At 41.8% G+C, this 57,671-nt stretch carries 53 protein-coding genes (1 of these 53 running past the window's edge); 37 read left to right on the top strand and 16 right to left on the bottom strand.

Annotated elements, in window-relative coordinates; genetic code table 11:
* The 6 genes from G5B30_RS15555 to G5B30_RS15530 form a co-directional block, all read right to left on the bottom strand.
* Positions 1 to 216 carry the 5' end (the start) of a F0F1 ATP synthase subunit B gene (locus G5B30_RS15555; protein ID WP_165320928.1) on the bottom strand. It extends 285 nt beyond the left edge of the window, so 216 of the gene's 501 nt are visible here — the first part of the coding sequence; its start codon is at positions 214 to 216; its stop codon lies off the left edge, out of view.
* 98 nt (positions 217 to 314) lie between these two features.
* Positions 315 to 503, bottom strand: coding sequence for an ATP synthase F0 subunit C (atpE, locus tag G5B30_RS15550; protein ID WP_165320927.1), 189 nt, complete (start codon positions 501 to 503; stop codon positions 315 to 317).
* 36 nt (positions 504 to 539) lie between these two features.
* Positions 540 to 1,625 (bottom strand): F0F1 ATP synthase subunit A, encoded by a 1,086-nt coding sequence (gene atpB / locus G5B30_RS15545; protein WP_165320926.1) that lies wholly within the window; start codon positions 1,623 to 1,625, stop codon positions 540 to 542.
* Between the two features lie 92 nt (positions 1,626 to 1,717).
* Positions 1,718 to 2,116: a hypothetical protein gene (locus G5B30_RS15540; protein WP_165320925.1), complete on the bottom strand. Its 399-nt coding sequence runs from the start codon at positions 2,114 to 2,116 to the stop codon at positions 1,718 to 1,720.
* Complete coding sequence (locus tag G5B30_RS15535; protein ID WP_165320924.1) at positions 2,109 to 2,336, bottom strand: AtpZ/AtpI family protein; 228 nt, start codon at positions 2,334 to 2,336, stop codon at positions 2,109 to 2,111. Before G5B30_RS15535 ends, G5B30_RS15540 begins: the two co-directional genes overlap by 8 nt.
* Positions 2,333 to 4,699 (bottom strand): helix-turn-helix domain-containing protein, encoded by a 2,367-nt coding sequence (locus tag G5B30_RS15530; protein WP_240903239.1) that lies wholly within the window; start codon positions 4,697 to 4,699, stop codon positions 2,333 to 2,335. Before G5B30_RS15530 ends, G5B30_RS15535 begins: the two co-directional genes overlap by 4 nt.
* 393 nt (positions 4,700 to 5,092) lie before the next feature.
* Here G5B30_RS15530 and G5B30_RS15525 point away from each other — a divergent pair, with 393 nt between their 5' ends.
* The 19 genes from G5B30_RS15525 to G5B30_RS15435 all read left to right on the top strand — a co-directional run bounded on the left by G5B30_RS15525 (position 5,093) and on the right by G5B30_RS15435 (position 29,090).
* Entirely contained in the window at positions 5,093 to 5,599 is a 507-nt protein-coding gene (locus G5B30_RS15525; RefSeq protein ID WP_165320923.1) for a phosphoheptose isomerase, read from the top strand.
* 49 nt (positions 5,600 to 5,648) lie between these two features.
* The gene (locus tag G5B30_RS15520; protein WP_165320922.1) at positions 5,649 to 7,502 is read left to right on the top strand and encodes a DNA topoisomerase IV subunit B; all 1,854 of its coding nucleotides are present in this window, start codon (positions 5,649 to 5,651) and stop codon (positions 7,500 to 7,502) included.
* Positions 7,499 to 8,341 (top strand): formyltetrahydrofolate deformylase, encoded by an 843-nt coding sequence (gene purU, locus G5B30_RS15515; RefSeq protein WP_165320921.1) that lies wholly within the window; start codon positions 7,499 to 7,501, stop codon positions 8,339 to 8,341. Before G5B30_RS15520 ends, purU begins: the two co-directional genes overlap by 4 nt.
* 117 nt (positions 8,342 to 8,458) lie before the next feature.
* Positions 8,459 to 10,258, top strand: a complete 1,800-nt coding sequence (locus tag G5B30_RS15510) for a hypothetical protein (RefSeq protein ID WP_165320920.1) — start codon at positions 8,459 to 8,461, stop codon at positions 10,256 to 10,258.
* Positions 10,259 to 10,318: 60 nt separating this feature from the next.
* Entirely contained in the window at positions 10,319 to 10,963 is a 645-nt protein-coding gene (locus G5B30_RS15505) for an RNA polymerase sigma factor (protein ID WP_165320919.1), read from the top strand.
* Positions 10,964 to 11,010: 47 nt separating this feature from the next.
* A complete protein-coding gene (locus G5B30_RS15500; protein ID WP_165320918.1) occupies positions 11,011 to 12,147 on the top strand; it encodes a FecR family protein in 1,137 nt (378 codons plus the stop codon).
* 305 nt (positions 12,148 to 12,452) lie between these two features.
* Positions 12,453 to 15,860, top strand: a complete 3,408-nt coding sequence (locus G5B30_RS15495; RefSeq protein WP_165320917.1) for a TonB-dependent receptor — start codon at positions 12,453 to 12,455, stop codon at positions 15,858 to 15,860.
* Positions 15,861 to 15,883: 23 nt separating this feature from the next.
* Positions 15,884 to 17,695 (top strand): RagB/SusD family nutrient uptake outer membrane protein, encoded by a 1,812-nt coding sequence (locus G5B30_RS15490; protein WP_240903238.1) that lies wholly within the window; start codon positions 15,884 to 15,886, stop codon positions 17,693 to 17,695.
* A gap of 26 nt (positions 17,696 to 17,721) precedes the next feature.
* Positions 17,722 to 18,723, top strand: coding sequence for a DUF5017 domain-containing protein (locus G5B30_RS15485; protein WP_165320916.1), 1,002 nt, complete (start codon positions 17,722 to 17,724; stop codon positions 18,721 to 18,723).
* A 32-nt stretch (positions 18,724 to 18,755) separates the two neighbouring features.
* A complete protein-coding gene (locus tag G5B30_RS15480; RefSeq protein ID WP_206367161.1) occupies positions 18,756 to 19,694 on the top strand; it encodes a DUF5017 domain-containing protein in 939 nt (312 codons plus the stop codon).
* A 24-nt stretch (positions 19,695 to 19,718) separates the two neighbouring features.
* A complete protein-coding gene (locus G5B30_RS15475) occupies positions 19,719 to 20,948 on the top strand; it encodes a hypothetical protein (RefSeq protein WP_165320914.1) in 1,230 nt (409 codons plus the stop codon).
* A gap of 36 nt (positions 20,949 to 20,984) precedes the next feature.
* Complete coding sequence (locus tag G5B30_RS15470) at positions 20,985 to 22,853, top strand: PQQ-like beta-propeller repeat protein (protein WP_165320913.1); 1,869 nt, start codon at positions 20,985 to 20,987, stop codon at positions 22,851 to 22,853.
* A 55-nt stretch (positions 22,854 to 22,908) separates the two neighbouring features.
* Positions 22,909 to 23,238 carry a hypothetical protein gene (locus G5B30_RS15465; RefSeq protein WP_165320912.1) on the top strand — a complete coding sequence of 110 codons (330 nt, stop codon included), beginning with the start codon at positions 22,909 to 22,911 and terminating at the stop codon, positions 23,236 to 23,238.
* Positions 23,239 to 23,300: 62 nt separating this feature from the next.
* A complete protein-coding gene (locus G5B30_RS15460; RefSeq protein WP_165320911.1) occupies positions 23,301 to 24,674 on the top strand; it encodes a polysaccharide lyase 6 family protein in 1,374 nt (457 codons plus the stop codon).
* 34 nt (positions 24,675 to 24,708) lie between these two features.
* The gene (locus tag G5B30_RS15455) at positions 24,709 to 25,596 is read left to right on the top strand and encodes an alpha/beta hydrolase (RefSeq protein ID WP_165320910.1); all 888 of its coding nucleotides are present in this window, start codon (positions 24,709 to 24,711) and stop codon (positions 25,594 to 25,596) included.
* A gap of 25 nt (positions 25,597 to 25,621) precedes the next feature.
* Positions 25,622 to 25,954: a hypothetical protein gene (locus G5B30_RS15450; protein WP_165320909.1), complete on the top strand. Its 333-nt coding sequence runs from the start codon at positions 25,622 to 25,624 to the stop codon at positions 25,952 to 25,954.
* Positions 25,955 to 25,987: 33 nt separating this feature from the next.
* Positions 25,988 to 26,542 (top strand): DUF5017 domain-containing protein, encoded by a 555-nt coding sequence (locus G5B30_RS15445; protein WP_165320908.1) that lies wholly within the window; start codon positions 25,988 to 25,990, stop codon positions 26,540 to 26,542.
* A gap of 83 nt (positions 26,543 to 26,625) precedes the next feature.
* On the top strand, positions 26,626 to 27,981 hold the full coding sequence (locus G5B30_RS15440) for an acetylxylan esterase (protein WP_165320907.1): 1,356 nt from the start codon (positions 26,626 to 26,628) through the stop codon (positions 27,979 to 27,981).
* A gap of 29 nt (positions 27,982 to 28,010) precedes the next feature.
* The gene (locus G5B30_RS15435; RefSeq protein WP_165320906.1) at positions 28,011 to 29,090 is read left to right on the top strand and encodes a dihydrodipicolinate synthase family protein; all 1,080 of its coding nucleotides are present in this window, start codon (positions 28,011 to 28,013) and stop codon (positions 29,088 to 29,090) included.
* A gap of 11 nt (positions 29,091 to 29,101) precedes the next feature.
* On the opposite strand, the gene G5B30_RS15430 is transcribed toward G5B30_RS15435, so the two are convergent.
* The 3 genes from G5B30_RS15430 to G5B30_RS15420 form a co-directional block, all read right to left on the bottom strand.
* Positions 29,102 to 30,001: a class I SAM-dependent methyltransferase gene (locus G5B30_RS15430; RefSeq protein WP_165320905.1), complete on the bottom strand. Its 900-nt coding sequence runs from the start codon at positions 29,999 to 30,001 to the stop codon at positions 29,102 to 29,104.
* Positions 30,002 to 30,083: 82 nt separating this feature from the next.
* Positions 30,084 to 30,839 carry an ABC transporter ATP-binding protein gene (locus tag G5B30_RS15425; RefSeq protein ID WP_165320904.1) on the bottom strand — a complete coding sequence of 252 codons (756 nt, stop codon included), beginning with the start codon at positions 30,837 to 30,839 and terminating at the stop codon, positions 30,084 to 30,086.
* Positions 30,840 to 30,849: 10 nt separating this feature from the next.
* Positions 30,850 to 31,584 (bottom strand): MlaE family ABC transporter permease, encoded by a 735-nt coding sequence (locus tag G5B30_RS15420; protein WP_165320903.1) that lies wholly within the window; start codon positions 31,582 to 31,584, stop codon positions 30,850 to 30,852.
* 227 nt (positions 31,585 to 31,811) lie between these two features.
* Here G5B30_RS15420 and G5B30_RS15415 point away from each other — a divergent pair, with 227 nt between their 5' ends.
* Together G5B30_RS15415 and ispG are read left to right on the top strand one after the other, a co-directional pair.
* Positions 31,812 to 32,717 (top strand): LiaF transmembrane domain-containing protein, encoded by a 906-nt coding sequence (locus tag G5B30_RS15415; RefSeq protein WP_165320902.1) that lies wholly within the window; start codon positions 31,812 to 31,814, stop codon positions 32,715 to 32,717.
* Positions 32,718 to 32,737: 20 nt separating this feature from the next.
* Positions 32,738 to 34,705 carry a (E)-4-hydroxy-3-methylbut-2-enyl-diphosphate synthase gene (ispG, locus tag G5B30_RS15410; RefSeq protein WP_165320901.1) on the top strand — a complete coding sequence of 656 codons (1,968 nt, stop codon included), beginning with the start codon at positions 32,738 to 32,740 and terminating at the stop codon, positions 34,703 to 34,705.
* Here ispG and G5B30_RS15405 read toward each other — a convergent pair.
* Positions 34,698 to 35,924 (bottom strand): MFS transporter, encoded by a 1,227-nt coding sequence (locus G5B30_RS15405; RefSeq protein ID WP_165320900.1) that lies wholly within the window; start codon positions 35,922 to 35,924, stop codon positions 34,698 to 34,700. The genes ispG and G5B30_RS15405 overlap by 8 nt on opposite strands.
* A 128-nt stretch (positions 35,925 to 36,052) precedes the next feature.
* On the opposite strand from G5B30_RS15405, the gene fsa reads away from it, so the two are divergent.
* From fsa to G5B30_RS15380, 5 genes are all read left to right on the top strand, one after another.
* Positions 36,053 to 36,712: a fructose-6-phosphate aldolase gene (fsa, locus tag G5B30_RS15400; protein ID WP_165320899.1), complete on the top strand. Its 660-nt coding sequence runs from the start codon at positions 36,053 to 36,055 to the stop codon at positions 36,710 to 36,712.
* Between the two features lie 86 nt (positions 36,713 to 36,798).
* Positions 36,799 to 37,257 (top strand): Fur family transcriptional regulator, encoded by a 459-nt coding sequence (locus tag G5B30_RS15395; protein ID WP_165320898.1) that lies wholly within the window; start codon positions 36,799 to 36,801, stop codon positions 37,255 to 37,257.
* 372 nt (positions 37,258 to 37,629) lie between these two features.
* Positions 37,630 to 39,759, top strand: a complete 2,130-nt coding sequence (gene rnr / locus G5B30_RS15390; RefSeq protein WP_165320897.1) for a ribonuclease R — start codon at positions 37,630 to 37,632, stop codon at positions 39,757 to 39,759.
* A 70-nt stretch (positions 39,760 to 39,829) separates the two neighbouring features.
* On the top strand, positions 39,830 to 41,461 hold the full coding sequence (locus tag G5B30_RS15385; RefSeq protein ID WP_165320896.1) for a S8 family serine peptidase: 1,632 nt from the start codon (positions 39,830 to 39,832) through the stop codon (positions 41,459 to 41,461).
* Positions 41,462 to 41,535: 74 nt separating this feature from the next.
* Positions 41,536 to 41,721, top strand: a complete 186-nt coding sequence (locus G5B30_RS15380; protein WP_165320895.1) for a hypothetical protein — start codon at positions 41,536 to 41,538, stop codon at positions 41,719 to 41,721.
* Positions 41,722 to 41,758: 37 nt separating this feature from the next.
* Here the strand turns inward: G5B30_RS15380 and G5B30_RS15375 are convergent, their stop codons facing one another.
* A complete protein-coding gene (locus G5B30_RS15375; RefSeq protein WP_240903237.1) occupies positions 41,759 to 41,947 on the bottom strand; it encodes a hypothetical protein in 189 nt (62 codons plus the stop codon).
* 415 nt (positions 41,948 to 42,362) lie between these two features.
* Between G5B30_RS15375 and G5B30_RS15370 the strand changes: the two genes are divergently transcribed.
* The 6 genes from G5B30_RS15370 (at position 42,363) to G5B30_RS15345 (ending at position 48,273) form a co-directional block, all read left to right on the top strand.
* On the top strand, positions 42,363 to 43,079 hold the full coding sequence (locus tag G5B30_RS15370; protein ID WP_165320893.1) for a GNAT family N-acetyltransferase: 717 nt from the start codon (positions 42,363 to 42,365) through the stop codon (positions 43,077 to 43,079).
* Positions 43,080 to 43,263: 184 nt separating this feature from the next.
* The gene (gene argG / locus G5B30_RS15365; protein ID WP_165320892.1) at positions 43,264 to 44,445 is read left to right on the top strand and encodes an argininosuccinate synthase; all 1,182 of its coding nucleotides are present in this window, start codon (positions 43,264 to 43,266) and stop codon (positions 44,443 to 44,445) included.
* A gap of 52 nt (positions 44,446 to 44,497) precedes the next feature.
* A complete protein-coding gene (gene argC / locus G5B30_RS15360) occupies positions 44,498 to 45,517 on the top strand; it encodes an N-acetyl-gamma-glutamyl-phosphate reductase (protein ID WP_165320891.1) in 1,020 nt (339 codons plus the stop codon).
* A 33-nt stretch (positions 45,518 to 45,550) separates the two neighbouring features.
* Entirely contained in the window at positions 45,551 to 46,156 is a 606-nt protein-coding gene (locus G5B30_RS15355; protein WP_165320890.1) for a DUF4254 domain-containing protein, read from the top strand.
* A 9-nt stretch (positions 46,157 to 46,165) separates the two neighbouring features.
* On the top strand, positions 46,166 to 47,182 hold the full coding sequence (locus tag G5B30_RS15350) for a glycosyltransferase family 9 protein (RefSeq protein ID WP_165320889.1): 1,017 nt from the start codon (positions 46,166 to 46,168) through the stop codon (positions 47,180 to 47,182).
* Positions 47,173 to 48,273 carry a glycosyltransferase family 4 protein gene (locus G5B30_RS15345; protein WP_165320888.1) on the top strand — a complete coding sequence of 367 codons (1,101 nt, stop codon included), beginning with the start codon at positions 47,173 to 47,175 and terminating at the stop codon, positions 48,271 to 48,273. Before G5B30_RS15350 ends, G5B30_RS15345 begins: the two co-directional genes overlap by 10 nt.
* Before the next feature lie 14 nt (positions 48,274 to 48,287).
* On the opposite strand, the gene G5B30_RS15340 is transcribed toward G5B30_RS15345, so the two are convergent.
* The 3 genes from G5B30_RS15340 to G5B30_RS15330 are packed head-to-tail and all read right to left on the bottom strand — an operon-like array spanning position 48,288 to position 50,875.
* On the bottom strand, positions 48,288 to 49,235 hold the full coding sequence (locus G5B30_RS15340; protein WP_165320887.1) for a glycosyl transferase family 90: 948 nt from the start codon (positions 49,233 to 49,235) through the stop codon (positions 48,288 to 48,290).
* A gap of 10 nt (positions 49,236 to 49,245) precedes the next feature.
* Positions 49,246 to 50,070 (bottom strand): glycosyltransferase family 2 protein, encoded by an 825-nt coding sequence (locus G5B30_RS15335; RefSeq protein WP_165320886.1) that lies wholly within the window; start codon positions 50,068 to 50,070, stop codon positions 49,246 to 49,248.
* Positions 50,060 to 50,875: a glycosyltransferase family 2 protein gene (locus G5B30_RS15330; protein ID WP_165320885.1), complete on the bottom strand. Its 816-nt coding sequence runs from the start codon at positions 50,873 to 50,875 to the stop codon at positions 50,060 to 50,062. Before G5B30_RS15330 ends, G5B30_RS15335 begins: the two co-directional genes overlap by 11 nt.
* Positions 50,876 to 51,261: 386 nt before the next feature.
* On the opposite strand from G5B30_RS15330, the gene G5B30_RS15325 reads away from it, so the two are divergent.
* Positions 51,262 to 52,080 carry a hypothetical protein gene (locus tag G5B30_RS15325; RefSeq protein ID WP_165320884.1) on the top strand — a complete coding sequence of 273 codons (819 nt, stop codon included), beginning with the start codon at positions 51,262 to 51,264 and terminating at the stop codon, positions 52,078 to 52,080.
* A 19-nt stretch (positions 52,081 to 52,099) separates the two neighbouring features.
* Here the strand turns inward: G5B30_RS15325 and G5B30_RS15320 are convergent, their stop codons facing one another.
* Together G5B30_RS15320 and G5B30_RS15315 are read right to left on the bottom strand one after the other, a co-directional pair.
* On the bottom strand, positions 52,100 to 53,110 hold the full coding sequence (locus tag G5B30_RS15320) for a hypothetical protein (protein ID WP_165320883.1): 1,011 nt from the start codon (positions 53,108 to 53,110) through the stop codon (positions 52,100 to 52,102).
* A 6-nt stretch (positions 53,111 to 53,116) separates the two neighbouring features.
* Positions 53,117 to 53,947 (bottom strand): glycosyltransferase family 2 protein, encoded by an 831-nt coding sequence (locus tag G5B30_RS15315; protein ID WP_165320882.1) that lies wholly within the window; start codon positions 53,945 to 53,947, stop codon positions 53,117 to 53,119.
* A gap of 188 nt (positions 53,948 to 54,135) precedes the next feature.
* Between G5B30_RS15315 and G5B30_RS15310 the strand changes: the two genes are divergently transcribed.
* From G5B30_RS15310 to G5B30_RS15295, 4 genes are read left to right on the top strand one after another with little or no spacing between them, the layout of a single operon-like run.
* Positions 54,136 to 55,152 carry a glycosyltransferase family 2 protein gene (locus G5B30_RS15310; RefSeq protein ID WP_165320881.1) on the top strand — a complete coding sequence of 339 codons (1,017 nt, stop codon included), beginning with the start codon at positions 54,136 to 54,138 and terminating at the stop codon, positions 55,150 to 55,152.
* Complete coding sequence (locus tag G5B30_RS15305) at positions 55,149 to 56,009, top strand: alpha-1,2-fucosyltransferase (protein WP_165320880.1); 861 nt, start codon at positions 55,149 to 55,151, stop codon at positions 56,007 to 56,009. The genes G5B30_RS15310 and G5B30_RS15305 overlap by 4 nt, the downstream gene beginning before the upstream one ends.
* 21 nt (positions 56,010 to 56,030) lie before the next feature.
* Positions 56,031 to 56,978 (top strand): DUF6492 family protein, encoded by a 948-nt coding sequence (locus G5B30_RS15300; protein ID WP_165320879.1) that lies wholly within the window; start codon positions 56,031 to 56,033, stop codon positions 56,976 to 56,978.
* A 36-nt stretch (positions 56,979 to 57,014) separates the two neighbouring features.
* A complete protein-coding gene (locus tag G5B30_RS15295) occupies positions 57,015 to 57,506 on the top strand; it encodes a SixA phosphatase family protein (RefSeq protein WP_165320878.1) in 492 nt (163 codons plus the stop codon).
* Positions 57,507 to 57,671 lie beyond the last annotated feature (165 nt).

Raw genomic sequence — 57,671 nt, 5'->3', positions numbered from 1 at the left:
CTTAAGCAATTGATCATTCTCGTTGGTCAAGCGGGCCATTTCCAATTTGGCTTTTTCCGCTGAAGCCAGTGCATCGGCAATTCCATTTTCACGCTCTTCCAAAGCATTGATAATAGGCTTCCAAGCGAATTTACCCAATATAAAGATGACAATCAAAAGGATAATAAGCTGCCAAAAGAACAAACCAAACGAAAACTGATGAATTAATGCTTCCATTATTTATGTATGTATAGATTATGTTTTAAATTCTTCTTTGTTAAATAAAGCACAATCTGCAACCAACCGTTGCAGATTATGCCTGTACTTTTCGTGGCTTATTTACCTAAGATTAGGGCACCGAATGCCAAACCTTCCAATAAAGCGCCAATGATGATCATTGCGGTTTGAATTTTAGAAGTAGCTTCTGGCTGGCGAGCGATAGCTTCCATTGCTGAACCACCGATCTTACCTAGACCAAGACCTGCTCCGATTACGATTAAACCTGCTCCAATTAAGTTGTACATAGTAATTAATTTATAAAATTTAACAAAATTCAGTTTTTAATGATGTGTGTGCTCTTCTACGGCCATACCGATAAATAAAGAGGACAACATCGTGAAAATAAAAGCTTGTAGAAAAGCTACCAACAGCTCCAACAACATCAACACAAGTGTCAATACCATAGACACCCCGATACTACCGGGAATAGTCAACTGATGCTGAAATAAATAAACAATAGCAATCAATCCCATCACTACCGAGTGACCTGCCGTCATATTCGCAAATAAACGCAACATCAACGAAAACGGCTTTGTAAGCATACCCAAGACTTCAATGGGAGCCAAAATAAACTTAAATGGGACAGGAACACCTGGCATCCAGAAAATGTGCTTCCAATAATCCTTATTGCCTTTGAATGTGGTAATAACAAACGTAAACAGCGCCAGACATAAGGTTACGGTGATATTTCCAGTCACGTTAAACCCTAACGGGGTAAGACCCATTAAATTCAACAAGAAGATCAGAAAAAACACCGACAACAAATAAGGCATAAATTCCTTATACCGATGTCCGATATTCGGCTTTGCCATTTCGTCACGCACATAAATAACCAAAGGCTCTAAGAATCTACCAATACCCTTAGGAACAGCATTCGCGCCATTTTTGTAGGTTTTAGCTAAACTTAAGAAACCTAAGAATAAGAGCAAGGTCGCCAACAATAGACCAGCGACGTTTTTGGTTATTGAAAAATCCCAAGGCTTTGCATTGGTAGGATGATGTTCTTCATCATAATGAATGGTACCGGTAGCATCGGTCTTATAGATTTTGCCGTGGTACAAGGTATAATATTGCCCTCCTTTTTCTACAACCTGTTCACCATGATGGAACTCTGCCGATGAAAAAATCTTAAGGCCGCCATCAATCAAAATAACTGGCAACGGAAAACCGTAATGCTTACCTGCTTTCTTATCGGTAAACAAAGAAAAATAATGGTCATCTTGTAAGTGGTGATGCACATATTCATTGATTTCCTCTGCGGAAGATGGAGTTTGCTGTGTGTGAACTTCCTCTGCTTGCAGGTGGAGAGGGCGAACAGCAAAAAGGACTACTGCAAATAACAAAAGAGCTTTCTTAAAACTCACCATTTTTATAGTATTGACGAAGTTAAAAATTTTGGCAAAAATACAATTTTATTTGGCATAAAACACCTTTTACGGAAACTTTTTTTTAAATGCGCTCAATCAGCTCTTTCGGGCTCATTAATAATGCGAAATGCCACAAAAACATCAAAAAATAAGAAGACGAAAAACACGACCAAAAAATTGTATTCGATGAAATCATGTTCGAATACATCCAATCCATTATGGATATAAATATAGCTCGCTATGGCCTTGATCGTCATCAGTCCGAGAAACACCAACCCCACTTTTTTTGGCATCGCCCATTGCGCCAATAAAATGAATACGACGACACATAGCGACGACACAAACCCAAAGGTATACATCCCTTCTAAGCTGTAACTTGTCTCTTCCCAAAAGGAATGGCTGTCCATCCCTGCGACCACTAAATGATGTCCTCCAAATGCTATTCCAGACACCAAAAGTAACAGTAAAATAAATTTCAAATAGTCATTCATCTTTATTCATTCGATTTGCTTGTTTTATAAACTGATAGAGGGAGACCACAATTCCGAGCATAGCCAACCCCTTACTCCACCACGCTCCCTCGACTTGATACTTCTCATCCAGCAAGGTTCCTATCCAATAGAATAGATAGGTTGTCGCGCCGATCTGGAAAGGCATGGATGTAAACACGAGCCATCTGCTCCACTTTTTCTGGGGCTTACTCTCTTTCACGACGATGCGTCTAATTCCAACACCTTCTGACCTAATTTGATTTCGGGATAAGAATACCCCTCCCCTAGGATCACCTTGATTTCTGACGACGATTTTCCTTCATTATCCTTTAGCACAGTGATAAGATGCTCCAATTTCTCGGGCTGTATGAGTTCTTCTGCCGGAATATCCGTACCGACAAAATGAATAAGGTGCCCATATATTGTCCCTTCGACCATCCCCCTTTTTTGTGCAATTTCCCCGATCTCCATCCCTTCTAAATACATGCCTAGGGAAATCTGCTTGGTATCCTCTTTTCCTTCCTGCTTTGGAGACGTATCTTCCACACCGTCGCCTTTGATTTTCTCCACATGCAGAACCACCTCCTCCAGACCATCCTCCTTTGTTAGCGCCTGAGCGATCGTCAGACAATGCTTCAACGTTTCGTGCTTCCGTTTAAAATCCAACAAAAGTGCCTTTACCTCCTGTATATATTTTTTGGTTCGCTTTCGCACTTTCCATGCTTCCATATGAAGCGTAGTAGCTTCTATAAGCTCCGTCTCCATTTTCGGCAAAAACCAATGTACCGCTGACTCCGTGCGTGTGCAGATCTTTTCGTAGTCAACCGCATCGGTATCGGCCAACATTTGGTACAGCTGACCGACAAATTTGTGAGCCACAGCTTCCTGTTGCTTGATTTGTGCGAGTAGCTGGTTAAAAAACAATTCTGCACCTTCTTTATTGTCAATATTGCGCTCAGCAAAGCTCGACAGCATGTCCTGTACGGCAGCACTCAGCTCTGTCCATCGAAAGCTTTGCAGGAGTATCTGGCCCAGATAGGCTCGTTGGCATTGCTTCAACACCTCGCCCACCCTCTCTTCGTCCATCAATCCCCCCATGAAGGACACCACCTGCATATCGGTTCGAATGGCATAAGACGGAATTTTAGACTTCAGCACGAGGCCTGCCAATCCGGTCATCCGGCTCAATGCTACATAGACTTGTCCCGCAGCAAAGGAGGTTCCGGCATCAATGATGGCTTTATCAAAGGTAAGGCCTTGGCTCTTGTGGATGGTGATGGCCCAGGCCAACCTTAATGGAAACTGCGAGAAAGTCCCAAGCACTTCCTCTTCAATCTTATCATCACCTTTGTTGTATTTATATTTGATATTCTCCCAGGTTTCTCGACGCACGACGACATCTTCTGTACCGTCTTTAAACCCCACGAGTAATTGGCTTTTCTCCGCATCAAACTCCTTTACTACACCAATCTTTCCATTGTAATACTTTCGATCTTCTCCTGAGTCATTTTTGATAAACATCACCTGCGCTCCCTCTTTGATGGTCAGTATCTCCTCCGTCGGAAAAGCACTGGTCTGAAAATCGTCTTTTACAACGGCTTTAATATTATGTAACTTCCCCGAAAGCCGATGCAGTTCTTCCTGATTGATCTGATCAGCCAAACGGTTATGCGAGGTCAGTACAATATATTGATCTTCTGCTGGAGGTACAAAATTGGGGTCGTAATACCCATCCAGAATCTCCAAATCAGCCGTTGCACATTGGTTATTACGTATTTTATTTAATAAGGAGATAAAATTTTCGTCTTGTTGTCGATAAATATGCTGCAACTCCAATTTGACCAGCGCATGATCGCGCAATACCTTCGCATCAAAAAAGAACGGACTGGAATAATGATGTCGGAGCACCTGCCATTCCTGATCCCGCACGACCGGTGGGAGCTGATACAGATCACCGATGAACAACACTTGCAGCCCACCAAAGGGCCGCATATCGCGGCGAACCGATTTGAGGATGACATCAATCGCATCTAAGGTATCGGCACGTACCATAGACACCTCGTCGATAACCAACAGCTCCAGTTCCTGCAAGATAGCCCGCCGTTGCTTGGTCAACTTGATCGTACTGAATAGTCTGCTTTTATTATAGATATGCGTATCCGTTTCATCCCAGCGCAACGGGTAATCTTCGATAAACGTCCCGAAAGGAAGCCAGAATAAGGCGTGAAGGGTGGTACCTCCGGCATTCATCGCGGCCACACCGGTCGGAGCCGTAACTGCCATTTTCTTATAACAATTGTTCCGGATGTACTTCAAAAAAGTAGTCTTACCTGTACCTGCCTTCCCCGTCAGAAATAAATTCTGGTTGGTCTGGTTGACAAATGCAGCGGCCTGCTTGAATACGGTATTGTTCTGGTCAATTTCAAAAGAATCCATTCTTACAAAAGTAATGGTTTTTTTCTTACTTTTTTTATCGCTCGAGCCGCGATGGGCTCCTACTTTTTTTCCGCAAAAAAGATAGGCAAAAAACTCGTCGCTGTACCCAGATGCTACTAAGCTACTGCTTCCTCCTACAAACCGCATCTGGCTAAGGCGACATTTTTAGCTCTTTGCACGGATTGTACTTTTTTCTTATCTCTATATTTTTTCAATGTGTAAGGAATTGCCAACAGCAACCGTATTCTATTGATCGCAAGGAGAAAAGGGCCTAGGATGCTGTAGCGTAAAAAATAGAAAAAGTCCGATAAGAATGGATTTAAGAAGTGCAGCGAAGCGGAACGGCTCAAATACATTCCGGACTTTGAACTATTTTTAGCGTAACAGTATCCAAGCCTTGACTTTTTTTGCTTCGTTTTTTTGGTCAAGCAAAAAAAATGAAGTCCCCGTCCTGGAAAGGACAAAAAAAGAAAAAAATAATTATCTTTAGCTACTTTCAAGTTTAAACCTTAATTTAACAAAGGCAAAACAAAACAATTTATGACTTACATAGACAAAAGCGAATTATTCAATCAAATCGAAAAAGAGTTAACAGACTCCGGGTTTACTATTGAGGATGTCGATCAAAGGCGGCCGTGGGGAGGCTTCTTCGTGATAAGTGAAGAGCAGGCACAGAATTTTGCCAATCAATTTTTTGAAGGCTTAGATGTACAGGATCTCAAAATATCCGGCAAATTAAGCCCCAAAATTCTTGTTGTGGCCCCCAGTAAGCGATTGTCGTGGCAATATCACCACCGCCGGGCCGAAATATGGCGCGTCATCCGCGGTGAAGTCGGTGTGGTAACCAGTCCTAACGATGATGAACATGAGTTGAAAATTCTCAAAAAAGGTGAAACGATCCGCTTGGCGCAGGGAGAACGCCATCGCCTTGTGGGATTAGGGGAATATGGTGTTGTAGCCGAAATATGGCAACATACCGATAGTGCTAATCCGTCGGACGAAGACGATATCGTCAGGGTTCAGGACGATTTTGGACGAAGCATCTAAAAATTATTAAGGTTTTATTTTTAACTTTGTTGTTTTAAGCAACAAATTCATGACTACATATAACGAAGATAGTATACGTTCACTCGATTGGAAAGAGCATATCCGGCTGCGTCCAGGTATGTATATCGGTAAATTGGGGGACGGTTCTGCTTATGACGATGGCATTTATGTGCTATTGAAAGAAGTCGTCGACAACTGCATCGACGAATTTGTGATGGGCGCGGGAAAGACCATCGATATTACGGTCAATGAGAATAAAGTATCGGTGCGGGATTATGGACGAGGGATCCCTATCGGCTCGGTAGTGGATGTGGTCTCTAAGATCAATACCGGAGGAAAGTACGACAGTAAGGCTTTCCAAAAGTCGGTCGGGTTGAATGGCGTCGGTACCAAAGCCGTCAATGCGCTATCGACAAGCTTTACTGTACAGTCCTATCGCCAAGGGGTCACCCGGATTGCCAGCTTCAGTCAGGGAGAACTGGTGGCCGATGAGCAAAAAGAAACCACGCAGCGCAACGGTACAGCTGTGACGTTTTACCCGGACGACAGCATCTTCAAGCATTACAAATATCGCGTAGAGTTTGTGGAGAACATGATCTGGAATTATGTCTTCCTCAATTCGGGATTGACCATCAATTTCAACGGACAACGATTTGTTTCCGAACATGGGTTAAAGGATCTGTTGGAACGTAATGTGGAAACCGAATCGATGCGCTATCCGATTATTCATCTGAAAGGCGATGATATCGAAGTAGCCCTGACCCATGGCCAACAATATGGCGAAGAGTATTATTCTTTTGTAAACGGACAGCATACCACACAAGGCGGCACACACCAAGCAGCCTTTCGGGAAGCTCTCGTGAAAACGGTCCGTGAATTCTATAAGAAAGAGTTTGATTCCTCCGATATTCGTGCTTCGATTATTGGTGCCATCGCCATCAAAGTACAAGAACCGGTCTTCGAATCACAGACCAAGACAAAGTTAGGATCGCAAAGTATAGGGCCGGACGGACCGACCGTCCGCACGTTCATCAACGATTTTATCAAAAAAGCGTTGGACGATTACCTGCATAGAAATTCTGCTACGGCAGATGCGCTTCTTAAACGGATCATGCAGTCTGAACGGGAAAGGAAAGATATTGCGGGCATTAAGAAGCTGGCCAACGAGCGAGCAAAAAAAGCATCCTTGCATAATCGGAAATTACGGGACTGTAAGGTTCATTTTGGTGACAAACATGAACGGAATCAAGAGACCACATTATTTATTACGGAGGGTGATTCTGCAAGTGGATCGATTACCAAATCAAGAGATGTATTCACCCAAGCGGTATTCAGTCTAAAAGGAAAACCACTAAACTGTTTTGGTCTGACCAAAAAGATTGTCTACGAAAATGAAGAATTCAATCTTTTGCAACATGCCCTAAACATTGAGGATGGCCTAGAAGGACTACGCTATAATAATATCGTTATAGCTACCGATGCCGACGTGGATGGGATGCACATCCGTTTGTTGCTGATGACGTTCTTTCTTCAGTTTTTTCCTGACTTGGTGAAAACAGGTCACGTCTCTATCCTACAAACTCCTCTTTTCAGAGTTCGGAACAAAAAAGAAACTATTTATTGCTATTCGGATGAAGAGCGGCAGCGGGCTATTCTCAAACTTGGAGGTAAGCCGGAGATCACACGATTTAAAGGTCTGGGTGAAATATCGCCTTCGGAATTCGGGCTATTTATCGGGGAAGATATGCGTCTGGAGCCTGTCATACTCTCGAAAGAAAACAGATTACAACAGCTTTTGGAATATTATATGGGTAAAAACACCCCCGACCGCCAAAAACATATTGTCAACAATTTAAGAATAGAGATAGATATCGAAGAAGAGCTTACGCAAAAAGCAGGATGAAACAAACCTTAATTCTTATAAAATGTAAGGATGCCGTTGGTTTGGTATCCAGCATATCCCATATCGTTGCTAAACACGAGTTGAATATTATCACGATGCGTGAATACGTCGATGAAGAACATCAACGTTTTTTCGTACGCGTCGTGTGTTCCGGCGAGCCGCAGGATCCCTCGGGTTTTGCTATGGACCTCCAGAATAAGCTTCCTTCAAATGCTGAAATAGCGATCAACCCTTCACAAAAGAAAAAAATAGCTATTTTGGTGACGAAAGAACACCATTGTCTGGCGGATATATTGATACGGCATTATTTCGACACCTTACATGCCGATGTCCTGACCGTCATAGGTAACTATGATGATCTGGCTCACTTTGTTAAGAAGTTCGATATTTCTTTCCATTTCGTTTCACACGAAAACAAGACCAAAGTGGAGTTTGAGGAAGAACTGGCAACGCAGATCGAGAAATACGATGTAGATTATATCATTCTCGCCAAATTTATGCGTATCCTCTCGCCCGACTTCGTAAGCCGGTTTGAGAACAAGCTCATCAATATCCATCACTCCTTTTTACCCGCTTTCGTCGGTGCCAATCCTTATAGGCAGGCCCATGAACGAGGGGTCAAAATTATAGGCGCTACTGCCCATTTCGTCACCGACAAACTTGATGAAGGCCCTATCATTACCCAAGATATCAAAAAAATCGACCACAGCTACGGCTTAGGTCGGATGAAAACCATGGGGAAAGAAATTGAAAAATCCGTATTAAGTCGGGCTATACAGCTTTTGGTAGAAGATCGTGTCATGGTTAACGGCAATAAGACTATTGTGTTCAAATCCTAAGAGCCTGTTTAAAATTAAACAGGCTCGAAATAGTAACTTTTATCACATTTTGGTTAGGGGCAGAGTTACTTTTTAATTTCTAAATAATCCCCACCTTGTGTGCCAAATAATGTATCCATGGCACACAGTTTTCATATCCCTGTATTGGGGTTAGCATTTTCTATAGACACTCCGATCAAAGTAGCTCAATTCGGTATTTCATCCGTAATTTCTATTGTTGACGATGAGTTACTCGAACGGATGAGAGCTTATTATTGTAAGATAAATAATATCGCATACGATCTCATCCATACCAAAGAAGACGACAGCCGGGCCAGACGCATCACCGCTTACCTCAATTTGGTACATGATCTCGTCCATTATCAAATTGCGAAATTAAGATCCGGAAGTTTCAAACAAGACAAGGCGCTTCATACCTATTTCGATCTTCTGCCCGCTTCGTCACCCAAGAAGATACTATATGAACGCTATAAAACGGAAACCGATACTGTCACACAGAAAAATCTTGAATCCCAATTAAAAAACTATATCGAAGCTGGAGAAATCGATGTCAATATCATGTCCAAAGTCGATAAAGTGAACAAAGATGTACACGGTAATGCCCTCCCTTCTACCTATACAGATGCTTCTGCTGCACTCCGTGGATTTGCTAATAGTCGTCTACGATCGTCCCTAATTATCTCGGCAGGGCTTAATCCGAAGTTATTTTCATACATGGCTGAATTTGATCAGTTTTTGCCCGATGCGAAAGGAGAGTTTACAAAAAAGATCATCTTGAAAGTCAGTGATTTTCGCTCGGCATTTATACAGGCCAAGATTTTAGCAAAAAAAGGAGTATGGGTCTCCGAATTCCGGATCGAGTCCGGGTTGAACTGTGGCGGTCACGCCTTCGCAACCGAGGGGTATCTCTTAGGCCCCATTCTTGAGGAGTTTAAACAAAAGAAAAAACTTCTCACCGAAGAACTTTTGCCGATATATCAGCAGGCATTGCGCGATAAAGGTATCATGCTACGGGACGCTCCCGCCATAAAGATAAAAGCACAAGGAGGTATTGGTACTGCACAGGAACAGGAATTTTTACTGCGTCACTATCAGCTGGATGGTACAGGCTGGGGCTCTCCTTTCCTTCTGGTGCCTGAAGCAACCACAGTAGAACAAAATACATTACAAGCCCTATCGACGGCTAAGAAGGAAGACTTTTACGTAAGCGGCGCGTCCCCCCTTGGTGTTCCATTCAACAATTTCCGACACAGTACAGCCGAAAAAAATCGGCTCGATCGCATCCAACAAGGCCGGCCAGGCGCGCCCTGTACAAAAAAATATCTCATCTCCAATACAGAATTTACGACAGAACCCATCTGCACAGCTTCGCGGGAATACCAACATAAGAAGATAAAAGAGCTGGAAGCGATGGAACTGCCAAGTAGTGAATATCAAAAGCGTTTCGATGTTATCGTCGAAAAGACGTGCCTTTGTGAAGGTCTGGCCACATCGGCTTATCTGAAATATGATGTTTTAAAAGCAAAAGAAAATCCAGCTGTATCGATTTGTCCCGGTCCAAATACCGCCTATTTCAGTCGTGAATATTCGTTAAAAGAAATGGTAGATCATATCTACGGACGTCAGGACCTTTTAAAGCAGACCGATCGGCCACATATCTTTATCAACGAGCTCTCCCTGTACATGGAATATCTGCGCAAGTACGTAGAAATGAATATGGAGGCACTGGATGATAAAAAGGAAAAGTATATCCACAACTTTAAAACCCAACTGAGCCAGGCCATCACCTATTATGCGAACTTAAAAGAACTGCATACGACAATGTGCCAAAAAGAATGGGATAAATTCACGGGGTATCTGAAAACTGCCGCACAGCAGCTCAAACAAATTCCTGCGAGCCTGTTGCAATTTTCCTAAACTTTAGAAGTCTCTTTGATATTCATTCAAAATCTGCTAAATTCATAAAAATTTTTATGTATGCCAGATTATAGCCGATTGAATGAACGAGAGCTGCTTCTCTTGATGCAACAGGAGGAAGACCATCTGGCTTTCTCCGAAATCTACCATAGGTTTTCACACTTTCTATTAGCTTATGCCTATAAGATTACGCAGGATTCCTCAGATACTCAGGATATTGTACAAAACATCTTTGTCTCTTTGTGGACGAATCGCAAACGACTAACAATTGAAAGTTCGCTGTGCAATTATCTGATCAGAAGCGTGCGGTTTGGTTTTTACAAGTCGCTGCGTAGTAAGCAGACATTTAGCAAATATGAAGCAGACCTGCAAAGATATCTGTTACAGGAACACCATGCCATCGACGAGTATATATTAGAGAAAGAACTCATGGAGAGGCTCGAAAAATTGGCTGAAGGCTTTCCGGAAAATATGGGTAAGGTCTTTGTTATGGCTCATTTTGAAGGCCTCAGTCCTAAAAATATAGCGGAGATATTGCATATATCGGAACGTACCGTACATAACCTGATCAGCCAAGCTTCCAAACGTGCCCGCCTCGGCATGGGTTTGGGGATAGCACTCGCTATTTTAACAACAAATCATGTTGATAATCAATGTTTTGAAAAAAATATTAAAAAAAATAGCATTTTTTGCGTGAAAATATAGCTTTACAGGGTTCATTATATTGAGAGGGCATCCTCTTGATAACAATTATGAACAGCAACAAAGCATCAATACTCGCCGATAAATACGTAAAGGGGGAATGTACGCCTGAAGAGCGCGCGTTGCTGCTTGCCTATTTCAATGAGCTTCTCGACCTTCATCATGAAGAGCTGTCTCCGGATGAAATTCAACGGCTCAGTGGGAATACTTGGGATGCTATTAACAATCAAATCGATAAATACCAAGAGAAAAAATCAATAGTACCACTATGGAAACGGTGGTTGCCATATGTCGCTGCAATTATCGTTCTGTTGACGGGAGGAATGCTTTTGATTCACGAACCGGATGCAGATCCAGCGACTTCAATTGCAAAAATCGGCCAGGATATTGTTCCTCTCGGGGATCGCGCAACACTGACATTGGCAGACGGTCGCATGATAGAACTCAAAGCTGAACAGACGGGAATAGTTTTTTCAGATAATACGATCACCTATGCAGATGGATCTTCCATACATGGCGAAAGACTGTTGCCTCACGATACTTATCAACTTTCCACACCAAAGGGAGCAACTTTTCAAATCACGTTGCCGGATGGAACGAAAGTATGGCTAAATGGCGATACTCAAATTCGATACCCCGGCAAATTTGCAACTACAAAACGTCTTGTAGAACTTGAAGGAGAAGCCTATTTTTCAGTAGTGAAACAGAATGGGATTCCGTTCATTGTGAGCACTGAAGGACAAAAAATCGAAGTTTTGGGCACGGAATTCAATATTTCTACCTACGAAGAAACTTCTACCAAAACGACCTTGTCGGAGGGTAGCGTACGGGTAACCTCAAAATCCTTACCTTCAACTTCTCTTCAGCTTTCCCCTGGAGAGCAATCGATACTTTACACAGATGGCATACTGAACAAAAAGAAAGTCAATTTAAAGCAGGAGTTAGCATGGCGATCAGGAATTTTCTATTTTGACGAAACACCTTTTGCAGATATCATGCAACAGGTCGCCAGATGGTACGATGTGGATATACGGTATGAAACGGGAATTCCCAAAGGAACATTTAGTGGTGTAATCGATAGGGAAGTAAGTTTGCGAACACTGATAGAATTTTTCGGGGAATCATCGCGGTATGAATTCAGGCTCGAAAATAAAATAGTAATCGTAACCGCAAAAAAAAATAAATAATCGTTTTTTAAACCTTAAATTAAAGATAAACAGTTATGGAAGCAACGTAAAAGACACCATTAACAATATGTAGCCAAAAAAAACAAAACAGGGAAGTGTCGGAACCACTCCCCTGAGCGTCCGGGTAACCAACGCAATAAACCGAGTTAAGAATTTATTATTTGACTAACACCAGACGTACAAATCTAAGAAAAACTTCTTAAGTCTGTACACTGGTATGAATTGGAGACTTTTATATGGTAAGACTAACCATGGTCCATTTGCATATCCAAGTGCATGGACTTGTAAACCGAATGTTATTGATTATGAAAATAATTATCGCATTATTGTTGATCGGAGCAATGCACCTCAGTGCAGCCTCGCTGTCGCAGACTATCACCTTGGATGTGAAGAATGTCGCGATCAAACAGGTATTTGATGAAATCCATCAACAAACCAACTTTGGGGTTATCTACAACGACCAGCTTGTAGATTCACATAAAAAAGTCACGATCGCTGCAAAACAGATGCCGCTGGATCTTTTTCTGCAAAAAGTGTTGACAGCGCACAATATGAGCTACAAAATCAAGGAAAAGACCATATTTGTAAGAAGCACGGTAAGTACATCGGCGATACCACGCCCATCAGAGAGTCTCCAGCAGATTAAAGTTCGTGGGAAGGTAGTAGATGATAATGGCGACCCTTTAATAGGGGCGACCGTTAACGTTAAAGGTACCGCTATACAGACCAAAACTGATGCCAAAGGCGAATACAGTATTTCTGCATCCAATGCGCAATCCGTATTGGTATTTTCTTTTTTAGGCTACGGCACGATAGAAAATGTAGTAGGTAATCAACAGACCATAGATATAAAACTCTCTCCATCCAACCAGGACTTGGAACAAGTTGTGGTTGTGGGGTATGGAACGACGTTAAGAAAAGATCTGACAGGTGCTGTCGGAACAGTAAATATGCAGGATATCATGGAAGCGCCTGTAGGGTCGATCGACGAAGCCCTAGCGGGCCGAATAGCGGGTGTGCAGGTCAGTGCGGATGAGGGGCAACCTGGATCGGCAATGAAAATTGTCATCCGCGGACAAAACTCCGTTACACAAGGAAACGAACCCTTATTTGTGGTTGATGGTTTTCCTATGGACGACTTTGAGGCCTCCGGAATTGCTCCGGAAGACATCGAGTCCATGACGATACTAAAAGATGCGTCGGCCACAGCGATCTATGGCGCCCGAGGAGCGAACGGGGTTATCGTCATCGAAACGAAGAAAGGGATGATCTCTGCGCCAAAAATCACGTACAGCGGCTACTTAGGAGTCCAAAACATATTGAAAAAGATCGAGGTCATGAGCCCTTACGAATTTGTAAGGTACCAAATCGAGCGCAATCCTGCTCAAGCCGCTCTTTCCTACCTCACCAATGGCAAGACCTTGGAATCATACAGAAATACACGCGGGTACGATTGGCAAGATCGTCTGTTTCGACGGGGGTCAACAATGAACCATAATATCTCCGTCCGGGGAGGAAACGCTTCTACAAAATATGCATTTTCTACTTCCTTATATAACCAAGACGGCATTATGATAGCCTCCGCTTTTGACCGCATACAGGGGAGGCTGTCTCTTGAGCAAGCTTTGAACAAAAAAATCAGGGCATCGCTCAACGTAAGTTATAGCGATGGCATTGTAAATGGCCCATCTCCGTCTGCAAATGCGGGTCAGTCGACCAGCTACCTGATGTACAGTGCTTGGGGGTATCGACCGGTGACGGGTTCTAACATCGATTTGGAAGACGATCTTTTTGATGAAGAACTGTACGATCCCGAAGAGGAAGAATTGACATTTGACAATCGAGTAAACCCTGTTCTATCTACTGCAAATGAATTGGTCACCCGAAGGACGAGGTTGTTTTCTCCGAATCTGAATCTGACCTATGATATTAACAAATATTTTACACTCAATATAAGAGGCGGAGCCACCCTCCGCAATTATATCAACGAAACGTTTTATAATTCACTCACGCGTAGAGGTGCACCAAGGGTCAATAATGTCAACGGTGTGAACGGTTCCATTACGCATTCGGAACGCTCGAGCTGGGTCAATGAAAATACACTGACTTATAAAAAAACGTTCAAGAGGTATCATAAAATGAGTTTATTGGGTGGGTTTACGATGCAAGCTTATAATTACAACCGGTTTGGTTATTCCGCTAAACTCCTTCCCAACGAAGTATTAGGTATGAGTGGGTTGGAAGAAGGCACGTTGAACACAGGCTACGCGGACATCAGTGACTACGCATTAGCCTCGTTCCTGACTCGAGCCGAATATGACTATCGGTCCAAATATCTATTTACCGCAAGCTTCCGTGCGGATGGTTCATCCAAATTTTCCCCTGGCAACAGGTGGAGCTACTTCCCTTCCGGCGCATTTGCCTGGAGAATGAGCAAAGAGCGTTTTATGAAAAACCTCAAGTTTATTCATGATGCCAAGCTGCGGGTATCCTACGGTGTGACAGGAAATAACAGAGTCAGTGATTTCAGTTACATGAGCACCTTGGCCATGCCTGTTGCCGCAGCCTATTCTTTCGGCGGTACAACCCCTATAAAGAGCATGGTACCTAGTAAATTGGGTAATGATATCTTGCAATGGGAAAACACTTCGCAGTTCAATTTGGGCTATGACCTTAGCCTTTTAAAAGGAAAAATCAAGCTTGAGGTCGATGCGTATCGTAAGACAACCTATGATCTCTTACTGAATGCCAATATCCCTTACACAACCGGATTTGCTACGGCGTATAAAAACATCGGAAAAGTACAAAATCAAGGTCTGGAATTCACCTTAAACACCACCAATATTCGAAACAAAGATTTCCAGTGGACCAGCAGCTTCAACATCAGCTTCAATAATAACAAGGTATTGGCACTTGCTGAGTCGGAAGACAACATGTTGACTCCTATGGCATGGGATAGTGGTTACAATGGTGTCCCGCTTTATATCACTGAGATCGGCCGGCCTATCTCCATGTTCTATGGCTATATATGGGACGGCGTATATACCCTTAATGATTTTGATGAAATAGGGGGAAATTATGTACTAAAAGCCAACGTCCCGGATAACGGTGCTGCCCGAACAAGCATCCGGCCGGGGAATATCAAATTTAAGGATATCAACGGAGATGGCGTGATTGATTCCAAAGATGCCACCATTCTCGGCGATGGTGTTCCAAAACATATCGGTGGCTTTGCAAACAATTTCAATTATAAGCGCTTTAGGCTACACATATTCTTTCAATGGTCATACGGCAACGATGTGTACAATGCCAACCGCTTGATGTTGGAGGAGAATGTTGGAAATCGCTCACATCTGAATCAGTATGCGACTTACGCCAACCGATGGAGCTTTGACAATCAAGAAAGCTTGATTCCTTTGAATAATGGGCAATCGCATTATGGCGTCTACTCCTCGAGGGTATTGGAAGATGCTTCTTACCTGCGTTTGAAAACCATGAGTTTGTCTTACTCAGTGCCTCCTGCATACTTGGGAAAAATAGGGTTAAAGTCGCTGAGTCTTTCTACCAACTGGCAAAACATACTGACTTGGACGAAGTATTCCGGGATGGACCCCGAGGTAGCTGTACGGAGTAGCGCGCTGACACCTGGATTTGATTATTCCGCCTACCCGCATGCACGAACCATTACATGTAGGCTTATAGCCGGTTTTTAATTTGGACCATTATGTTAAGAAAAATGAAAACATTGAGCAAAAAAATAGCTGTTAAAATTTGTGCGGCAATACTTGGTGTATTTGCTATGGGCTGTGACAAATTCTTAGATACCAAGCCTTCGGACTTTTTTGAACCTGACCAATATTACGAGACAGCAGAGCAACTAGAGAGAGCATTGGCAGGAGTGTACGATCCGTTGGGAGCATCTGAGCTCTACTCGTACATGATGAGTAGTTATTTCGGCACTGAAGCAGACTTAGGTTATTATAACCGCAGTTCGGCCGAGGGTCCTCAGATCTACGATTATACGCCGGCACATACCCGCATACGCACCACCTGGCAAAAGCTGTACGACGGCATAGCTCGGGCGAATTTGTTGTTGGCTAATGCCGACAAGCCAGAAATGAATAACGCCGCGAGAAATGTCATCATAGGTGAAGCCAAATTCTTACGTGCTTACTACTATTTCCTGTTGGTGAGCAACTGGGGAGGTGTGCCGTTGGTGCTAAAGCCGACGGAAGGTCCCACCAACAATAGTATCGCAAGAAAGACCGATCGAGAAATCTATGACTTCATCTTAGAAGAAATGGAAGATGCTGAAAAAAAGGTGCTTTCTATACAAGCTGTCGGACATGCAGGAAGAGTGACCAAATCGGCAGTGCAGGGGATCTTAGCGCGGGTATGCCTTTATATAGCAGGCAATCCGCTGAACGATGTCTCTAAATATGCCGAAGCCCGAGACTGGGCGCAGAAAGTGATGACTGCCGGCCATTCGCTAAATCCCAGTTATGAGCAGATATTTATCAATTATGCCCGGGATCAATATGACATCAATGAAAGCATCTGGGAAGTGGAATTTTGGGGCAATGGCTCAGATAACTATTCGGAGGCTGGCTGGATTGGTGTGCGGCTTGGCGTAGCGACCCGGGATGTTTCATTAGGCCACTCCTATGGCATCATCCGGCCAACCGAAAGATACTACAATCTTTTCGATGCCAATGATCTAAGGCGGGATTGGACGATTGCTCCATTCAGCTACGAGGGAAAAAGTAAGGTCAATCATACCGGTTCGATCTATGAAAGGGATATCGCAAAATGGCGTCGTGAATACGAGTTGGATCACAGTACCAGCTTGAGTTGTCAAAACTATCCGTTGTTGCGGTATTCGGACGTGTTATTGATGTTTGCCGAAGCGGATGTTATGGCCAATGCCGGTGCACAACCTTCCCCCGAAGCAATCCAAGCTGTAGAAGAGGTGAGAAACCGCGCTTATGGAAAATTGTTACCTCATGAATTGGTAAAATCCATCAAAGTGACCGGTGCGGGAGCGGGATATAAGTCAGCTCCGACGATTGCAATTATCGATGGCGGAGGGGTTGAGGCGACTGCAAAAGCAACCATTGCCGACGGTAAGGTAACCTATATAGATGTTACGAATAAAGGACGTCTATACACTTCTGCCCCTACAGTCGTGATTACCGGAGGAGACCCCACAACAGCTGCAAAAGCTACGGCCACGATTACAACTATTGCAGCGGCCGATCCCAGCTTGACAACCGTACAAAAAGATGATCCGGTGGAATTTATGAAACTGATCAAAGACGAGCGATCCAGAGAGCTCGGTTTTGAAGCGTTGCGAAAATATGACCTGATCCGGTGGGGAGATTTCTTATCGGTGATGAAAGACACGGAAATCGAGATCTCTACAAGCAGCGCGCCGTCATATGCTACATGGGCTTTTCAAAACGTGGCACAAAAACATCTGTTGTTCCCCATTCCTATTCGTGAGCGGGCGCTGAACAAAGAACTGACACAAAATCCGGGATGGCAATAATTATTCATACAATTAAGCATTAAGTTATGAAAACGAATTTATTTTATATGAGCTTGCTGGCGTTGGCAGCCTTATCCTGTACGAAGGAAAACCCCAAGATGTCTCCCGGCACATTTCAGATCATTCCGTTTGACGTCAAAATGAGTTCCTTGGAAGTTAAGGCGGGGGAAACTGTGAAGTTTCAGTTTGAAGGCAATGCCGATACCGTTTATTTCTACTCGGGTGAGTTTGGGAAAGATTATAATTATATCGGGGGAAGAGAGGTATCTATTGAAAACCCGACTTTGCGCATCCATACAAATTCCAGCTATGGGGAGCAAAAGTCACTATCCATTTTGCTTTCGCAGGACTTCGATGAAGACTATAGCTATGAAGGAATCACCTCTGCCAATTGGAGAGACATGACTTCAAAATTCAACATACCAGCACCTATGGGAGCAACTGTAGTCAACTTCTCTTCCGATCTTACAGACATATCCGAATTCATTGTGGAAGACAAACCCTATTATCTCGCTGTAAGAAATAATATAGAACAAAGTACCTCGGGTAATAGGCCTACCCAGTGGTATTTTTATGGTTACGACAGAACGGCCAACAGCGTGACTTACCCAGGCTGGTCATTTACCGGATTAATAGGCGGAGAGTCCACTGAAATATGTTCGTTTGCCGACGCAGACTGGAAAATGGCAGTGCATGGATATGTAGGAACGGATGGAGCAGAATGGGACGGCACAGCCGGTCCTCGTGTAATGTACCACGCTACTACAGGTGTCCTTAACAGTCTATTTCTAGCACGGAATAAAACATCTACTAATGCTATGGATACTTGGGCGGTGACCAAAGCTATAGCAAATAAAGTTCCTGTTGGTGGCGACAAGGGAACTATTATTAAAAGAGATACGGACCTTCCTTTAGAGCAATATACGTACGTATATAACATCCCTGGTGAGTATGATGTTACCTTTCATGGAGGAAATAAAGATAAGACGAAAAAGCTTATTCAACTAAAAATTACGGTTACGCCCTAACAACCATAACTCAAAAATATTGAATGATGACTATGTTAAAAAAATATATCTGCTTACTACTCGCAGCTGCTCTGTTGAGCTCTTGCAGCAAAACCATGGATCTCGAAACGCTGGATTTTGACGCACCAACTAGAGAGATCACCGCAAAAGTCGGCGAAGAAATCAAGTTTGACCTAACAGGTAGTGCCAATATTGTGACATTCTATTCGGGGGAATTAGGCAACGATTACGTCTATCGGGAAGGCAGAGCTTTGGAATTGTTTGATCCTGAGGTTTCTTTTTCGTCGAATGCAAATTATGGGAACCAAGAAGATCAACTGTCCGTATTGGTATCTACGGCATTCAATGGAGATTTCTCACCAGAAAATGTAAGCGCCAGCTTTGATGCAGGCGAGTGGACAGACATTACTGATATGTTCATTTTATCCTCAGCCATAGGAAGTAATGGCAACTATAATGGTACTACAGTAGCTTCAGGTGTCTTCGACCTGTCCGATATCGTCGGCCCCGAGAAAAAAGGACTGTATTTTGCTTTCCGAAATCAGACTATCCCCGGCGGAAAGCCGACGCAATGGACACTTTCTCAGGTTTCAGTCACGGCGAATACGTTGACCGGAAGGCAGAGACTGATTGAGACAAAGACCGGCGGATGGACAGCTGTTGAATTAGGAACACCAGGGAATCCAGGTAGACCTAATTCCTCAGGCAGTGCCGTTTGGTTTCCAAGGGGCAATAGCCCCTACCCGGCATACGATAATTGGATCGTCACTGAAAAAATTGATTTTAGTGCTAAAGATATAGGCCCCGATATGGGAGAGCCCATAAAAAGCTATGCAGATCCGCAGCTGGGCGAGTTTAAGTACACCTATGATGTCCCCGGAACATATGTCGCTACATTCTTGGCGTCCAACATCAATGCCGAGGGAGAAGTAAAGGTGGTCAAACAGGTTAAAGTCATCGTCGAACCTTAATTATACTAGTCCCTACATATTACTATGAAAACAAATCTTATTATACTGTGTCTTTTCTTTCTTGTCTCTTGCAGTAAAAGCTCGTATCCCACGGACTTTTTAATAACGTTGGATGAAAATGATGTCGCTACCGAGAAATACCAATATGTGTCCTATGTAAAACAAGGTGACGGAAGTGGAGATTCCCCAAAAAATGCCGCCGACTTCTTAAGCACTGCCTTTTGGGACAAAGTGAATGAATTGCTTGAGAAAACACCAGTTCACGTTCAATTTTCGGAAGGGAGTTATTCCCGATCCTATACAGAAAAAACACTGGTACTGAGTTCAATCGGTAATTCCCAAAATAGGCTCACCTTGCAAGGCGTAGACGGTAAGACAGTCTTTATGGCCCCTGAGGATCTCGCGCTATCCAAAAGTTCACTATTTGATATTAAAAATTCCCAAAATATACACGTCAAAAACATCTCGTTTACGGGGAGCGGTGAGTTGGGTTATGCCTTTCGGGTGACATCGGATGCAGATAAATCAGCAAAGAATATTTTGATCGAAAACTGCTCTTGGACGGATATGCGGGGAATTATTTATGGTGCGGCCGGAGCGCACCAACCGGGAACAAGCCATGTGACCTTCCTAAATTGTACATTTAAACGAATTGGTATCGATAGCCATTCACACCATATTTACAATGCTTACGGCACCTCCTATGTGTCGGTCGTTGATTCGCATTTTGAAGACTGCACAGGAGATTATGTGCGTTTTAGGGACGATATGGACTACGCTCTGGTGAGCGGGTCGACCTTTATCAGAAATCAGGGTTTTGATGGCAAGGTATTTATTTCTGTCCCCCTTTTTAACAGTCGAGAACCCGTTGGCGATGAATATTTCCGTACGAATTACGCTTTCACAAATAATAGTTTTACAAACAACGCTTCCACCAACACAGAGAATGCGATTACCTTTTACCATGCGGGATTCAGTCCTCCCGAATGGAATTATCTGTTAACAGCTGAGGAAGGGAACACCTTACAAACCGGATCGGTAACAGATAAGAAAGCACTCTTGTTGAGCAATTTTGGAATAGATACAGACAAAGTCAGGATCAGCGGCAATACCTATTCGTCCAAGATAGTCACCAAGGTCGCCTTGGGGACATTCGTATCGTACGGTGCCATTTCCAAAGGATTTGCAGGCTGGGCTGACATTACAGATTTAGTGAATAGCAGTACACAGCCGTTCCCATGGGAGGATAGGTAATAAATCGTCAATACCTTAGCTTAAAACAAATTGATAATGATCAAGAAAAAATTAGTGTTGTGGAGTTTCTTTCTCCATATATGTATAACGACTGCATTAGCTCAAGAAAAAAAAGAGTATGTTTTTGAAGATATAGGCAAGCCTATACGAATGAATCTTTCCATTGAATTGCTGACAAACGACCCGGAAACCGGCCCTATAGCTTGGGCAGGTCTTACCGATGCTGACCGAAGTGCCTTAGTTGGGGTGCATATAGTCAGCGGGAAGCTTATCCAGATAGACCTCACCCCCTATGGCAAAGCCAATAGCGTATTACTATTCAAACACAGTGAGCAAGTATTATATCTGTTTGCGGGCAATAAGGGACGTTTTCTGAAATACGACATACCAACTGGAAAGATATCCACTGTTGGCAAACCAGGCATCGGTACCTACTGGGTAGGAGGAAGTTATACGATCGCCCCAAATGGTAAAATTTATGTAGGCACATTCCCACGAGGGTCCGTGTCCATTCTCGACCCTGCCACGCAGCAGGTCGAACATCTGACCCGTATTTCGCCAAATGCAAATGTAGAATATGTCATCAAACCGGCGAGCGATGCCGATGGGATCATTTATTTCCCTATGGGTATGCAGCATGGCGAGTTATGGTCTTACGACCCTCGGACAAAAGAAAAAAAGCAATTGTTGCCCGAAAACCTACAGACTTATGGTGCGCCTCCGATATGGCGGGCGGCCGATGGGAAAGTCTATGGAAAGAAAGGAAAAACACTTTTCCTATGTACAGCGGATGGGATACAGATCGGGGAGACACAACCTGTTATTGAGAAACCCATTGTGGCCCTTGATGGAAAGATTGCTTCGCATATCGATGACAATGGGAACCTCATAGTGGTGAATCAAAAGACAAAAGAACAGACTGTCGTCAAAAGCTCATTTGAAGCCTCTTCCAAACTGGTATTCAGCATTAGCGACATTCATCATGGAAAACTATATGGAAGCAGTATGAAACCGGGCAATATGTTTTCGTATGACCTGAAAACGGGAGCATTGACTAATATGGGGCGTATTGCCCGTGGCGGTGTGCAGATATACGACCTACTCTCCTATGGCAAGGGGTTGTTTACCAGCAGTTACACGGGCGGTTATATCGAATATTTCGAACCGAACCGTCCAAAATCTGCTAACAATCCACGTCTACTGGTACAACTGCATGGGCGAGACAAACAAGAGCGGCCTGTACAACTTGTCTCGGCATCTGACGGGAAGATATATTCACCAACAGCCCCGATCAAAGGATATCTGGGCGGTACATTGGTGCAGATCGATCCGGTTGCCCTAAAAACAGTGACCTTCAAGGATCTCATACCCAAGCAAAGCTATACTTCCGTGACGGCCGTTCCGGAGACCGACGAGATATTTGTCACCTCTTCTATTCGTGGTGGAACAAGTGCAAAGCCGACTGAAAAGGAAGCATGGGTCTTCCTATGGGATACCAAAACACAAAAAATATCCCATAAACTCCAACCTATTCCGGGCGCGACAACGTACACCACCGCGGTACGGGCTCCCAATGGTAATATCTATGGTTTCTCGGGCAATAATAAGTTTTATGTCTTTAATCCGGTAAAACGTGAAACCGTATGTCTCGGTGAAGTAGAAGGATCAGACGCATCGGGTCGCAGCAGGGTAATATTGAGTGAATCTGTAGGTTCTGACGGACTACTCTACGGCATAGACAATATAAGTGGAAACCTCCTTGCTATCAATCCTGCTGACCATAGCGTCCATATATTAGCACAGCACAATTCTCTCCGAGGAGCCCGCTTTGCGAAGGTTCAAAGTGATGGATACCTATATTATCCGACTGGCCCATCGCTGATGCGTGTCCGAGTTATACATTAAAGGTCTATGCGTATTACATACAATCTTAATATTAATCCATTTAAAACAAAAAAACATGAAAAAATCACTTTTAATTGCAGCTATTTCGATGTTTCTATCATTTGGCCTGAACGCACAAACAAAACCAAAAGGTATATTCTTACACCATAAAGCGGTGATGGATGAATTGAACATGACTCCCGAACAACGTACAAAAATCGTGGAAATCAGAAAAGCGACAGATGTCAAATCTATCGTGGATGATACAACATTGAGTGAAAGCGAAAAGAAAAAAGCAAAAATAGAAATGTACCGTAAGCGTACACAAGAACAAAATGCCGTCCTGACACCAGAACAACTGGCAAAACTAAAGAAAATGAAGGCCGAAGCAAAGAAGGGAAATTAAAGTAATGCTAAGCAGGGAGAAACCACCTTGAATTGATTCATAGACCACCACTCAAACAAAACATGAAAAGTATCGTCATCAGTTTAGCCTTGATCATCGTAGGTTTTCCTCTTTTTGCGAAAGAGTATTCTATTCATTCTGCCGAAGAGTTGAATACAATTCATCTAGCTGCTGGTGATATAGTCTTGTTGAAAGGCGAAACGTGGCAAGACCAAAAGCTTGTATTCAAAGGACAAGGAACAGAGACATCTCCTATCCTATTGACTGTAGAAAATCCAGGAGAAACAATATTGACCGGAAGCTCTAGTTTAATCATCGAAGGATCCTGGTTGATCGTAGATGGATTACTCTTTAAAAATGGCTATACATTAAAAGAAAATGTTATATCATTTTCAGCGAAATCTAACAACTGTAGACTGACAAATTGCGCTATCGTGAATTACAATAATCCTGATAAAGCAGTAAGAAACAGCTGGATCGTCCTCTATGGCACGAAAAACCGAGTCGACCATTGCTATATCGAAGGCAAAACTCACCTCGGTACAACCATCGGAGTCTATGTTTCGGATCAACCTAATTACCATCGGATCGACCACAACTATTTTGCCAATCGGCCCCCTCTCGGGAGAAATGGAGGTGAGACGATTCGAATGGGAACCGACAAATGGTCGATGCACGACTCCTTTACCCTGGTTGAAGAAAATGTATTTGTTAACTGTGACGGTGAAATAGAAATCATCTCCAACAAATCCACCAATAATACGATCCGTAACAACTTGTTCTATGAAAGCAAAGGAATGGTAACCCTAAGACACGGCAACAAAGCAAATGTTTATGGAAACTATTTCATTGGAAATCAAAAAGAAAGGACAGGCGGGATCCGAATAATCGGCGAAGATCACAAGATAACTAACAATTACTTTCATGGACTCACCGGTGTGGGGTTGAACGCCACCATAACATTTATGAATGCATGGGAAAATCCGCCCTTACACGGATATTGGCAAATAAAAAACACCGAAGTCCGAGGGAATACGATAGTGGATTGCGCAGAGCCGATTGTCATAGGTTCTGGTAAAAATGAAAAAACGGTGTTGCCCCCATGGAATAATTTAATCGCCGACAACATTGTCGTGTCGGCAAAAGATACAGCAATTACGTGGACAGAAGCCAAGGCGAAAAATCCAGAAAATATCAAATTTGAGAATAATGTATTTTTTAATGTAAAGCGACCGCAAAATGAACCTTATCCTACAGGTGTACGGATCGAAGACCCCAAATTAAAACGGGATACCTATGGCGTCATGGAAAGGACAAAAGAAACCACAAAAGGAACGGGATTCGAAGCCGAGACCAGTATTCAAGCTTCACTATTCAACGCAAAAGATATTGGTCCCCATTGGTTGACGCTGAAAAGAGATTTTCGCATAAAATAATAGTGATAAATACTTCAAATATAATTGGACTATAATGAAAAAACAACTTATCATAGACACACCAGATCTGCAACGGATGCCAAGAGCTTTGTGGCTAACTACCTTACTGGTGCTTTCCATCACGTTAGTGGTATCTGGGCAATCGACGACCAACGCCCTTGATCGGGAATTAAAAATTCTGCGAAACCTAAGGTATGGCGATAAACCACCCGTCCCCTATGATTCCGATACGTCTAGTGACCGCACCCTTGATCTGTATCTACCTCTGCATACCACTAAGAAAAAGGTCCCTGTCTTCCTGTACATACATGGGGGTGGCTTCTCCGGTGGTGATAAGTCTGCGCTTTCTGGCCTTTTACGTAAGTTGGCGGACAGGGGGTTTGCCGTAATGTCGGTCAACTATAGACTTTATCTCAAACACCATAAGACCTCAGGAGCCAGCGCTCGGGCTAATATGAGTAAGGGACTCCGGGCAAATGGCAAATTTCATCCCGCCATGCAAGAAGCCGTACAGACCGCTACAGAAGATATTATCCAAGTGCTGAGCTGGATAAAAGAAAAATCAGGCGAATACCCTTTTGACCTAAAGCGAGTCGCAATCGGCGGTGGGTCGGCGGGTGCAATGGCCGCATTGCATGTAGCTTATGCATCCGGACAAAGGATAGTGCCTATTCGAGCAGTCGTTAATTTCTGGGGCGGATTACAAGATGCATCCATCATCCAAAAGCCAGCTCCTCCTTTGCTGACCTTTCATGGGGAGAAAGACGACTTGATACATGTGGATTATGCTTATGCACTGGATCGTCAAATGAAAAAGATTGGAGCAGTCTCCGAGACACATATTATCAAAGATAAAGGGCACGCTATATACAAAATCATCGAAGCCGAATACGTAGATACCATTGTCAATTTTTTAAACTAATTTTTTTACATAATTCAAATTCATCATGAAAAAATCACTTTTATTAGCAGGATTGTTATTCGCAATTTCATTGACTGTCAGTGCACAGCAAAAAAAAAGCACGGTATTTTTACATAAGATAGCGACCATGAACGAAATTGGCCTAAATGAAGAACAACAGGCGAAAATCACCAATTTGACACAACAGTCATTTAAAGACATCGCAAAAATCAGAAAAAACACCGATCTGTCCGATTCGGAGAAAAAATCTGCAATCTCGAAGGTCTACAGAAAAAGACAGAAAGATTACGAAGCCGCATTGACGGCGGAGCAGCTAAAAAAATACAATGACTTAAAAGAAGCGGCAAAAAACCAATAGGGATATAAATATATTACTCCATAAAAAAGAACTATGAGAAATTATCTAAGTAAATTTTTGCAACTGACGGCTGTTATTATATTTTTAACGCTTAATAATGTGTATGCCCAGAAAGACAAAACAACCGTGTCATTTAAGACCAGTGTGCAATATGGCAAACAGTCGAATAACCTGTCTATATGGGTATCATCCGATTTTAACGGAGATTATACGTTAGAATCAATTAAATCGGCAACATGGGAAGACATCACGAAGAAGGTGAATTTTGCTACGGATAAAGTACCTGTTGAATCCGGAGAAATAGATGTTTCCAAAAACAAGTTGGTTAACAAACCCCTCTACATTGCTTTTAAATATATCGGGCAAGCGTCTGCAAGGCCAGCACAGCGGGGCTGGGGTGTATCCAATGTGGTTGTCAATAACAATGGGAAATCCAAAACCATCGCTATCAAGGACTTTCAAATTATTAATAACAAAGATAACCATGAAGGGACAACATGGATAAAAGGAGCAGACACCATGAGATTCCGTTCCAATCAATCTGTTAAAGCGTCAGAAAGCTGGGCTATTGCCAAAATTATAGAATAGTAAATATATGGTAGCCCCTAATAACCGGGCTGCCGTATATTTTTCGGACGGCATAAATCTACAACAGTATCTCTATATTAAAAATGAAATCAACAATTAAACTGGTTCTTGCGTTTATACTCGCAAACATCCAATATCCAATACGTGCCCAAGTCGCTACAGCAGGAATAGATGTAGAAGATCTTAGAACCGTCGAAGCCAGAGGTCTGGACTTTTCGATAACGCTTGATAAAAGCGACTGGCTATATACCGTAGGAGAACCAACGGAATTCACCATAAAGTTATTTGTAGACGGCAAGCCAATAGAGGCTGCTAATCTATCGTATACGATTGGCCCTGAAAAAATGCCTCCTGTCAAGAGAGGCACAATCGCCATCACCGATGGATATGCCAAGCTGTCCGGTGGAACAATGCATGAAGCAGGTTTCTTGCGATGTGAAGTATCGGCAAATATCAATGGAAAAGTACAGAAAGCAGCAGCGACCGCAGCTTTTGATCCCGAAAAAATCAAGCCCACAGCAACAATGCCTGCGGATTTTGAACAATATTGGGCAGCAGCTATCAACGATGCAAGAAGCATTCCCTTGGATTATAAACTCACACCTATCCCCAAAAAAAGCAACGACCTGGTAGATGTGTATCAAGCAGAGTATCACTTTCTGAACAATGGCATCCAAAAGTTTTACGGTGTGCTTAGTGTTCCCAAAAAAGAAGGGAAATATCCCGCGATCATACGTTTTCCCGGAGCAGGGTATGCACCACTTGGCGGAGATCAAACGACTGCCGCCAAAGGCTTCATTACATTAGATATCTATATACATGGCAGACCCGTGACAATGGATAGATCGTACTATGAAGATTTGCAACACAATGAATTGAAAGAGTATCGCACTCAAGGTATCACAAACAAAGACTCTTACTATTATAAGAACGTTATTTTAGGATGTGTCCGATCGGTAGATCTTATCTATTCGCTGCCTCAATTTGACCGCAAGAATATTGGTGGTTGGGGTTCCAGTCAAGGCGGCGCACTGTCTATCATCACGACATCACTGGAAAACAGAATCAACTACCTTGTTGCCCTTTGCCCAGCGATGTGTGACCACACCGGATATTTGAGTAACAGGGCCGGAGGATGGCCCCATGTCTTTGCTAAGCCGGCGTTCTACCAAGACCATAAAGATCAAATCATGAATACCGTATCCTACTATGATGTGGTCAACTTTGCAAGACGTCTAAGGGTACCGGGGTTCTTTTCTTGGGGTTTCAATGATAGGGTCACGCCGCCCACCTCGATTTATGCGGCTTACAATACTATACAGTCCCCAAAGCAGGTCTCCATCATACGCGATGGCGAACACAAGATCTACCCGGAACAGAAAAAAGTTACCTACGCTTGGCTGATCGAAAAGCTGAAACAGCAAGCGACCGATAACTAAAAACAAGATCAAAACATACAATAGAGTATATGAAACGATTGGAAAATAATCTGAAATCCCTTTTAAAAGAGGGCACGGTGATTCCTGCCCACCCGTTGTGCCTCGACGAAAACCGTCAATTTGATGAGGAGAACCAGCGATTGCTCACGCAATATTATCTCCAGAGCGGAGCTGGCGGAATCGCCGTAGGCGTGCATTCCACTCAATTTGAGATACGCCGTCCCGAACACAATCTTTTGGAAACAGTACTTCGAGTCTCGGCCGACGAGGTAGAACAATCTGAACTCTCCCGCCCTTTTGTTAAGATTGCCGGAATATGCGGACCCGTTGAGCAAGCGATCGATGAAGCACATCTTGCGGTAAGTCTGGGTTACGATATGGGATTGCTCAGCATGGGAGGGCTGCAGGGATTAACGGAAGAACAGATCTTAAACCGCACCCGAGAAGTTGCAAAAATCATCCCGGTATTCGGCTTTTATCTACAACCCTCTGTAGGCGGTAGGATATTTACTTATGATTTTTGGTCAAAGTTTGTCGAGATAGACAATGTAGAAGCTATAAAATGTGCCCCTTTCAACCGATACCAAACGCTGGACGTTGTACGTGCTCTTGCTTATTCTTCCAAGCGAGACCAGATCGCTTTATATACCGGAAATGACGATACCATTGTGCAAGATCTTTTATCCATTTATCGATTCAATGTCCAAGGAGAAGAGGTCGAGATCGAGTTTAGTGGCGGTTTATTGGGACACTGGGCCGTTTGGACTAGCCGAGCAGTAGAACTTTTGGACAAGGTGAGAGCTTATAAAAACAACCCAAATCCAGAACTTTGGAGAGCATTGCAAATATTATCCAATCAGACTACCGATGCCAATGCGGTATTGTTTGATGCAGCAAACAGTTTTCAAGGCTGTATCCCAGGTATACATGAAGCATTGCGGCGACAGGGATTGATGAAAAACATCTTATGCCTCAACCCAAATGAAATATTATCGACGGGTCAGTATGATGAACTATCGCGGATACATAAAGCATACCCGGAGCTGACGGATAATGAATTTGTACAGGGCTTTCTTGCCATAGCCCAAGGCAGGCAAGCCGTTGGTTAACCATCTGAGGGTCAAGTATTTTTCCTAAACTTTCCAAATACACCTAACGGAAGTTTAGGACCCGCGGTAGCTTGTAGGTACAGCTCACCGACCTCGAGATTTTCGACCTGCGAAAAAGCGGTTTTGATCAGATTTTCGACGATAACCGATGAGAAGCCTAGAGAATAGGTATTGAGGATCAAAAAATGTTCCTTTGGGTCGAGGAGCTGGACAACATCTTGCATCATTTCCATGATATGATCTTCGAGCTTCCATTTCTCGCCTTTCGGACCATGCCCATACGCAGGGGGATCCAAGATGATACCATGATATCTGTTACCACGTTTGAGTTCACGTTTGACAAACTTCAACGCATCTTCAACCACCCACCGGATGTTGTCCAACCCGGACAGCTCCTGGTTTTCGTTGGCCCAGGTCACTACCTGCTTGATCGAATCGACATGAGTAGTATCAGCACCTGCCGCTTTGGCGATCAGGGAAGCCCCACCAGTATAAGCAAATAAGTTAAGTACTTTGGGATTCGGAGTTTTAAAAGATCGGACGGATTCAGAAATATAGTCCCAATTGACTGCTTGCTCCGGAAAAATACCGACATGCTTAAACGAAGTCAGTCCCAACCGGAACTTAATCGCTACGTCCTTGTTTTTGTATGTAATATGCCAGCGATCGGTCGTTTTCGGATTCTTTTTGAGCCAGTCGCCACTGGTAGCTGATCTACCCCGGAATTTGATGTGGTAACGTTTGTTCCATTCCGCATCGCCAAGTGCTTTCGGCCATACGGCCTGCGGTTCCGGACGAATCAAAATCAGGTCACCAAACCGTTCTAATTTTTCAAAATCACCACAGTCGATGAGTTCGTAGTCTTTCCAGTGCTGCGGTGTGAGTAGCTGTATATTCGTTTCCGTCGACAAAATATCCTTTTTTGCAAAGGTAGGCAAAATCGACAGCACTTAATACACAAATTTACGGATCACATCGCTATGGAGATTGATCTTACTTAATCACTTCCCGCGCGGCTTTCATTAAGGGACTCGCAAATACAAAATCATTCAGTTCCTTGGTATCGGAACGTAAGATATCATCTTTGGTGCCCTCCCAGAATTTTTGACCCTGATATAAAAACATAATATAATCACCGATACCCATGACCGAATTCATATCGTGTGTCACGACGATCGTCGTACATTGAAATTCGTCTGTTAAATCCTGCACCAACTCATCGATTAAAATCGCCGTTGCCGGATCTAGCCCTGAATTGGGTTCATCACAAAAAAGATACTTGGGGTTCATACTGATCGCACGGGCAATCCCTACTCTTTTCTTCATCCCTCCCGATAACTCAGCGGGATATAGCTTATTGGTTTTGGTAAGATTAACGCGTTCCAAACAGAAGTTTGCACGCTCGATTTTTTCCTTTCTGCTCATGTCGGAAAACATATCCAAGGTAAAGATGATGTTCTGCTCAACGGTCATGGAATCAAACAAAGCCGAGTTTTGAAACAACATCCCTATTTCTTTACGTATAGGCACCTTCTCTTCAAAATCCATTTTTGTAAATTCCTGGTCATCAAAAAATACCCGACCCTGATCGGGTTTATGTAACCCGACGATACATTTCAGCAAGGTACTTTTCCCCGAACCCGACCCACCGATGATCAAACTGACTCTGCCCGGCTCAAAAACAGCATCAATTCCCTCTAACACCTTGTTATCGCCAAACGATTTATGTATATCCTGAACTTCTATCATCTTCTAATTCTTATAACATCAATGCTGTGATCAGATAGTCACTAGCCAAAATAACGATACATCCAACGACTACCGCCTTAGTCCCCGCTTGTCCGACTTCCAATGCACCGCCTCTAACAAAAAAGCCTTTATATGCCGGAACAGAGGTAATAATAAAACCATACACAAATGCCTTGACCATGGCTACAGCAACCGTAAAACCGTTAAACGATTCACGAATTCCCATAATATAATCGCTGGAGCTCACAGCTCCGGTCAAAGAACCGCCAAATAAACCACCTATCAATGCACAAAATATGGCTATCGTCACTAAGACGGGTACCATGATTACTCCTGCAATTATTTTGGGCAAGATGAGATAGCCAGCTGCATTGATACCCATAATCTCCAGTGCATCAATTTGCTCGGTAACACGCATGGACCCGATTTGCGAGGATATCGAAGACCCTACCTTCCCCATCAACACTAACGCCGATATCGTCGGTCCCAATTCCAAAATATTCGAATCCCGGTTGATCTGCCCGATTACAGAATTGGGGATGAGGTCCGATACCAATTGAAAGGCAATCTGCATGGTCATTACTGCTCCAATGAATGTCGAGATAATAATAATTAGGCCAACCGACCCCACACCTATCTCGTTCATTTCATGAAGGATTTCCCGCCAATAGATCTTCCACTTTTCTGGTTTTTTAAAGATCTTTTTTAATAGCAGGATGTATTCGCCAAAATGGAAAAAAAACATATATTATCTTCTTCTTGTTATGCTAAAATACATATTTATATGAGAGCTTGTTTAAAAATTTATCTAATAATTTGTTTTGAAGAAAAACATACTCACCGTCTATAACGGGTTATTGATCGATTTATACCTATAAACGGCCTAATTTCTTTAAATAATTAAAAGCAAGGTCCGTAGCTTTACACAATAAATGGTATATTTCGTCCAGATATTGCTCAATTGAATACAGCATGAATAAAAAAGTCGGCACAGGCATTTGGTTTATTTTCTTCGGGATTATCATCCTGCTCGATAACTTCGATGTCATCGATTTTAATTTTTATGCCCTCTTGGATTATTGGCCACTGATTATCATCGCTGTGGGGATCCATATTTTATTGCAGAACAGGCGAAATGGACCGATGTGGTCTGCGCTTGTTAGTCTCTGCATGTGCATTTTTTTATTATATATCGGCCTCACCTCGACAAAACGCTTCAATCTACCGATCTTCACATCGAACAATTCCGCACAAGACAGCACGTTAAAGGATACCGTGACGTTGGCGTTTCCACCTAACGTTAACGCAGCAACGTTGACTTTCGACCTCGGTGCGGCGGCATTAGTACTGGATAGTCTGCCTTCCAAAGACCTTATCCAGGCTAGCTCTCCTAATGGCAATGGAGGATTGAAGGTCGAAAATAACTTAAAAGGAGATAGAAGCTATATCGAAATAACAGGAGTTACACAGAAAGCAAGCACCCATCAAAATAGTATTCATCTGGCCTTAAATACCGCACCTATCTGGAGCCTGAAATTCAATATGGGCGCAGCAAGTTTTACGGGTCACCTTGCCCCTTATAAATTCACAGACCTTGAGATCAACGCCGGTGTGACTTCTTTAACGCTACACCTCGGCATGCCTCGGCTCTCCCTATCGACTATCGAAATCAATACAGCAGCATCTTCCTGCACGATCAATCTACCCAAAACTGCGGCATGTCAAATCGAACATGATAGTATGCTTTCCAGCCAGACGCTGGAAGGGTTCGTTAAAGAGGATAATACCTATAAGACAGAAAACTATGATCAGGCAACAAATAAATACCTATTGAAGATAAAAGGTGCTGCTAATTCTATTGCAATTCATAGGATATAAATACCTAACTTTGTGCCTGTATGGAGGCCAACAAACTCAGTTATACACGTTTCAAGACACGTGTCGTCCACATCGGAGACATCCCTATGGGAGGGGACTATCCTATCCGTATCCAAAGCATGACGACTGTCGACACGATGGACACCCGGGGATCTGTCGAACAGACCATCCGTATGGTAGAAGCGGGATGTGAATACGTACGCATCACAGCACCCAGCATCAAAGAAGCGGAAAACCTCGCGAATATAAAAAGAGAACTTCGATCCCGCGGGTATCAAGTCCCATTAGTTGCTGATATACATTTTACCCCTAACGCAGCCGAAGTGGCAGCCCGTATCGTGGAAAAAGTACGGGTTAATCCGGGCAACTATGCCGACAAGAAAAAGTTTGATCAAATCGACTACACCGACGCTGCTTATCAAAGTGAACTGGAACGCATCTATAAAAAATTTGCTCCACTGGTACACATTTGTAAAGAATACGGCACAGCCATGCGCATAGGTACCAACCATGGTTCATTGTCCGATCGTATCATGAGCCGATATGGTGACACGCCCGAAGGTATGGTAGAGTCGGCTATGGAATTTATCCGCATTTGCGAGGATCTGAATTATTATGATCTGGTGGTCTCGATGAAATCCTCCAATCCACAGGTCATGGTACAGGCCTATCGGCTTTTAGTTGATAGAATGATTGCCGAGCAGATGAATTATCCCCTGCACTTGGGGGTTACGGAAGCCGGCGACGGTGAAGATGGCCGAATTAAATCGGCTGTAGGTATAGGTACCCTGCTGGAGGATGGTTTAGGTGACACCATACGGGTTTCACTTACGGAAGAACCCGAATATGAGGCTCCCGTCGCGATAGCTTTGGCCAATCGCTATAAAAACCGTGCACAGGAATCCGCACAAGACAGTCCCATTTTGGTCTTTTCGGACGATACCCAGACGAAGCCCTATATATCACGTGAAGTCAACACATTCGTTGGAGGCTCGCTGGTTCCACGTGTCATTGCCGATATTTCGGCAGCTAATTTGAAAGATCCATTTATACTGTCCGGTGTCGGCTACAAATACGACCCAATAAACGACAAATACCACATGGGCGATCAATCGGTCGATTTCGTATATCTGGCCGATAAATTACCATCCTTTACCATGCCCGGGAACCTGAAGCAACTGTACGACTATCCTACCTGGTTGGGCTTGACAGAGCGCGCCAATATTCACCCGCTTTATCAATTGGCGGAATTCAACCGGGCAACGCTGAAGGATCCCGTATTGAATATGATCCACATATCCAATGATCTTCTTCAAAGCGAAGATTTTCAATTGCTGCAAAATGATCCAACTATCGTTTTTGTGCTGGAAACTGAGCATGCGCATGGCATGGCAGATCAACGGCAGTTTTTTGCCAATATACAGGTCATCGGTCTCGACAATCCCATCATCATCAAAAGAACCTATAAGGTGGACGACTTTTCGGGCCCCATCGGCAATATCATGGATCCCGAAGAGCCGGTTTCCAAATTACAGGTATATGCCGCTACCGATGTGGGGGCACTGCTGATTGACGGTTTGGGTTCGGGAATATGGGTCGACGCTCCGGCCATAGCAATGGATAAGATTACGTCGCTTTCCTTTGGCATCCTGCAAGCTACGCGCTCGCGTATATCAAAAACCGAATATATATCCTGTCCAAGCTGTGGCCGGACCTTGTTTGATCTCCAGGAGACTACCCAGATGATCCGTAGCCGCACCAACCATCTCAAAGGTCTTAAAATCGGTATCATGGGCTGTATTGTCAACGGCCCCGGTGAAATGGCGGATGCAGACTATGGTTACGTGGGTGCAGGACCCGATAAAATTACACTCTATCGCGGCAAAGAAGTCGTCAAACGAAATGTCTCTTCCCGCAATGCATTAGATGAACTGATTGAGATCATCAAAAGTGATGGGAGATGGACTGAGGAAGAAAATGTTACTTAAATTTAAATAAGCGGCGCTGTATTCGGAATCGTAGGTAGGTATAATAACAGACGGCTATTAACGCTCCTGTCGCCCCCATCATATACAATGTATTCTTAATCCCTATGCTATCAGCCACCCCTCCTATCAACAAACTTCCGATAGGGAATATGCCCTGAAAGGCCATGACGTAATACGACATGATACGCGCTCTATAAGCCGTAACAGCATGCGTCTGTATATAGGTATTGATACTGGAATTCTGCATCATCATCGCGAAGGAAACAGCGCCCGTAAAAAATAAGGCCGAGGGTAAATAATGGGCATAGGCCAACAACAGTAGGGAAGCTCCCATCATAAAGGCAGAAAACATCACCCTATAGCGTAGGTTTTCACCCGATTTGAGTCTGGCCATATTGATCGCACCTATCATCGCCCCAAAACCAGCGATACTTTCAAACCAGGAAAAAATCGTCTCATCGCCATGAAACAGATCCTTGGCCACTGCCGGTAGCAGTGAGGTATAGGGTATGACAAATAAGCTCGAACAGGTCATGATGATAATCAAGGAAGCGATATGAGGCGAGCGCTTTAAATAGTTAAACCCGTCGACCAGACCTTGCCAATTTGACGAATCACGGGAGTACACGGGAGCAATTTCTACTACTTTCATCATGGACAGTGTCATTAATACCGGAACGAAGCTCAAAAAATTGATCATAAAACAAGCCTGCTCGCCGTATAGGCTTAGCAGAACTCCCCCAATAGCAGGGCCGACCATCCGCGCAGCATTAAATACCGAAGAATTCAATGCTATAGCATTGGGGAGATCTTTTTTATGGTCAACTAAGGAGACCAACAGCGCTTGCCGAGCGACAACATCAAAGGCATTGATGACACCTTGTGCGAAACCAAGTACGCACAACCACAGTACGGATGCCCATCCCAGATACACCACCAAAGACAATACACCCGCCTGTAGCATAAGCAATATCTGCGTCATCACAACAAGCCGGTACTTGGACCGCCTGTCGACCACACTGCCGATAAAAGGCGAAAGTACCAGTGACGGCAATAGCGAGATAAACGAGACAAAGCCGAGGAGAAAGACAGAGTCAGTCAGCCGATATACCAGCCAGCTGATAGCAATACGTTGCATCCAGGTTCCCAATAGGGAAATCGATTGCCCAATCGTGTGCAACCGAAAATTAGGATATTGAAGCGACCTGAATAGTTCCATAGTATACAGCCCACTACTTCTGTTGAATTAGCGGGCCTCAAAGCTAAATAGTTCTGAATAAAACACTATCTTTGCAACAACAAAAGTTTCACATAGTTTTAATTTATTTACAATCAACAAACTTAAACATGAAGTTTTTTATAGACACGGCTAATCTGGCACAGATTAAAGAAGCCCAGGATTTGGGTGTCTTGGATGGGGTGACAACCAATCCAAGTCTCATGGCAAAAGAGGGTATCACCGGTGAAGAGAATATTATCAACCATTACAAAGCCATCTGTGCCATTGTAGATGGCGATGTCAGTGCTGAAGTGATCAGTACGGATTATGAAACCATGATCAAAGAAGGAGAAGCACTCGCTGCATTGGATTCCAAGATTGTCGTGAAGGTCCCTATGATCAAAGATGGCGTAAAGGCCATAAAATATTTTAGCAAAAAGGGTATCAAAACAAATTGTACCTTAGTGTTTTCGGCCGGACAAGCTTTACTTGCTGCTAAAGCAGGTGCTACTTATGTATCTCCTTTCATTGGTAGGTTAGATGATATATCGGTAGATGGCTTAGCATTAATCGAAGAGATTCGTCTGATTTATGACAACTATGATTTCGACACTCAAATATTAGCTGCATCGGTACGTCATAGCGCACATCTATTGGGCTGTGCAAAGATTGGCGCAGATGTCATGACAGGTCCATTGTCTGTGATAACTGCCCTATTGAAACACCCATTGACCGATAGCGGATTGGCACAGTTCCTCGCAGACCACGCCAAAGCTGCGGGAAAATAAGTATACGATAATACATTTCTTTACGCCTCTTCTGTTAAAAGGAAGAGGCTTTTTTTTACCCTTATTTTTTTGTAATTTTATCCATTATGAAGCCTTCAGACAAAGTTGAAAACCATGCCGAAATCCGTCAAGATTTCAAGCAGCTTTTACGCTCCAACCAGTTAAGAGTTACGCAACCCCGGCTTCGTGTTTTGGAAATTATCGACACCAAGAAATCCGCTATATCCCAACCCGATCTGGAGAAGATTTTAGGTGGTGAAATTGACCGTGTAACCTTGTACCGTATTCTCGCAAGCTTCGAGGAAAAGGGAATACTGCATAAGGTTTTTGACCTCAACGGAACCGCAACTTATGCGATCTGTTCGACGGCGTGCACCGCAAACCACCACCACGACCAGCATGTACATTTCATCTGTTCTATCTGTAATAGCGTCTTTTGTTTGAATGAAATTTCACTCCCGAAAGTTCAAATTCCTGCTAACTTCTCCTTGCATACGATAGCCATTAATGCTGTCGGAATTTGTGACAAATGTCAAGGAAAATAATCTTTTTATATCTTATCATAATTTATAAAATAAACAATTATTATACTGTAATATAGCATGTTATATGCTGTAAAATATATAAAAAGTATATATAAATAAAGTTATACATTCTTACCAATACACGTGACATTAAATATAAAACACTGTAATACAATAATTTACATTAATCATGTTTTATTCATAAACAACACATACATTTGATAAACAGAAAATTAACACATATAAAATATACTAAACATTTATATTATAAATCCTATCTTCTCCCCTATTACTTTCCGATAATGATTAGTATATTTACCTTGAATTATCGCACACGCAGTCATCTCGTCGCGGTCATGAAAGACAAGCAATAGTCAAAAAAAAGACAAACACATGAAATCAAAAAAAAACAATCCCTATAAAGAAGTTCTCACCCAATTGGTCCTCGGCGTATTTGAAAAAGCCAACAACCAACTTTTGAATTACAAGCAAGTTTCTTCCAAACTAAACCTATTTGATTCGGAGTCCAAGGAAGCCATTGCAGACATCCTCGAAAACGGCACCCAGTCCGGTCTTTTCGCACAGCCGGAAAGAGGTCGTTTTAAGCTTAAACAATTACAAGTTTATATCACCGGAACAGTGGATATGACAGCCGATGGATCGGCGTATATCGTACCCGAAGACGAACTCGAAAACGACATCTATATCGCCCCCAGAAAACTGCGGCAGGCCTTGCATGGTGACACCGTCAAGGTCCATGTTTACGACCGCAAGAAAGGCAACAAAAGAGAGGGCGAAGTGGTTGAAATATTACAACGCGCGAAGACTGATTTCACAGGCACTATTGACATTTCAAAAAGTTATGCTTTCTTCCTCGCCGATGACCGGAAAATGCTACATGACATTTTCGTTCCGCTGGATAATCTGAATGGCGCAAAGGACGGTGAAAAGGTTGTCGTCACGATTATCGAGTGGCCAAAGAATGCAAAAAACCCCATCGGTCGGGTAAAAAGTATATTGGGAAAAAAGGGCGAGAACAATACAGAGATGAATGCCATTCTGGCGGATTACGGCTTTCCACTACAATTTCCGAAGGAAGTTGAAGAGGCTGCTTCGGCTATCCCCGAAAAAATTCCGCAAACCGAAATCCAGAAACGTCGTGATTTCCGAGACACCTTGACCTTCACCATAGACCCCGTCGATGCCAAGGATTTTGATGATGCCATTTCTTTTAAGAAATTGGACAATGGTCATTACGAAATAGGCGTTCATATTGCCGATGTCTCTTATTACGTCCAACCGGACAGCGTGCTCGACAAAGAGGCATTCGAACGGGGTACGTCTGTGTATCTCGTCGATCGGGTGATACCGATGCTCCCAGAGCGCCTTTCCAACAACCTGTGTTCCCTGCGGCCTCATGAGGAACGGCTTTGTTTCTCGGCTGTATTTGAAATGGATGATGCAGCCAATGTTATGGATCAATGGTACGGACGGACCATCATTTATTCCGACAGGCGCTTTACCTATGAAGAAGCACAAGAAATCATTGAGACCAAAACGGGCGACCATGCGGAAGAAATTTTAAAATTGAATGATCTGGCACAAATCCTCAAAGAGCGGCGCTTTAAGAACGGGGCGATAAGCTTTGAGACAGAAGAAGTAAAATTTGTATTGGGCGAACAAGGAAAACCATTGGGCGTCTATACGAAAATACGCAAGGATGCGCACAAACTTATTGAAGACTTCATGCTTCTGGCCAACCGTAAAGTTGCGGAATATATCGGAAAACAAGGGAAAGGTAAAAATAAGCTGGGCTTCGTCTATCGTTTTCATGATGTACCGAATCCCGAAACCTTGACGAACTTCTCGCAATTCGCATCACGCTTTGGGCATCGCCTTGTTATCAAATCAGACAAAGAAACCGCCAAATCGCTGAATTCACTCATGAATAAAATTGAGGGCAGCAAAGAGCAAAATTTACTAACATCCCTTGCAGTACGATCCATGGCAAAAGCGATATACACCACCAAGCATTCGTCTCACTATGGACTAGCCTTTGATTATTATACCCACTTCACCTCCCCTATCCGCCGGTACCCGGACGTCATGGTACATCGGCTGTTACAGTTTTATTTAGAAGGTGGGGCAAAAGTCAATATCGAACATTACGAAAAGCTTGCTGAACACGCCTCGCAAATGGAGAAAAAGGCAGCAGAGGCGGAAAGAGCTTCCATTAAATACAAGCAAGCCGAGTTCCTGCAGGATCAGATCGGTGTAGAATACACCGGCATTGTCTCCGGAGTAACGGAGTGGGGTATGTACGTTGAAATCGCCGACAACAAATGTGAAGGAATGGTGCGTTTGCGGGACATCACCGACGATTTCTATACGCTGGATGAAAAGAACTATGCCATCATTGGCCAGCGGAAGAAAAAAGTATATCAGCTGGGCGATGAAGTGCAGATCAAAGTCAAAAAGGTAGATCTCGAGAAGCGGCAGATCGACTTTACATTATTGGGGTAGGATTTAGTCATTTTTAACACTTATGAGGACGGTATGAAACGTATATTTGCAGACGTAACACAAAATTAATATGCACAAGTCAAATCTCTTTACGGCGCTTTTAGCTATCAGCATCCTGCCCTTATTCGGTTTTGCACAAGACAAAAAAGATACTCCCCCTGCCAATTGGTATAATCTGGATTATGCCACCGATGGTATTATGGGAATCAGCACGGAGAGAGCCTACAACCTGTTAGCGGGCCGTAAGTCCTCCCCTGTTATTGTGGCTGTAATCGACGGAGGGGTTGATGTGGAGCATGAAGACCTCAAAAAAGTCGTCTGGACCAACAAAAAAGACGACAATGATAACGGAAAAGACGACGATGGAAACGGCTATATCGACGACAAATACGGGTGGAACTTTATCGGCAATGCGAATGGTGAAAATGTAAACTACGATAACCTTGAGGTCACACGTTTGATTGCCAAATACGAACCAAAATATATTTCTGTCCTTCCAAGCACGCCTCTTTCCGAAGCAGAACGCCGTGAATTTGTCGCCTATCAGAAAATGGTCTCGGATTATACCTCGAAAATGGATGAAGCCCAATTCGGAGATTTAAATTACGGGCGCCTGAAACAAGAGGTCGACAACATAGTCACCAAAATCGGAAAGACACCTAAAGATATCACCAAAGAGGATCTTGATCAATTTTCTGCCGAAAATGACCGCCAAAAACTGGCGCTGAAGGTTGCAAAAAAGGAAATTGACGATGATAAGTCATTCGAAAAATTCTACGAGGAATTAAAAGAAGCAGTTGAATACTACCACAATCAAGTCAACTATCATTTGAACAAACAATACGATCCCCGTCCTATTGTAGGTGACAATTATGAGGATGCCACCGAGCGGTATTACGGCAATAACGACGTTAAAGGTCCCGATGCCGATCACGGCACCCATGTGGCCGGAATTATCGGTGCTCAACGGAACAATAATATCGGAATCAACGGAATTGCCGACAATGTGCAGATCATGGCCGTGCGCGTGGTTCCTAATGGTGACGAGCGGGACAAAGATGTGGCAAATGGAATTCGCTACGCGGTAGACAATGGCGCAAAGATCATCAATATGAGCTTCGGCAAGGGTTACGTTTACAATAAAAAAGCGGTCGATGACGCGATAAAATATGCTATGGAAAAAGATGTACTTTTGGTACATGCAGCAGGTAACGACGGCAAAAACATAGACATTACCCCCAACTATCCCACCAAATATTACACCGACAGCCTAAAAGCCGTCACGGGAGAAGCAGACGCCTGGATTACCGTAGGCGCCACGGCGTGGAAGATGGACGGTGACTTATTGGCTGATTTTTCCAATTATGGCTATAAGTCAGTCGATATCTTTGCACCGGGTGTTGCAATACATTCGACAATGCCAGACAACAAATATAAAGATCAACAAGGCACAAGCATGGCCGCTCCCGTAGTGTCCGGTTTAGCAGCGATACTTCGTGCATACTATCCCGAGCTTACCGCAAAAGAGGTAAAAGATATTATTCTGAAATCGGCCGTAAAAGTAGACCAGAAAGTCAAAGTACGGCAGGATGGTTCGAACAAAAAAGTATATCTGGATGAGATCAGTGTAAGTGGAGGCGTTGCCAACGCATACAATGCCGTTGTGGAGGCCAATAAATACACACTCTCCAAAGAAAAGTAAAAAAATGTTAAATTTTCTACAATATAAGCTACACTGTTGACGTTTAAAGACTAAACACATAAATCAAGAGGCTTATGGTAGAGAATTTTACTACAATTGACACAGCAACACATCCGAATGATTTGAGGGAGACTATCGCAGAGACAGACGATCAATTCGAAGTAAAGATCAAAATGTGTATTCAAAGATTAGCGAAAGAACCTTCGCAAAGTGTTGTTGAAAAATTACTGGATTATTCCAGATCCTTGAAAAAGGAATGACAGCAAAGTCTCTAAGTAAAATTAGGGACTTTGTTTTTTAGTTTTTCAGGCTATCCTGTTGCATCTCCGCCTCCTGCTCACGCGCATCGATTTGATGCTGCCGATAGTTTTGTATCGCATTTTTACTTGCTTTTTGAGAAACATATACTCCCAAAACGGCAATAATCGTGACGACTATCAAGCCCCAGACATACTTACGTTTATCCTGCTTGACTAACCAATACATGAGAAATATATAAGGTATTGCAAAAAAAAGATAAAAAATGATGCTCGGACCTACCATGATGCTCTTGTTTAATCGCCCAAAGGTACTTTATTTACAAGGTATATACAAAAAACCAATAAAAGATTGCATAAAAGAAACGAATATTTTTGCTAATTTTGTACAGTCAGATTTTTTGAAAAACAACACGTTTAAAAATGTATTGTAGTAAAGCACATATCGGAGTAGTCTCACAGACTTTGAGTAAGTTTGCAAAGATCAGTATGGCTATCTGCAATAGATTAAACTGTCCTATTCTACGATTTCGACGACCTATTCTGCCTCGGGCCTGATGAAGGAAGGGGCAGGCTAATTTCAAAAACTCAATTTGCTAACATTGTACATAATACGTACAAATTAAATAGGTCGATACCATTAAATGACAATTTCAGATTTTTTAATCATTCCTGCGACGGCAGAACATATCAAGTATGCCGAGCAAATTTGTGCCGAGATGTTCGAATCCGCAAAAGCCCGGGGAACAGGTATAGCGCGTCGTAAGCCCGAATATGTTTCTCGAAAAATGGAGGAGGGTAAAGCTGTCATTGCTTTGCATCGGGATGGAACATGGGCAGGATTCTGTTACATCGAAACATGGAGTCATGGCGACTATGTGGCCAATTCCGGATTAATCGTCAACCCTGCATTTCGTAAAGTAGGGCTGGCAAAAGCAATCAAGAAACGGGTTTTCGATCTATCCCGTGAAAAATACCCGAAGGCTAAGATTTTTGGTCTAACTACAGGGCTTGCGGTGATGAAGATCAATTCAGAGCTAGGTTATGAACCAGTAACCTATTCCGAACTGACCCAGGATGAAGAGTTCTGGAAAGGGTGCCAGAGCTGCATCAATTACGACATCCTTATGAGTAAGGAGCGCAAAAACTGCATGTGTACCGCCATGCTCTGGGATCCGGTCGAAAAAGAAAAAGAACTGAAAGAAAAGATCCAACGTAAGGCGGAAGCAAAAGAGCGGCTGGATCGTATAGCCAAGAAACAATCGCTATTGAAGCGTATAGAAGCGAAGCTATGGAAATCAACCCGGAAATTCGTCGCATCTATATTTCCTGTAGGCACAAGACCTGCAAAAGGATTTTAATTTATTAGATTTGTAGCAGATAGTCAATAAGTAGACTATATCGTCATTTCGATGAGGAGGTACGACGAAGAGAAATCTATGGATGAGTAGATTTTAGATAAATTGCCTTACTTAATCTATAGATTTCTCTCTTCGTTCGAAATGACGTTTTTTATTTATAATTATATTGTATCAAACATAAAGTATGAAAAAAGTAGTTTTAGCGTTTAGCGGTGGATTGGACACCTCCTTCTGTTGTATCTATCTTTCTAAAGATTTAGGACTGGAAGTCCACTCTGTCGTCGTCAATACCGGGGGGTTCTCCGATGAAGAGATTAAAAACATTGAAAAAAGAGCGTATGAACTTGGCGTAAAGTCACATACAACCATTGACGAAACAGAAAACTACTACCGCGAAACGATTAAATATTTAATCTTCGGCAATGTACTGAAGAACGCTACTTATCCCCTTTCGGTATCCGCTGAACGGGTTTGTCAGGCGACTGCTATCGCTAATTATGCTAAGAAAATCGGTGCCGAGTGTGTCGCACATGGGTCTACTGGGGCAGGAAATGATCAGGTGCGTTTCGATATGATTTTCAATACGCTGATCCCTGGTGTTGAAGTGATAACCCCGATACGGGATTTAAAATTATCCCGTGAGGCGGAAATTGAATACCTCGCCAAACACGGTTTTCCTTATAGCGCCGAAAAAGCAAAGTATTCGATCAATAAAGGGCTGTGGGGAACATCTGTTGGCGGAGCGGAAACCTTGACTTCGAATCAATACTTACCCGAGTCTGCATGGCCGACGCCGATTACGTCTACGGAGCCGCAGCAGATAACAATCGATTTTGAAAAGGGCGAACCTGTCGCATTAAACGGTCGGAAAATAGGTGCGGTAAAGGTCATCCAAGAGTTGCAGGACTTAGCGCAGCCTTATGGAATTGGTCGTGACGTCCATATTGGAGATACCATCATCGGTATCAAAGGACGTGTTGGATTTGAAGCTGCTGCACCCCTGATCTTGATTAAGGCACACCATACCTTGGAAAAACACACCTTAACAAAATGGCAACTTTCCTGGAAAGATCAGATAGCCGGCTTTTACGGAAATTATATGCATGAAGGTCAAATGCACGACCCTGTCATGCGCGACATCGAAGCTTTCCTTCAAAGTGCACAGGCTACAGTAACCGGTCGTGTGATTGTAGAACTGCACCCCTACCGGTTTATCGTAATCGGCATTGAATCCGAGCATGATCTTATGGCGAGCAAATTTGGTAGCTATGGTGAAATGAATGAAGGCTATACCGGTGATGATGTCAAGGGTTTCTCCAAAATCTTCGGCAATCAGACCCTGATATGGCACAAAGTAAACGGATAATTGTTTCAGATTTGAGATATGAGAATGTGGGATCACTGACAACTGAATAAACATGAAAAAAATAAAAGTAGGAATAGTCGGATCTGCGGGATATACGGGAGGTGAATTACTTCGGGTGCTGATTTACCATCCCCATGTAGAAATTGTATTTGCCAACAGTGCATCCAATGCAGGCAACAAATTATACGATGTTCACAATGATCTCTTTGGAGACACCGAAATCACCTTTTCTTCGGATTTCCACTCCAATATTGATGTACTCTTCCTTTGTGTAGGGCATGGGCATGCACGTACGTTTTTAGAAGAAAACAAGGTAGACCCTACTGTCAAGATTATCGATTTATCACAAGATTATCGTCTTCGCGCCAATACGGCATATCAGAGTAATAACTTTGTATATGGCCTTCCGGAGCTCAATAGAGAAGCGATCAAGTCCGCACAGTATATTGCAAATCCGGGTTGTTTTGCGACGAATATCCAACTGGCCTTATTACCGTTAGCAAGCAAAGGACTATTGCCTGATCAAGTGCATATCAATGCGACTACCGGTGCTACAGGTGCGGGACAAAAGCCTACAGTTACATCTCATTTCCCCTGGAGGAATAATAACCTTTCGGCTTACAAATCTTTCGAGCATCAACATTTACAAGAGATTTCGGAATCGTTAGATCAACTGCAAAGCGGCTTTCTGCCTATTTCGGGCAAATCACTGATCGAAAGGGCTATGTCAAAAATAAATTTGATTCCGCAACGTGGTGCATTCCCAAGAGGTATTTTTTCATCCACTTATATTGATTCCGAACTAAGTCAGGACGAAGCATACGAACTTTTTGAAACGTACTATGCTCCGCATCCTTTTACCTGGGTAAGCAAAGCCAATATTGATGTCAAGCAGATCGTCAATACTAATAAATGTATCCTACACTTGGAAAAGCATGGCGACAAATTGCTTATTCTTAGTATTACCGATAATTTATTGAAAGGTGCATCGGGACAAGCTGTACAGAACATGAACCTGATGTTTGGTTTGGATGAACGGGCGGGATTGAATCTGAAAAGTGTAGGTTTCTAGAGGACGCATATTTATATTCGTTATATTTGCTTCATGATCAGTGCAACAGCAAACACTATTTTCCAACGTGTCCTTGATGATTACCACGTCTTTGACCAGATAGATCAACGTATTGACAATCCTTATGAGCCAAGCTCACTTGAGCACCTTCTCTATCTGAAATGTTGGATTGATACGGCACAATGGCATATGGAAGACCTCGTACGTAACCCTGCCATTACATCTACAGACGGACTCTATTGGAAAAGACGAATTGATAAGCAAAATCAAGTGCGTACAGATACAGTAGAATATATAGACAGTTATTATCTACGTGAATTTGCACATGTGCAACCACAATCTGACGCTAGGATCAATACAGAAAGCCCAGCTTGGGCTATTGATAGATTGTCTATATTGGCATTAAAAATCTACCACATGGCACAGGAGACACAACGTACGGATGTGCAGGCAAATCATATTGAAGCTTGTCAAAAAAAACTGGATATCCTGTTGAACCAAAGACAAGATTTATCACGCAGTATAGATGAATTATTAGAAGATATCAAGATGGGAAAAAAATACATGAAAGTGTACAAACAAATGAAAATGTATAACGACCCCACATTAAACCCGGTGCTTTACAGCTCACAAAAATAACGTCGTAGGATGAAGCGTATTATCGTAACCCGATTTTCCGCTATGGGCGATGTGGCCATGGTCGCCTCGGTATTAAAAGAATTTCAGTCACAACATACAGACATTGAGATTATCGTCGTATCACGCCAATTATTCAAGGCTTTTTTTGAATCGATACCTCGCATTATTTTTCATCCCATAGACCCGAAACGTAAACATCGCGGTTTTCTTGGGCTGGTAGGATTATTTTATGAATTAAAGAAATATAAAGCCGATTATGTCGCCGACTTACATAGCAATATACGCTCCAAAACATTAAATTTATTTTTCGCTGCTGCTGGTTATAAAATCAAAGCTTTAGATAAAGGGCGCTCCGACAAGACAGCTATCACCCGAACACACCATAAAGTTTTAAAACCTCTGCGCCCGATGACTGAACGATATGCAGATGTATTTAGACAACTCGGGTTTTCAGTCAAACTAAGCCACACTCTTCGGAAAGAACATCGTCTTATTCCCAACGGATTACTAAACATACTGGCTTCGGACCAAAAAAAAATCGGAGTGGCTCCCTTTGCCCAGCATCCGTACAAAGTATTTGATCTAACCAAAATGGAACAGGTTATTCAATATCTATCTGCCAACAATTATGCTGTATTTTTATTTGGCGGGGGTACTGAAGAGCGGGCTATCGCCGAACAGTGGGCACAAAAATACCCAGGCGTACAAAGTACAATCGGCAAGTTTTCGCTGAGCCAAGAACTGGATATCATTGCTCATTTAGACCTTATGCTCAGTATGGATAGTGCAGGCATGCACATGGCTTCATTGGTAGGCACGAGATGTATATCTATTTGGGGCGCAACCCACCCGTTTGCTGGCTTTTTAGGCTATGGGCAGTCCATGGAAGATTGTGTACAGGTAGCGCACCCGAATAGACCAAGTTCGGTGTATGGGAATAAACCCTGTAATTGCGATGGTGTAGAAGCAATTGATTTAGTATCTTCGGAGATGGTAATAAACTATATCCAACACATATGCGAATAGGTTTTGATGGAAAGCGTTATTTTTTCAATCACACCGGATTGGGGAATTATAGTAGAGACCTTATCCGCATACTAAAAACGTATTATCCAGAACATATCTATCTTAAATACACACCCAAGGTTCCTAAAAATATTCGGAATAATAGAGATGATATAAAAACACCTCACACCTTTTTCGACATCATGTTCTCGTCCCTTTGGCGGCAAAAGTCGATAGTTAATGACCTTATTCAAGACAAAATTGATATTTATCACGGTTTATCTGGTGAAATCCCTATGGGACTTCGCCAGACACCTATCCGTTCTGTTGTTACTATTCATGATTTAATATTCCTAACGCATCCTGAACTTTATAAGCCTGTAGACAGAATCGTTTACAATAAAAAATTTAAATATGCTGTTCATCATGCCGATAAAATCGTCGCTATCAGTCAGCAGACCAAGAAAGACATTCTACAGTTTTACGATCTAGCGGAAGAGAAAATAGACGTTATCTATCAAGGTTGCCATCCCGCTTTCAAAACAATCAAAACAGATGCAGACAAGGCAATTATCCGTCAAAAGTATAATCTTCCCGAGAACTTTATTCTTAATGTAGGCACAATAGAGCCAAGAAAAAATGCTTTTCAGATTGTCAAAGCTATCGAAAATATAGATATACCATTGATTATTATTGGTAAGGAAACAAAGTATTCTCAAGAAATACACAGCTATATCAATCAAAAAGGATTACAAAATAGAGTCCATATCCTTCAAGGATTCACCATGGGCGAATTGGCTGCAATATATGCTATGGCGGATATATTTGTATATCCATCTAAATATGAAGGCTTTGGCATTCCTATCATCGAGGCATTGTATGCTGGAACCCCGGTCATTACCAATAAGTCGGGCGTTTTCCCCGAAGCAGGAGGACCCTTTTCCTGCTATATAGATCCCAACAATATCCAGGAGCTGTCACAGGGTATTAGTACTATTTTGTCTGACAGTAACTTACGTTTTAAGATGACCGAGGAGGGCCTCATTTATGCGCAGCGATTTAATGACGATATGCTTGCCAAACAGTGGATTGATCTTTATCAATCCATTTAGTCGCTGTCCAGGAATTAAGGTAACATCCGGGTACAGTCAAAATATTTCTGCAATACCTTTAACGCGATAACGTCTTCTCGCTTTCTATTTTTGAATTGAGCGATATAGTCATGTGCATTATTCACAATTTCTATTGCCTTATCTTCATGATGGATATAATAATTCAACTTCTCTTCCAAGTCTGAGTAATCATCTTTGATACAAATAAAGTGATAATCCGGGATAAGCCTTCCCTCCATAAACCATGTTTCATATTTGGGCAAAGGCATTACTGCAATAGAATTTGAAGACATGATCCATTTAAGATTGGTAGCCACGTCATTGCCTTCCAAAGCCAAGATAAACTTATATTGTAGATGCCCTGTTATAGATAGAAAGTCCCGATCAGAAGAACGAGCTGCCTTTTTAAGGTTGCACATGGGATGATGCGCATACGTATCAAAAAAAAGTGCTCTGTGCGACTGGGTAAACCCGCTTCTTCCCACCAACACATTCGCCTTCTGATGAAACGGGATTTCATCCTTTATAAAATTAAAATGCCTGGACTTATCGAGGTTTAGCAGAATAGAATTGGTATTATCCCCTGCTATGGGTCTACTTTTTACAATAGTTGGAAACTCCGGCACATCTACAATGTCCCCCGGCAGGATGTTGAATCTAAATCGAGGGTCAAAGTATCTTAAATACACTTTGCTGTCAAAATAATAAACTCTTATACGGTCTGGTATAGCATAGTCTCTTATGGCTATGGCCTGCTGCCCTAAAGCTTTGCCCCTCTCCAATTTATTATAGTAATTCACCCTGTCCACTATATAAGAACGATCATCCCCGTGGCTATTAACAAGTAGCCTTCTAAGCCTACGCCGGGCAAATGTGTCAGGAACAATCTCTCGTAGAATAGCTTTGATGTAATAATATATCTTATTATTCCTATTTCTTAGAAAAGTTCTTTTAAAATTCATAGATATAGTCCTATAATGAGTCCTTGTCACCCGTTAAAAACTTCGACAGACCATCCGCACAATAGGTCAATTTATTTTCTATAGCTCTTCTTAACAACTCATCATTTCGATCTAAAGCTGCTCTATTCTCTTCTTGATGATAAAGATGATACCCCAATGCAACAAACTTTATTATCACTCCCTTTATCCCGCTATTTATCAATCGCGCCACAAATTCACTGTCTTCCCTCCCCCAACCTATAAAAGCATTATTAAATCCATTTACACGTTTGATATCTGTCATATAAAAAGACATATTACAAGAGCGGATCTTGTTCCGGTCCTTTAACTCTTTTCCCCATAATCTGGCAAGCCAAGTTGATCTAAACGCCGTTAGCTGTTTTTCTATTCGACTTTCTAATCCCTTGTCAAAAATACTCGGCGCAAACAGATGTCCCGGCTCTTGCAGAACCTCTTGAGTCTTTCGCTCCGTCAAAAGAATCCGCCCCCCTTGCAGAAAACATCCTTTACGAGCATACGTTATGTGATCTTCAACAAAGTGCTTTTCCAAAACCATGTCGCCATCGATAATAATCACATATTCGGCCTCAACTTGTGCTAACGCTCTGTTTCTCGATTGAGCTGCTCTGAATCCTTCATTTTCTTGCCATTCATATAAGAGCCGAGTAGGAAATATTTCTTGATATCGTTGTATTAAATCCTTTGTAAATCCAGTGGATCCGTCATCTGCAATAATGACTCGATTCGGCATGACCGTTTGGTGTATGACCGACACCAATACAGCCTCCAAAGCATCCGGTCTATTATAAGTAGTAATGATTAAATCAGCCTTCATCCTTGACTTTTAAATATTTATCAATACCATTTTGACAATACACTATCCCATCTCGCTTTGCATGCTCAAACAGAGATTCGTTATCTTTCAGATTCTCTTTCGTATTAATGGGATGCCACAAATGAAAAACAAGGCCCCCAAACTTCAAGAATCGTTTTTGAAGCCCCTTATTTAATAACCGAGCGACAAACTCTTTATCTTCGGGCCCCCAACCATTAAAATCTTCATTATAGCCATTTACGGCGATAGCATCTTTACGCCAAAACGCCATATTGCATCCGTGGATTTCCCATCGTTCATTTCCCTTGGTTTTATATTTAGTCTCAAAATATTTCCACATGAAAGGAAGGCGAAAAGCACTGAAAAAATTAGTCATTCCCTTTTCAAATCGATTGACATGATAATCTAAATTCTGGATTTTCTGTTGTGAGAGATCTTCATCCAAATATATCCGGCTAGCCCTAACAAAGGAACCCTCCCTTGCAAATTCTCTATGGTCGCGAATAAAAAAGGGATGTAGAATAAGATCTCCGTCAATTTGCACGATATAGTCTGAGGTGGACTGGGCAATTGCTTTATTCCTAATTTTTGCTAATTCAAACCCCGTGTCCTCATGCCAAACATGAACCATGGGAATATTGCATATCGTTTGGTATTTCTCAATCAATCGCTTTGTCATTTCTCCAGAACCATCATCAGCAACAAGAATTTCATCTGGAAGCTCTGTTTGATTGAATACACTTATCAAGCAAAGTTCTAATGCATCGGGTCTATTATATGTAGAAATAAGCAAAGCCAGCTTCATAAAAATAAAATAAAACACAAAAATACGATTAATCAATGTATTTTTGCAGTTCTCTGTAACTTTGTCTGTGAATTATGGATTGCTTTTTTAACAAAAAAATAACATACGTTTAAGCTACTCGATTGTAACATTTTAATTGAATCCACCGTATTTAATATAAGAGATACTTTTTAACAATGATAGGTTCCAAAACAATAATCTTTTGTGCCCCATCTGATTTTGGTTTTTCAGACGTTATAAAATCCGAGTTGCAGCAACAAGGTTTTACCGTGTATGACTTTCCTGTCTCAGATACGCGATATAAATATAAGCGGTTCGCCGAACGGCTCCTTAATATATACAAAAAAACCATTTTAGGAAATTACGCATATAAGCGTCAATTAAAAATGGCGGAGCGCAATAAAACCCTGATGCGTCAATTAAAAAACATCGATCATGCAGATTACGCATTATTTATTCGCCCCGACTTATTCCCACTGCCATTTGTAAAAGAAGTAAAGTCGAAAGTGGACAAACTTATAGGATATCAGTGGGACGGTTTGCAACGCTTTCCCGAAGTCATTGACTATATTGACCTATTCGATCGATTCTTTGTATTTGATGCAGAGGACCTAGCTTCAAAAACAGATCTACTTCCTTTAACCAACTTCTTTATTGAAAAAAACATTCCAGAATCTTCGGAAAGATCCGCTTATTTTATCGCCAGTTATGACGAGCACCGATTCGAGCTCATTAAAAAATTGAAAACCATATTTGATCATGAAGACGTAGATTCCCAACTCTATCTTGTCAGCTCGGAAGATAAACAGATCCAGAATATACAAAATGCTGGCCTACCCGTAGAGAAGCCACTTACATATCAGGAAAATATACACCGTGTCGAAAAAGCATCCATTTTAGTGGATATCCACTCTCCTATACATTCAGGACTCTCATTCAGAGTGTTTGAAGCATTAAACTATAACAAAAAGCTCATCACCACAAATCGCAGCGTTCGCAATTACGACTTTTATCATCCCAACAACATTTTTATTTGGAATACAATAGACAAAAATGGCATTGCCGAATTTTTGAAAGCTGAATATGTCGAGATCCCCTATGAGATCAAGCACAAATATGCCTTCAGCAATTGGATAAACTACGTTCTTGACATCGGTGAATACTCTTCCATTGAATTATCTACAACGAAGAGCACGCTCGTTTAGCAACAAACATCCGCATGGATTACTGCACATATATTTTATGCCGTAGCCATTCCGAGAAACTATATTTAGTTATTATCGCATTAGCAATAGGTACATATGGCGCTTCTAAAAAAGCGGCCATATCACCATAGTTGTCTTTTGTCAAAATGAAGAAATTGTTTGGATGGTAAAACTCAGCTTCTAATACCTTTGGGTTGGTAGTTATTATCTTTTTTCCAAATTTAAGTCCTTCGATAATCCGAAACGAATATCCCTTGTGATCGGCTATGACCAAATCGATAATCACATCAGCATGAGCTATGTGATGAAGCTGTTCATCAAATGGAACATGCTCAAAACGAATTTCCATATTTTCATGGATATAGTCGGGTATCAGATGTTCTTTTCCCCTATTGGTTACAACAACAAACTTAACTCGCTGATAGTATCGACTCATATACTGGTGTAAAGTAATCAAGTCTTCCGCTCTACTTTCATGAAACGTACTGACATAATATACGTTGTATGGGGAATCCTGAGTTTGTTTATCTGTTAAATCGGGATAATCAAAGTAAAAATTGGGAGAATATAACAGATTATAAGAAGGATATTTAACGACATCTCCTTCATCGAAAACATAAAACCGATCAAAAAAAGGAATGTATTTCAATATTTGGGGATCACGTGATATACCATCAAAATGAAAACATAGCATGAGATCAGTCTTCTGACGTGCCATGTCGATGAGCTTCCTTTGAAAGAAGTCTGCCCTAAGAACAAGCGCAACATCATAATGATTATAGGTCGCTAAGATCTCTTGCTGCTTTTTATAAGTATAGGCCTGCTTTAACTTTTCCTTATATATACGATCCTTAAAGAACGTTTTTCGAATAAAGTTATAGATACGCTGACCTAAGGAAGTGTATTTGAAGGCATAGCCATGATCTTCGATATGTACAACATCGTAGCCAAGATGCTCCAGATTTTTCACAATCAGTTGGTACAAATTAAAACTTTGAGGAGATACTAATAAGAATTTCGTTTTTGACATATCAAGTTATTCGAGTTTCTTCTTATTAAAAAGTTTGTAAAAGAGTTTGCGGTACCAAACATTATAGTATTTCTTTCTGTATTTATTCTCATTCTCAAAAAAAACAAACAGCTTTTCAAGCCCATAGCCATATTCATTATATATATTATAATGTTTGTGATATATATATAGGCGCGTGCTTTCCCCTAGCTTGTTATTATTTTCAGCATTAAGATCCGTCATAGAATCTTTAGAAAGTCGTTTTCTATAAAAAAACAAAGGCTTTTTAATTTGATAAACATTCGGATACTCATAAAGGTATTTTATCCATAGTTCCCAATCTTCGGTAATGCGGAGCGAGGCATCATATAATCCTACTTTTCTAAAATTATTGGCCCTTATCATGGCTGTAGCTGGAATGCAATTCCCTATTAAAAGTTGTCTGTAAGAATAATCCGGCAAATCAAAAATACCAGTTCTTGCTTCAAAAAACTCTGTTTTTGTATAAACTAAATCTAATTCTGTATTTTGAGAAAACTTGGTATAGCATGCTTCAATATATAAGGGGTCTAATTTATCATCCCCATCCAGAAAAACGAGAAACTCTCCAGTAGAGTGTACAAAACCGACATTCCGTGTGGCAGGTAGTCCTTTATTTTCTTGTGCATATACATTTATATGGGGATACTTTGCAGCAAATTGCTCAAGAATCTCATGGGTATTGTCAATTGAGCCGTCATCCACCGTGATTACTTCGATATTCGGATAAGTTTGAACCAAAACTGAATCCAACGTTTCGGTGATTGTATTACCGACATTATAACATGGTATGATGATGCTTATTTTTGGTAAAGGCATTATAACGCTAATCTATAATATAACAAACATAGATAAATATAACTTAAAATTTGTCTTTTTTACCTCCTAATATTTTTTCTGTAAAAAAACAAGTACTACAAATAAGGTTCAAAGGCATAAGAGCACTTCTCTTAAAGAAATAATAAATTGAAGTCGTTTGCAGAAATTTATTGACCTTTGCTATATACATGGAGAAAAATTTGCCAACGGTAACCGTTTTTATGGCAGCTTACAATGCTGCCCCGTATATCACAAAGGCGATACAAAGTATTTTGAACCAAACCTTTCGTGATTTTGAACTGCTTATTGTCGATGATGGATCTACTGATAACACTGTTGATGTTGTCAATAGCTTTCACGATCCTCGAATACGCTTAATTAAAAATGAGAGTAACAAAGGTTTAGGTTTTACACGGAATGTTGCATTAAAAGAAGCTGAAGGCGAGTTTTTAGCTATTCTTGATAGCGATGATATAGCATCAGCAAATAGGCTAGAAAAACAAGTTCGCCACTTCTCTACAAACCCAAAACTAGCCGTTTTAGGATCATGTGCCCACATCATAGACAAAAACGGAAATAGAACGGGTAAGAACATCGAACTTTCAAATCATTCGGATCAACTTTGTGCTACACTGTTTTTTAGTAATACATTTGTACACTCATCAATTATGATGCGTACCTCTGTCTTTCGGGAAGTGGGAGGTTATCCAAACTACCCAGTAGCGCAAGATTATGCTTTATTCGCCCGAATCGGTCTAAAATACGAAGTTGGCAATCTCCCTGAATACCTCGTAGACTATCGTATGCATGACACAAATATTTCCCTACGAAAAAAAATCGTCGTCGAACAGGTATTACAAGATATCTTATTATATCAATTAAATCTCTTGTTACCACGAATTCCGCCTATCTCCACTAACATTTTGTTAGATCCGGTTATGGGCAGCAAATACACTACCAATGAGTATTATACGTTCTATCGGGAGATAATCATTCAAAATCGAAAAAAAAGATTATACCCTAAGCGAGAACTTGAGCAAATACTCTTCGAAAATTGGTACGCCATTGTAATAGAAAAGGGTAAAGCAAAAACCTTCCCTTTATTCCTAAAAGGGCCTATATTTAATTGGAAGTATGCTACAGGAAAACAATTACGCCGAACATTCAAAAAATCTATTAAACATTTATTAAAATTAGCCAAATGAAGATAGTTAAATTCCTTGGAGGGCTTGGCAATCAAATGTTCCAATATGCCTTTTATTTAGCTCTAACAAAAAAAGGTCATAAAGTCAAAGCGGATCTAACTGATTTTGAACAGTATGAACTACACAATGGCTTTGAGTTAGAAGACATCTTTAGCTTCAAATTGCAAAGAACCACCAATTTTGATCGTAATCTTTATTTAACACACAATAGAAAATGGATATGGCGGAAACTTCGACGGATAATGGGCACAAAAAACGCCTATTGGGAGGAAAATCCAAAATTTCAATTCAATCCACATATTTTTGAAGAGAAGAGGTCAAAGTATTATTGGGGGTATTGGCAACATGAAGACTATCTTAATCTTGTCGAACAAGAATTGAAAGAGCATTTAGTGTTTCCGCCTTTTGTCGATGAAAAGAACAGACAGCAAGAGGCTGTCATAATCAATCATCCCAATACAGTTGCAGTACATGTACGGCACGGCGATTATATTGGGCATCCCAATTTTGGAGGAATTTGTACAGAGGATTATTATCGTCAAGGCATTACCTATATGATGAAGCAAACAGAAGATCCTTTGTTTGTTTTCTTTTCCAATGATATCAATTGGTGTAGGCAACATTTTGGCGATATCAACGCTCATTTTGTGGATTGGAATATGGGGAAAGATAGCTTTAGGGATATGCAGTTGATGTCCTTATGTAAGCATTTTATTATTGCCAATAGTAGTTTTAGTTGGTGGGGGGCTTGGCTAAGCAATCACCCTCAAAAGATTATAGTAAGTCCTAAAAGATGGAAAAACACTCCTGAAAGTGAGGTGTTAGGTTTAATATCCCCAACATTCATTACTTTTTAAAAAGCTTTACTTCTGAGATTAATGATTCACTTAAATTATGATATTGTCATTTGTGTCGGTGAGCAACACTTAGACATTGTGCAAACCTCAATATTATACATAAAGAAATATCTGACACCTCAGAAAATTATTGTAATAACAAACAAAAAACATTTTCATAGATTCGACAATCTGACAAAAAATCTAAACAACCTCTTGTTTGTTGATGAAAACACACTCAATCCATATATAACCTTTAATACCATAGCAGAAATTATAGAAAAGAAGACAGCTAGTACAGATCGAACAGGATGGTATTTTCAGCAGTTCCTAAAAATGGAAATATGTAAAATAGTGTCTTCAGATCATTACCTGATTTGGGATGCTGACACCATCCCATTATCTCATATTTACTTTTTTGAAAAAGCAATGTCAAAAGTCTTGGTACAGCCAAGTAATGAATACCATATTCCTTATTTTAATACATTAAAAAAGATACTCAATATAGAAAAATCATGTACAAATTCGTTTATTTCGGAACATTTTATGGTTTCCAAGGAAATTATGCTGTCCTTGATAAAGAAATTGGAAGGAAGAAATAATACTCTACATTGGTCACAATATATACTTAGTCAAATCGACATAAAAGATTTACTTTTGTCTGGATTTTCCGAATATGAAACGTATGGAAATTACATACTTCAGTATTTTCCAGATACAATCAAAATAAGGTCTGCAAAAAATAAACTAAAATCGTATAGATTTGGAGCTGAACTATTTGGATCTTTGCCCACGCGTACTTCGTTATTTTTTTTAAAAAAGTCGGGATATCATTATGTTACATTCGAAGTTTGGAACAAGGGTAGCTTGAAACAGATTAGAAAAAACGAAGCTTTGGCAAAGTTGTTTTTATTACTAAACAACAGTATTTTATTTTCCTGGATGGGATTCTTTATCAGAAGAAAAATATCAAGGCAAATAAAAACTTGAATACGCTATCACCAAAAAAGATAATTACCTTTAAGGATGAAAACAAAAAACCTCTATCTGATCCGTCACGCAAAAGCCGAGGAACATTCCTTTGCCAAGCGCGACTATGACCGCAATCTCGTCGAAAAAGGAAAAGAAAGAGCTGTACGCATCGCAACCGAACTGAAAACCAAGTCGATATTAACACCGAACACATTAGTAATTTCCTCACCAGCCAATAGAGCGCTGCAAACGGCAACCTTATTTTGTGAGCTATTGCGATATCCGGTAGCACAGATACATCAAGAACAATCTATTTATGAAGCTCATTTTCTGGATATATTAGCAATTATCAACAAAGTTCCCGATACCGTCGATACTGTTATACTCTTCGGGCATAACCCAGGGTTATCCGATCTCACCAATTACATCTGCGGAACATATGCTAATTTAAACACATCCAGTGTTGTCATCATATCCTTACCCCACAATTTCAATTTTTCCGATCTCTCGGAAGGTACCGCAACACTAAAAGAAATCTTGTCGTAATCTCACCCTCACATCGTTCATTTTTAGACCAAAATCAGCCAATTTGTCTTATACTGAAATGCCTTGACATAAAAAGTCAAGTAAAATGAATAAATTAAGTATCAACCTATCCGACAATATGGAAGGTTTTGCACAGGAAGAGGTAGATTACAGCAAGTATGAGCG

It is taken from the genome of Sphingobacterium sp. SGG-5 (assembly GCF_011043525.1).
Taxonomy (GTDB): Bacteria; Bacteroidota; Bacteroidia; order Sphingobacteriales; family Sphingobacteriaceae; genus Sphingobacterium.
The sequence above is the reverse complement of the archived record's forward strand: the minus strand, read 5'-3'. Positions and strand labels throughout refer to the sequence as shown.

Coding starts and splice junctions, on each gene's coding strand:
- atpE (WP_165320927.1), bottom strand. CDS start 503: ATGTACAACTTAATTGGAGCAGGTTTAATCGTAATCGGAGCAGGTCTT.
- atpB (WP_165320926.1), bottom strand. CDS start 1,625: ATGGTGAGTTTTAAGAAAGCTCTTTTGTTATTTGCAGTAGTCCTTTTT.
- G5B30_RS15540 (WP_165320925.1), bottom strand. CDS start 2,116: ATGAATGACTATTTGAAATTTATTTTACTGTTACTTTTGGTGTCTGGA.
- G5B30_RS15530 (WP_240903239.1), bottom strand. CDS start 4,699: ATGCGGTTTGTAGGAGGAAGCAGTAGCTTAGTAGCATCTGGGTACAGC.
- G5B30_RS15525 (WP_165320923.1), top strand. CDS start 5,093: ATGACTTACATAGACAAAAGCGAATTATTCAATCAAATCGAAAAAGAG.
- G5B30_RS15520 (WP_165320922.1), top strand. CDS start 5,649: ATGACTACATATAACGAAGATAGTATACGTTCACTCGATTGGAAAGAG.
- purU (WP_165320921.1), top strand. CDS start 7,499: ATGAAACAAACCTTAATTCTTATAAAATGTAAGGATGCCGTTGGTTTG.
- G5B30_RS15510 (WP_165320920.1), top strand. CDS start 8,459: ATGGCACACAGTTTTCATATCCCTGTATTGGGGTTAGCATTTTCTATA.
- G5B30_RS15505 (WP_165320919.1), top strand. CDS start 10,319: ATGCCAGATTATAGCCGATTGAATGAACGAGAGCTGCTTCTCTTGATG.
- G5B30_RS15500 (WP_165320918.1), top strand. CDS start 11,011: ATGAACAGCAACAAAGCATCAATACTCGCCGATAAATACGTAAAGGGG.
- G5B30_RS15495 (WP_165320917.1), top strand. CDS start 12,453: ATGAAAATAATTATCGCATTATTGTTGATCGGAGCAATGCACCTCAGT.
- G5B30_RS15490 (WP_240903238.1), top strand. CDS start 15,884: ATGAAAACATTGAGCAAAAAAATAGCTGTTAAAATTTGTGCGGCAATA.
- G5B30_RS15485 (WP_165320916.1), top strand. CDS start 17,722: ATGAAAACGAATTTATTTTATATGAGCTTGCTGGCGTTGGCAGCCTTA.
- G5B30_RS15480 (WP_206367161.1), top strand. CDS start 18,756: ATGTTAAAAAAATATATCTGCTTACTACTCGCAGCTGCTCTGTTGAGC.
- G5B30_RS15475 (WP_165320914.1), top strand. CDS start 19,719: ATGAAAACAAATCTTATTATACTGTGTCTTTTCTTTCTTGTCTCTTGC.
- G5B30_RS15470 (WP_165320913.1), top strand. CDS start 20,985: ATGATCAAGAAAAAATTAGTGTTGTGGAGTTTCTTTCTCCATATATGT.
- G5B30_RS15465 (WP_165320912.1), top strand. CDS start 22,909: ATGAAAAAATCACTTTTAATTGCAGCTATTTCGATGTTTCTATCATTT.
- G5B30_RS15460 (WP_165320911.1), top strand. CDS start 23,301: ATGAAAAGTATCGTCATCAGTTTAGCCTTGATCATCGTAGGTTTTCCT.
- G5B30_RS15455 (WP_165320910.1), top strand. CDS start 24,709: ATGAAAAAACAACTTATCATAGACACACCAGATCTGCAACGGATGCCA.
- G5B30_RS15450 (WP_165320909.1), top strand. CDS start 25,622: ATGAAAAAATCACTTTTATTAGCAGGATTGTTATTCGCAATTTCATTG.
- G5B30_RS15445 (WP_165320908.1), top strand. CDS start 25,988: ATGAGAAATTATCTAAGTAAATTTTTGCAACTGACGGCTGTTATTATA.
- G5B30_RS15440 (WP_165320907.1), top strand. CDS start 26,626: ATGAAATCAACAATTAAACTGGTTCTTGCGTTTATACTCGCAAACATC.
- G5B30_RS15435 (WP_165320906.1), top strand. CDS start 28,011: ATGAAACGATTGGAAAATAATCTGAAATCCCTTTTAAAAGAGGGCACG.
- G5B30_RS15425 (WP_165320904.1), bottom strand. CDS start 30,839: ATGATAGAAGTTCAGGATATACATAAATCGTTTGGCGATAACAAGGTG.
- G5B30_RS15420 (WP_165320903.1), bottom strand. CDS start 31,584: ATGTTTTTTTTCCATTTTGGCGAATACATCCTGCTATTAAAAAAGATC.
- G5B30_RS15415 (WP_165320902.1), top strand. CDS start 31,812: ATGAATAAAAAAGTCGGCACAGGCATTTGGTTTATTTTCTTCGGGATT.
- ispG (WP_165320901.1), top strand. CDS start 32,738: ATGGAGGCCAACAAACTCAGTTATACACGTTTCAAGACACGTGTCGTC.
- G5B30_RS15405 (WP_165320900.1), bottom strand. CDS start 35,924: ATGGAACTATTCAGGTCGCTTCAATATCCTAATTTTCGGTTGCACACG.
- fsa (WP_165320899.1), top strand. CDS start 36,053: ATGAAGTTTTTTATAGACACGGCTAATCTGGCACAGATTAAAGAAGCC.
- G5B30_RS15395 (WP_165320898.1), top strand. CDS start 36,799: ATGAAGCCTTCAGACAAAGTTGAAAACCATGCCGAAATCCGTCAAGAT.
- rnr (WP_165320897.1), top strand. CDS start 37,630: ATGAAATCAAAAAAAAACAATCCCTATAAAGAAGTTCTCACCCAATTG.
- G5B30_RS15385 (WP_165320896.1), top strand. CDS start 39,830: ATGCACAAGTCAAATCTCTTTACGGCGCTTTTAGCTATCAGCATCCTG.
- G5B30_RS15380 (WP_165320895.1), top strand. CDS start 41,536: ATGGTAGAGAATTTTACTACAATTGACACAGCAACACATCCGAATGAT.
- G5B30_RS15375 (WP_240903237.1), bottom strand. CDS start 41,947: ATGTATTGGTTAGTCAAGCAGGATAAACGTAAGTATGTCTGGGGCTTG.
- G5B30_RS15370 (WP_165320893.1), top strand. CDS start 42,363: ATGACAATTTCAGATTTTTTAATCATTCCTGCGACGGCAGAACATATC.
- argG (WP_165320892.1), top strand. CDS start 43,264: ATGAAAAAAGTAGTTTTAGCGTTTAGCGGTGGATTGGACACCTCCTTC.
- argC (WP_165320891.1), top strand. CDS start 44,498: ATGAAAAAAATAAAAGTAGGAATAGTCGGATCTGCGGGATATACGGGA.
- G5B30_RS15355 (WP_165320890.1), top strand. CDS start 45,551: ATGATCAGTGCAACAGCAAACACTATTTTCCAACGTGTCCTTGATGAT.
- G5B30_RS15350 (WP_165320889.1), top strand. CDS start 46,166: ATGAAGCGTATTATCGTAACCCGATTTTCCGCTATGGGCGATGTGGCC.
- G5B30_RS15345 (WP_165320888.1), top strand. CDS start 47,173: ATGCGAATAGGTTTTGATGGAAAGCGTTATTTTTTCAATCACACCGGA.
- G5B30_RS15340 (WP_165320887.1), bottom strand. CDS start 49,235: ATGAATTTTAAAAGAACTTTTCTAAGAAATAGGAATAATAAGATATAT.
- G5B30_RS15335 (WP_165320886.1), bottom strand. CDS start 50,070: ATGAAGGCTGATTTAATCATTACTACTTATAATAGACCGGATGCTTTG.
- G5B30_RS15330 (WP_165320885.1), bottom strand. CDS start 50,875: ATGAAGCTGGCTTTGCTTATTTCTACATATAATAGACCCGATGCATTA.
- G5B30_RS15325 (WP_165320884.1), top strand. CDS start 51,262: ATGGCGGAGCGCAATAAAACCCTGATGCGTCAATTAAAAAACATCGAT.
- G5B30_RS15320 (WP_165320883.1), bottom strand. CDS start 53,110: ATGTCAAAAACGAAATTCTTATTAGTATCTCCTCAAAGTTTTAATTTG.
- G5B30_RS15315 (WP_165320882.1), bottom strand. CDS start 53,947: ATGCCTTTACCAAAAATAAGCATCATCATACCATGTTATAATGTCGGT.
- G5B30_RS15310 (WP_165320881.1), top strand. CDS start 54,136: ATGGAGAAAAATTTGCCAACGGTAACCGTTTTTATGGCAGCTTACAAT.
- G5B30_RS15305 (WP_165320880.1), top strand. CDS start 55,149: ATGAAGATAGTTAAATTCCTTGGAGGGCTTGGCAATCAAATGTTCCAA.
- G5B30_RS15300 (WP_165320879.1), top strand. CDS start 56,031: ATGATTCACTTAAATTATGATATTGTCATTTGTGTCGGTGAGCAACAC.
- G5B30_RS15295 (WP_165320878.1), top strand. CDS start 57,015: ATGAAAACAAAAAACCTCTATCTGATCCGTCACGCAAAAGCCGAGGAA.